Below are 47,186 nucleotides of genomic sequence, written 5' to 3' on the forward strand. Positions count from 1 at the left end.
ACGCCCAGGAGGTCTCGCGGGTGAACTCGCTGTGGGCCAACGGGCTCCTCGCGGCGGGCGCCGTCCAGCGCATCTACAACTGACGCTGAGCTCCACTCGTGAGCGGTAAGGACGGTTCTAACCGTCCTTACCACTCACGAGGCGTTTCAGCCCCGAACTCGTTCAGCCCTCTAACTCGTTTCAGCCTTGGAACTCGTAGGCGCCGGCATCGACCCGGGCGCCGGCGTACACGGGGTTGCCGTCGACGTCGCGATCGTCGTACTTCGTGGTGCCGAGGTCGATCGCCGGGCTGCCCGCCCGGAGGGTCAGGTTCGTGGCCGAGGTGAACTTCGGATCCGCGACCTTGTCCGTCGCGCCCGCCGTGAACTGCCGGAGCCCGCCGAAGTAGACGTTGTGATCGGTCGCGGTGAAGGTCGTGTCCGCGTAGCCGACCTTGTACGCCGCCTGGACGACGTTCTGCGTCATCGTCAGCGTCTTGTTCGTGCAGCCTCCGTAGCAGACGAAGCCCTCCGACTCGGCGTTCGAGAGCCGGAGCGAGTTGTTGCGGAACACTGTGCCGAGCACCGGCCCGTTGCCGTCCTCGGCGCCGCGCGTGATGATCCCGCCGCGCGTCTTGGCGCCGAAGACCGCGTTGTACTCGAAGACGTTGCCGGTCGAGACGCCGTCTGGGTCCTTCGTGTCCGTGCCGAGTTCGGTGAAGGTCTCGTTGTCCTCGGAGATGTTGTGGTGGATGACGTTGCGGGACCCGTAGAAGATCTCGACAGCGGCCCCGTCGAGGCCGCCGAAGTCGTCGGCCTTCGCGATCGAGCCGCTGATCCGGTTCCAGCCGATGTCGGAGTCGTTACCCTGGACCAGCACGGCGAACGCGCCGGAGTCGTCGTTGCCGCCCGGGGTCACCACGGTCATGTGGTTGTTGTCGACGAGGTCGTTCTGCGTGACCTCGGTGTGGTCGGCCGACGGCGCGATGTACACGCCCGCACCGGCGCCGGTGATCAGATTCGACAGCACTTTGTTGCGGTCGCCGGAAACCTTCACCCCGGCCCACGAACAGCGCCCGGCGTCGGCCGCGACGCCGATCTGCAGATCTTGCACCACGTTGTCGTTGCCGGGCAGGTGGACGCACGCTTCGGTGTGACCCTTGACGATCGGCCGGGCGCCAGTACCGTACGCGCCGATCGTGACGCCCGAGCCGTTGACGGTGAGACCACCGGACCAGGCCCCGCCGCGACGCAACAGGACGGTGTCGCCCGCGGTGAACGTGGTGGCGGAGATCTTCGCCAGGGACTTCCACGGGGCCTGCTGCGAAGTGCCGCTCGCGGTGTCACTGCCGGAGACCTGGTCGACGTAGTAGGTCTTCGAAGCGGCTTCGGCCGTTGTGAATCCGGTGCACGCGACTGCGGCGAGCACGCTCACGGAAAGCAGTTTCCAGGACATTCCGCGGACCGTAACCACCTGCCGCACAAGGCTCGTACAAAGACCGCCGCGGCCTTAGCATGATCCGATGCGCCGGCCGTCGCGGATTCTCGTCGTGGCCGCGTTGCTGCTCAGCGCCGTGGTGGCAAGCAGCGGCATCGCGTCCGCGCCGCCGCCCGTGGCCCCCGTCGGCGGGCTGAACGAGCTCTGGAACGGCTACGGCGACCAGGGCGGGCACTGGACCGGCGGGGATCGCACGGTGTCGGTCCCGCTGCCGGACGGCCGCACCGCGTGGCTGTTTTCGGACACGTTCCTGGGCAGGGTGAACCCGGACCACAGCCGTCCGCCGGACAGCCCGATCGCCCGCAACACCCTGGTCGTCCAGCGGCCCGACGGCACGTTGGGGGAGACGCTGCACGGCGGCACCGCCGACGACCCGGAGTCGTTGATCGGGCTCGCGGGTTCAGGTGAGCACTACTGGGTCGGTGACGGCGTCGTCGAAGGCGACGTCCTGCGGGTGCTCTACAACCGGTACAAGACGACGGGGCCCGGCGGGCTCGATTTCCGGAGCACCGGGACCTCGCTGGCCACGTTCCGGCTGCCCGCGCTGACGCCGTCCGAGCTGCTGGTGATCCCGGTGGGCGACAGGGTCGCGTGGGGATCGGAGCTGCTCGACGATGGCGGCTACACCTACATCTACGGCGCCGAGGAGGGCCATCTGCGGTTGGCCAGGGTGTCTGTCGGCGGCCTTCGCGGGCCGTGGCAGTTCTGGACCGGCCTCGGCTGGTCGTCCCACGAGGAGGACTCCGTCCGGATGCTGTCCGGGATCGGGACGGCCTTCTCGGTGACCCGGATCGGCGGCGAATACGTGCTGATCACCATGGACACCAGTCCCGGCTTCAGCCCGGTGATGCTCGCGTACACCGCCGGTTCGCCGACAGGCCCGTTCGGTGAACCGCGGGTCCTTTACCGAGCACCCGAAGCGAGTGACCGGCGGATCGTCTACGACGCGACCGCGCATCCTCAGCTGAGCGTGCCGGGGAAGCTCGTCGTGTCGTACAACGTGAACTCTCTCGACCATGCCGACAACATCGCGGACGTGAGGATCTACCGGCCGCGGTTCGTCGAAATCGACTGGCCGCCGGTACTACCCTTCAACGGGTGATCGAGATACTGATTAGGCATAGTTGGCGTATCAGACTGGGTGATGGGGATTTTTGCCGCATCCCGCGCGGGAAAGATCTATTCGGCGCACACCTCGACGCCACGACACGTTTGCCTTACCCCTCACTAGAACGACCCTTGCCACTCGCGACTATTGGTACTGGCCGCCGATCATTCGAGCGCACGGTCTCGCGGCGATTCGATGGTCAGGGGAGCCGACGTGTCGCCGGTGAGCTGCCGCAGCTGGGTCATGGTCCGGTCCAGTTGCTCCGCCAGCCGCGGAATGGTGCTGGACGGCAGGTAGGCCTCGGCACCGGCGTCGAGAAGGCGGCGCACCGGCCCCTCGTACTTGACCCCGAGTTCGGCGTCCTCGATCTCCGTGATCACGATCCGGGCCTTGGGGTACAGCGCCCGGAAGTTCCCGATCAACTGCGGGCTGGAAGGCGGGACCAGCAGCACGTCGACGGTCGGGGGAGCCGAACGCAGGTCCAGGACGAGGTAGCCGGGGCCGAGCCGGTCGGACAACGAGGACCGCGCCGAGGCCGAAAGCTTCATGGCGGTGGCCACGACTGTGACGTCGTCGTCGGAGGCCGCTGAAGGGACCTGTTCTTCCTGAGCAGCAACGGAAATCGTCCCGATCGTCTCGCCGTTCCGGGTGATGCGCACGTCCTCGCCGGGGCGGAGTGTGTCGATGAGAGCTACGAGTTCTTCAGGAAGCTGGGTGGCATCGACCCACCGCTCGGACTGATCACTCATGAGCCCATGATGGCCCCGTCTCGGCATCAGGTGCGAGGACGGGGTATCGAGGGGTGAGCTGGACGGTGTCGCGTCGGTCGGTACGGGATCCTGCGCGGACACGCGCTTTCGCAACGCCTTCCCGGGAAGCATGTGCCGAGGCAGGCATGCCCGGCGACTGGAGCGTGCCGGTGGCGAGGTGCGAGCAACCCACGTCCACCGGCACGGCAGCCTTACCCCTCAACGCACTTCTAGCGAGGCCGCCCAGGGACTCCCGGCCGCGTCTGCCACGGGTGCGGCCCGTCCAGCGGCCGGTACTCGACGCCCAGTGCGTCCAGCCGCGGCAGGTGGTGATCCCGCAGGCGCGGCAGGAACTCGGCGTAGTCCCGCCCTTCCGGGGCGCTCCACGCGACCTCGGCGAACGCGGACAGCCGCGGGAAGGCGACGTAGTCGACCCGCCGCACGGTGTCCAGATGCTCCGCCCAGACCTGTGCCTGCGCGCCGAGAATGGCCTTGTCGGCAGGGAAATCCGCGGGCACCGGCTCGTAGGAGTAGATGTCCTCCAGCGTCCGCAGGTAGCCGACGGGGATCGGCTCGTCGGGGTGGTCGGACTGCCGGTGGTCCAGGTACACGCGCTCCTCGGGGCACATGACGACGTCGTGCCCGGCGGCCGCCGCGCGGGCACCGGCCCCCTCGCTCTGCCACGAGCCGATGACCATCGGCGGCAGGTCGCCCGCTTCGAGCACCTCGTCCCAGCCGAGCGGACGACGTCCTCGTTCGACCAGGTGCTGCGCGATCTCGCGGACGAACCAGCCGTGTTCCTCGGTCGCGCCGGGCACTTCGTCACCACCCAGGGCGATGACCTCCGACGGGAAGATGTCCAGCACGTGGTCGAAGATGCGCTTGAAAAAGTCCACAGTGGACTTCTCCGTGTTCAGCAGGGACGTGCTGATACCCCAGCTCGTCCACACCTCCCATGGTTCGGCGGTCTCCGGGCCGAGTTCGGGGTACGCGGCGATCGCGGCCCGCGCGTGCCCGGGGATGTCGACCTCCGGGACGACAGTCACCGAACGCGCGGCGGCGTACGCGACGATCTCGCGGAGATCGTCGACAGAGTAGAATCCGCCGTGCGGCCGCCCGTCGCGTTCCGGCCCGTCGTGCCGCCCGACCATGGACGACTTCCGCCAGCCACCGACCTCGGTCAGCTTGGGGAACTCGGCGATCTCGATCCGCCAGCCCTGGTCGTCGGTCAGGTGCAGGTTGAGCACGTTGAGCTTGTGCGCGGCGAGCAGGTCGATGAACCGCAGCACCTCCGCCTTGGTCCGGAAGTTCCTCGCCACGTCGAGCAGGCAGCCACGCCAGCCGAATCGCGGGTGGTCGGTGACCACGCCGCACGGGATCGTCTGCTGTCCACTGTGGATCGACGTCACCCGGAACGCGTCCGGCCCGATGAGCTGCCGGAGCGTCTGGCGGCCGTAGAACTCGCCTGCCGCGTCGGCGGCGTGCAGGGTCACCCCGGCCGGGTCGATCTCCAGCCGATAGCCCTCGGCGGGCAGCCCGGCGTCGGTGCGTACGTCCACTTCGGACGGTGCCGCGCACTGTCCCGGCAGCGGTTCCACCGAGACGGGACGGGGGAGCAGAGTTTCGAAGCCAGGCATGTCAGCCCTTCACCGCGCCGCCCATGACGGACACGAGTCGTCGTTGCACGAGAATGAAGAACACCAGCACCGGGATGGTCATCAGGGTCGAACCCGCCATCACCGCGCCCCAGTCGGTGTCCTCCGGCTTGAAGAACACCAGGATCGCCAGCGGGAGCGTCTGGTTCTCGGTGTTGGAGATGATGAACGTCTTGGCGAACAGGAAGTCGTTCCAGGCGTGGATGAACGCCAGCACGCTGATCGCCACCAGCCCGGGCGCCACCAGCGGGAAGAGGATCTGCCAGGTGAACCGCATGCGGCTCGCCCCGTCGATCTTCGACGCCTCTTCCAGTTCCTGCGGCACCGCGGCGACGAATCCGCGCAGCATCCAGATCGCGAACGGCAGGCTGAACGCCAGGTGCACCAGGATCAGCGAGCCGAGGTGGTTGGTGCCGAACGCGGGCGCGACGTCGCCGACCGACCGCATCAGGAAGAACAGCGGAATGGTCAGCGCCTCGACCGGCACCATCTGCGCCACCAGCACCATCACCAGCAGGACGGTCTTGCCCTTGAAGTTGAACCTGGTCAGCGCGACAGCCGAAAGGAACGACAGCAGCAGAGACAACGCCACCACCACGACGGCCACGATCACGCTGTTCAGGAAGAACAGCGCGAAGCCCTCGCCGCTGAGCACGCGTTCGAAGTGCTCCAGGGTCGGTGTCAGCGTCCAGGGACGGGGGTTCTCCGACTGGATCTGCCCGGTGGGCTTGAACGCCGAAAGCACCATCCAGTACACCGGGAACGCGACCATGCCCGCGATCACCACGCAGATGATCTCGGCGATCAGCCTGCCCGGCTTCTTGACCCGGCGGGGACGCCGGGCGGGAGCCGTGATCACACCCATCCCGCGCTCCGGCGTTGCGACCGGACGTACAGCCCGGTGATGGACAGCAGCAGCAAGGTCATCACGACTCCGAGCGCCGCGCCGAGACCGTATTCCTGTCCGGCGAAGGCCTGTTGATAGGCGAAGACGTTGAGCACGAGGTTGCGCCCGGCCACGCCGCCGCCGTTGGTCATCACGTAGATCTGGGTGAAGATCTTGAAGTCCCAGATGATCGACTGGATGGTGGCGATGGTCAGCAGCGGCCGCACCATCGGCAGGGTGACCGACCACGTGGTGCGCCAGGTCGACGCGCCGTCGAGGTACGCGGCCTCGATGACCTCCTCCGGCACGCCCTTGAGCCCGGCGTACATCGTCACCATGACGAACGGGAACGAACACCAGATGACCTCGGCGGCCACCAGACCGAACGTGCTGTAGGTGTCGAACGTCCAGGAGTGGTTCGCCATCCCGGTGAACCCGAGGCCCGAGAGCACCTCGTTCACCAGGCCGAAATCCGCGTCGAACAGGAACAGCCAGACGTACGAGCCCGCCATCGCCGGCGTCGCCCACGCGGCCAGCGCCGCCAGGAACAGCGGCACCCGAGCCCAGGCGCGGACCCGCGTCGCCAGGACGGCGAGCCCCGTCCCGAGGGCGAGACTGCCGACGACGCAGACCGCGGTGAAGCCGAGGGTCTTGGCCAGCACCTCCCAGAACTGGATGTTCTCCAGCAGGTCGGTGTAGTTCTGGAAGCCGAGGAACACCAGCGGCGCGTTGCCGACGGCCTGAGGCTGGCCGTAGTCGTAGAACGAGATCAGGACGAGCTGGTAGATCGGGTACACCAGCATCGCCAGCAGCAGGATGCCACCGGGCGCCAGGTAGAGCAGGGCGGCCCGCCCGTCCCGGCGACAGCGGGGCGACCGCCGTGCCGGGACGGCCGGAGCCGTGGTGCGAGGGGCTTCTTTGGTGACCACTTAGCCGAACGCCTTGTTCATCTCGGCCGCCGCGGTGGCCAGTGCGGCCGCCGGGTCCTTGCCGCCGGTCGCGATCTGCTGGATCGCGGTCGGCAGCACGTTCTGCGCGTCGATCTTCGACCACGCCGCGGTGGCGGGGACGAACTTCGTGCCCGCGGTGAGCGTGTCGACGAACGGCTTGACCGACGGGTCGCTCGCGGCGAGCTTCTGCTGCACGCTGCCGAGCGTGGGCAGGTTGCCCATGGCGACGTACATCTTCTCCTGGTACTTGGCGCCACCGAGCAGCTGGGTGAACTCGACAGCGAGGCTCTTGCGCTTGGTCGCGTTGAACACGCCGAGCAGGTTGCCGCCCGAGAACGCCGGGGCGATCTTGCCCGCCTCGGTGCCCGGGATCGGGATGATGGCGTACTTGCCCTTGACCTGGCCCGCTTCGACGGCCTTGCGGTTGAAGTCACCGCCGATGGACATACCGGCTTTGCCACCGGCGAACGCCGTGATGCTCTGCGTCCCGGTGAGGTTGGCGCACTGTTCGGGCGGGCAGATGTCCGCCTTCAGCAGGTTCGCGTACGCCGTCACGCCGGCCTTGGCCTGCTCGGAGTCCACAGTGGACTTCCACTTGTCGCCGTCCTGCTTGGCGATCTCGCCGCCGTGAGCCCACAGGAACGGCAGCATCGCGTAGGTGTACTTGCCACCCACGGAGATGCCGTACAGCTCCGGCTTCTTGGCACGGATCGTCTTCGCGGTCTCGGTCAGTTCCGCCAGCGTCGTCGGCGGCTTGAGGCCGAGTTCGGCGAAGAGGTCCGTGCGGTAGTACAACGCGCGGATGCCGGTGAACCAGGGAAGCCCGTAGGTCTTGCCGCCGGACTTCGCGGTCTCCAGCACCGCCGGGAGGATGTCCGCCCCTTCCTTCCACGACGACAGATCGCCGGTCAGGTCGGCCAGCGCGCCGGTGGCGGCGTAGCTGGAGACGTCGGTGTTGCCGAACTCGGCGACGTCCGGCGCGCTCGCGGGGTCGTTGAAGGCGCCCGAAAACTTGTCGGCGCGGCCTTCGACCGGGATCCACTGGACGTCGACCTCGACGCCCGAGTGCGCCGCCTTGAACTCGGCGATCGCCTCCTTGACCGCGGCTTCCTTCGGTGCGCGGTTGGCTTCGTCGAACAGCCAGACCCGGACCGTGCCGGTCTTCTCGTCGCCGCCGCCCGCGGCGGGGGTGTTCTGGGCCGGCGCGCAGCCCGCGACGAGGCCGACCGCCGCGAGGCCCGCGATGAGGACGCGAGTTCTCATGGGATTTTCTCCTTATGCGAAAAAGACGGAATTGACCTGGGGGAGTGCCAGTTTTCCGGCGACGGCCCCCGGGAGACCGGTGGCGGGATCACGCGGCAGCCAGCTCAGCGTGCCGGACTTGTCGCTGGAGACGTAGAACCAGCTTTCGGTCGGATCCAGGGTGATGTGACGCGGGTAGACGCCGCCGACAGGCGCGTTGTTCAGCAGCTTCAAGGACTTCCCGTCCTCGCCGACACCGAACGACGCGATCGTGTCCGAACCACGCACGGACGCGTAGACGAACCGGCCGTCCTTCGCCGTGGTGATCTCGCCCGGGTACTGCTCGCCGGGCGTGCCCGCCGGAACGGCCTTGACGACCTGGCCTGCGGTGAGTTTCCCGGTGGCCGGGTCCCACGCCGCGATGGTCACCTCGGCCCGCAGCTCGCCGAGGATGTACGCGTACTTGCCGTTGGGGTGGAAGGCGAGGTGGCGAGGCCCGGCACCCGACGGGAGCTTCAGCTGCTGGTTCAGCTTCAGTTTCCCGGTGGCGACGTCGAGTTTGTAGACGTAGACCGAATCCGCGCCGAGGTCGACCGAAAGCACCCACTTGCCGGTGGGATCGTTGACCACCTGGTGCGCGTGCGCGTCCCGCTCGGCGCCCTTGTGCTGGGCCAGATCGACGACGTCGCCGAGCTTCCCGCCCGCGAGGATCGGGAGGACGACGACGCTGCCGCTGCTGTAGTTCGCGGCCAGCACGTACTTCTGGCTCGAGTGGACGGTCAGATGCGTCGGGTGCTTGCCCTTCGCCGACTTCTTGTTGAGCAGCTTGGGCTTCGCCGGGTCGGCCAGGCTGAGCGCGGAGATCTGGCCGTTCTCGTCCTCGTTGGTCACGTAGAGCGTCTTGCGGTCGGCGCTGATGTCGAACCAGGAAGCGTTGCTGACTCCCGGAATCGTCCGGTCGACGGCGAGCGCGTTCGTGGCCGCGTCCCGGTGAGCGACATCGAGCCCGTGCCCGGAACTGGTGTAACTGCTGACGTAGATGGCCCCGGTTCCCTTCGGTCCGCAGGTCTGTTCGGAGGCATTCGCGAGGTGGGAACCGAGAACGGTGGTGAGTCCAGCCGCTCCGACGGCGCCGAGGAAGGTGCGTCGATCGAGTCCGGTCATCGTGATCTCTCCCAGCTTTCAGGTGGTTTAAACCACTGCCATGAGCAATGCTGCCACGCCGAAACCGGAAACGGAAAGGACGGTTTCCAAAACGGTCCAGGTTTTCAGGGTCTGCGGCACGGTCATGTTGAAGTACCGCGAGATGATCCAGAAGCCGCCGTCGTTGACGTGGGAGGCGATGATCGACCCGGCCGAAATGGCGACGACCAGCAGCGCGAGCTGCATCTGCGAGTAACCCAGCGTCGCCACGGTCGGCGCGACGATACCGCTTGTGGTGACGATCGCGACGGTTGCCGAACCCTGCGCGATACGCATACCGCAACTGATCACGTAGGCCGCCAGGATGGCCGGGAGACCGGCGTTGTCGAGGGAGCCCGCGACAGCCTTGCCGATCCCCGTCGCGGCCAGCACGGCGCCGAAGAACGCGCCCGCGCCGACCACGAGCAGGATCATCGCGACGGGGCGCAGCGACTTCGCCGAAAGCTCGCTCAAGTCCTTGCCCGTCAAGCCCCGGCGCAGGCCCAGTAGCCACGACGCGAGCAGCACCGAGATCGTCAGCGCGACCGCCGGGGTGCCGATGAAGGCGGCGACACCCGCGAGCGCGGAGTTCTTGGGAAGCCAGATGCTGCCGAAGGTCCCGGCGAGGATCAGCACCAGTGGGACCGCGATGATCGCCGCCACCAGGCCTAGTGAAGGCGGGTTCTCTTCCTTTTCGCCTTCTTCCTCGACCACGAATTCCTCGGGGACCGGGATGTCGATGCGCTTGCCGATCCACGTCGAGTACGCGACACCGCCGATGAGGAACGCCGGGATACCGCAGACCAGGCCCATCAGGATGATCCAGCCGAGTTCCACGTGCAGCAGGCCCGCCGCGGCCACCGGGCCGGGGTGCGGCGGGAGGAACGCGTGCGTGATCGAAAGACCGGCGAGCAGCGGCAGTGCATAGAGCACCAGCGAACGGCCGCCCTGTTTGGCGGCGACGTAGACCAGCGGCGCCAGCACGAAGATGCCGATGTCGAAGAACACCGGGATACCGAAGACGAAGCCCGCGAGACCCATCGCCAACGGGGCCCGCTTCTCACCGATGGCCCGCAGCAGCGCGGTGGTGAGCACCTTCGCCCCGCCGGAACGCTCCAAAATGGACCCGAGGATGGTGCCGAGCCCGATGATCGCGGCGATATGGCCGAGAATCCCGCCGAAACCCTTTTCCAGCAGGGAATCCGACGCCTTCTGCGCGGAGCCGACGATCTGGCCGACCGGCAGGCCCGCGGCCAGCGCGGTCAGCAGGCCGACCACGATCAGCGCGATGAAGGGCTCCAGCTTGACCTTGATGATGAGCAGCAGCAAGACCGCGATCGAGACGGCGGCGAGGGTCAGGAGACCTCCCGTCGTGTGTTGGAGCCAGTCGATCATCGGGCACTCCCGGGGTTCCGCAGTGAATGGCCGGCGAGGGCGCCGGTCGGTTGACCATCGTCGATGGCGGCGACACCGTTGACGAAGACATAGGGGATACCGGCGGCCTGCTGCCGCGGCTCGTCGAACGTGGCGGTGTCGGCGACGGTTTCCGGGTCGAACAGCACGAGGTCGGCCGCGTGACCCGCGCGGACGAGACCCCGGTCGGTCAGCCGCAGGCGTTCCGCCGCGCGGCCGGTGAGATGGGAGACGCATTCGGCGAGGTCGAGGACGCCGAGCTCGCGGACGTAGCGCGCGAGGTAGCGCGGGAACGTGCCCCAGGCGCGGGGATGCGGCCGCGCGCCGACGAGGAGCCCGTCACTGCCACCGGTGTGCGTGCGGTGGCGCATGATCGCCTGGACGTTCTCCTCGTGCCCGACGTGCATCAGGCAGGACGTGCCGAGCTTTTCCGACAGCAGGACGTCGAAGTACAGCTCCGCGGCCGGTTTACCGGCGCGCTGCGCCGAAGCGGCGACGGAATGCCCGATGAGGTGGGCGTTCTCGTCCCGGCGGACACCGTTGATCTCGATGGCCTCCCAGTCGATCGGCACGCCGTGCGCGCCGTCGGATCCGGTTTCCTCGATCTCGGCCCGGATCCGCTCGCGAGTGTCCACATCGGACAGTCGCGCCAGTGTGGCGTCAAGCCCGCCTTCGGTGGACCAGCTCGGCAGCAGCGCGGAGAGGTACGTGGCGCCGGGGAGATAGGGATAGGTGTCCAGGGTGATGTCGCAGCCGTCGTCGAGTGCCTGGTCAAGCAGCTCAAGCAGATTCGACGCCTTGCCCTTGTTCACCGAGAAGTTCATCGTGGCGTGCGCGAGGTGCAGCGGACAGCCGGAGCGGCGGGAGACGTCGACCATCTCGCCGAACGCTTCGAGCGCGCCCTTGCCGTAGCTGCGGTGGTGCGGGCTGTAGAAGCCGCCGTTCTCGCCGACGACCCGGCACAGCTCGACGAGTTCTTCGGTGGTCGCGTACATGCCCGGTGTGTAGGTGAGCCCGGACGACATGCCCATCGCGCCCTCGGCGAGACCGGTCGCGACGAGTTCCTTCATCGCGTTCATCTCGGCCTCGGTCGCGGGCCGGTCTTCCCAGCCGACGGTGAGCATGCGGACGGTGCCCTGCGGCACCAGGTAGGCCGCGTTGACCGCGACCCCCGCGTCGAGCCTGTCGAGGTATTCCCCGACCGAACGCCAGTTCCAGTCGAAGCCCGCCGGATCGTCGTTCCACCCGGCGAGCTGCTGACGCAGCGATGCGAGGACGTCGTCGTTCACGGGCGCGTAGGAGAGCCCGTCCTGTCCGAGGACCTCTGTCGTGACGCCCTGGGAGAGCTTCGCGAGGTGATCCGGATTGGCGAGCAGCTGGAGATCGGAATGCGAGTGCATGTCGATGAACCCGGGCGCGAGCACGAGTCCTTCGGCGTCGATGGTGCGGCGGCCCGCGAGCGAGCCCGGTTCGGCGACACTGGCGATGCGGTCGCCGGAGATGCCCACGTCGTGCCTGGTGAGCGGATCCCCGGTGCCGTCGGCGACCAGTGCGGAGCGGACAACGATGTCCATGATGATTCTTCCTCTGCGGCGGTGGAGGACGGATCAGAAATGCGTGCGGACGAAATCGAGCACGGTCTCGCCGTCGGGGCCGACGACCGGGATGAGGGGCCACTTGTCGAACACGGTGCAGGGATGCGACAGACCGAGGGCGATCCAGTCGCCGACCTCGACCGGGGACGACGCGGGCAGGGTGAGGAAGGCGTGCTGGTCGTTCATCTTCTGGATGGAATGACCTTCGAGCGCGGATGTCCGCCCGTCGCCCTTGCGGATGAGGCGCGGCTCGGGCATGCCTTCGTCGAAGGAGGCGTCCCGTTTGCCGATGGTGAGCAGCGCGAGTTCGTCCGTGGGCTTCGACGTGACCTGAGCCCAGGCGCGGAGCGCGGGACGGAACGACGCGACGCCGTCGATGCGCGGGTGCTCGCCCAGCGGCGAGATCACGCGGTAGAAGCCGTCGTCGTGGGTCACGTAGGCACCGCTGCGCAGGATCGGGAGGACGTCCAGACCGGCCCAGTCCTTGGTGAGCTCGTCGGCGACGCGGTCGAAGTACGCGCTGCCGCCGCCGGTGACGATGATCTGACCGGCGTCGTCGAGCAGGCCCTTTTCGTGGAAGGCGAAGACGAGTTCCCGCAGACCGTCCACATAGGAGCTGATCAGCTGGAGCGACTTTTCGTCGGTGTGGTGGGAAAGCGCGCCTTCGTAGCCGCCGGATCCGCGCAGTCGCAGGGCCGGGCTCGTGTGGGCGGCTTCGGCGACGGCGAGCGCGGTGCCGGTGTCACGGACACCGGTGCGGCCGCCCTCGGCGCCGAGTTCGACGAGCACGTCCACCTTCCGGCGGGCGCCGCGCAGGGCTTCGGTCATCAGCTCGACACCGCGGACCGAATCGACCCAGCAGACGAACTCGAAGTCGTCGTCGGCGTCCAGCTCCGCGGCCAGCCACTTCAGGCCCGACGGGTCGAGCAGCTGGTTCGCCAGCAGGATCCGGGAGACCCCGAACGCCCGGTAGATCCGCAGGTGCCCGGCGTTCGCACAGGTGATGCCCCACGAGCCGTGGTCGAGCTGCCGCTCGAACAGCTGCGGCGCCATCGTCGTCTTGCCGTGCGGGGCCAGCGCGACACCACGCGTGGCGCACCAGTCCGCCATCGTGCGCAGGTTGTGTTCGACGGCCTCTTCGTCGAGAACGACGAACGGGCCGAGGAAGCCGTCCTCGAACAGCTTCGCGCCGCGAGCGGCGGCTTCGCCGATCGTCAGACCGGACAGCGAAGGCGCGACCGAGCGGAAGCGCCAGTCGACGCGCTCTTCCCGGACGGCCGCGACCGCGGCGGAATCGATGGTGCCGGCTTCGAACATGAGGTTCACCTCGGTTGCGTATGTTGCAACGGACGTTGCGCATATTGCGTGGGATAGGTGTAGCATCCGGTCCGCTAGAGGTCAACGGCGTGACGACTAGGAGACGCGAAGGTGACAAGCGCGCCCGACGTTATTTGCATCGGGGAGTCGATGGCCTTGTTCGTGCCGGCCGAATCCGGGCCGCCCGACGAGGTACGGAAGTGGGTGCGGACCATCGGCGGAGCCGAGTCGAACGTCGCCTGCCATCTCCCGGCGCTGGGTTTCGCCAGCGCCTGGGTGAGTGCCGTCGGAGACGATCCGTTCGGCCGCGCACTGGTGCGCGAGATCGCCGCCGCGGGGGTGGACGTCGCCGCGGTCATGGTCGACCCGACGCGTCCGACAGGGCTCTACATCAAGGAAAGCGGCGCTCAAGGCAGCCCGGTGCGGTACTACCGCAAGGGCTCCGCCGCGTCCGGAATGGACGCCGGGCTGCTGGGGAAACTCGATCTGGACGGGGTGCGCGTCATCCACCTGTCCGGGATCACGCCCGCGCTGTCGGACGGCTGCCTCGACCTGGTGCGGGCCCTGCTGGAACGGCCGCGCGGCGACACACTGGTGTCGTTCGACGTGAACTTCCGGCCCGCGCTGTGGACCGGGCGCGAGCCTTCGGTGCTGGCCGAACTGGCCGCTCGCGCCGACATCGTGCTCGCCGGTGAAGACGAGGCCGAGCGGGTGTGGGGGACCGGTGACCCGGAGCGGCTGCGCGCCGCACTGCCCGGGCCGAAGACGCTGGTCGTCAAGCACGGGGAACGCGGTGTGACGCTGATCGACGGCGACGCGGCGCCCCTGTTCTCGCCCGCGCTTCAGGTCGATGTCGTGGAGCCGGTCGGCGCCGGTGACGCGTTCGCGGCGGGCTTCCTCGCCGCCACCCTGCGCGGCGACGCCCCGGCGACCCGGTTGCGGCGCGGTCACCTGCAGGCCGCCGCCACCCTACTGACTCACGACGATGTGGGGACGCCGTTGCCCGAATCCGTGGTCGAAACGCTCCTCAGGGCGGATGAGGCAGCATGGGCGGCGGCGAAGCTGACGGACAAGGGATTGGTGAGCGTATGAGCCAGAGCTTGGACAGGGCGCTCACACTGCTGAGCGGGCTCGCCCGCGAGCCGAAGACCCTCGATCAGCTCGCCGAGGAGATCGGCGTGCACAAGTCGACCGTGCTGCGCCTGCTCCGGACTCTGGAGTCGCATCACTTCGTGCGCCGGGAAGGGCAGCGGTACTACCGGCTGGGCAGCGCGCTTTTCGACCTCGCGCAGCAGGCGCTCGAAGACCGTGACGTCCGGCGCACCGCGCAATCGGCGCTCGCCGGGCTCAACTCGCGCACCGGGCACACCATCCACCTGGCGTCCTATGAGGACGGCGAGGTCGTCTACATCGACAAGTTCGAGGGCAGGCATTCGGTGCGGATGTACTCGCGCATCGGGAAACGCGCGCCCCTGCACTGCACCGCCGTCGGCAAGGTGCTCGTCGCGGCGATGACGCCGGAAAAGCAGGCGGACGTAGTTTCGAGGATCGACTTCTTCGTCCGCACCCCGAACACGATCACCACGCCCGAGGCGTACGGGAAGGAGCTCGGGCTCGTCGCCGACCGCGGCTACGCGGTGGACAACGCCGAGCACGAGGACTTCATCCACTGCATCGCGGCGCCGGTCCGCGGCCCGGGTGGCGTGGTGCTGGCCGCGGCGTCGATCTCGGTGCCGAAGGTGCTGCTGGACTACGACGGCTTGATGGGGCTCGTGCCCGAACTCGTCGCCGCCGCCGAAGAAGCTTCCGTCCACAGTGGATGGACGGGGAACCGAAAGGGGAAGTTGGAATGAGCAAGACCGCGATCAGCACGGAGAACGCGCCGAAGCCGGTGGCCGCGTTCTCGCAGGCGGTCCGCAAGGGCAACATCCTGCAGGTGGCCGGTCAGGTCGCCTTCGACCCGGCCACCGGCGCCATCGTCGGCGAGACCGTCGGCGAGCAGACCGAGCAGACCTTCAAGAACATCGAAGCGGTGCTCGAGGCCGCCGGTTCGAGCCTGGCCGACGCGCTGATGGTGCGTGTGTACCTGACCGACGTCGACCACTTCGGTGCGTTCAACGAGGTCTACAACAAGCTGATCGGCGAGGCCCCGCACCCGGCCCGCACCACCGTGTACGTCGGCCTGCCCGCCGGCCTGCTGGTGGAGATCGACGTCCTGGCCGTGGTGGCCTGATCGCGCGCTATGAAAGGCCCGTTACTTGCAAATTTCGCAAGTAACGGGCCTTTCATAGCGTCGGTGTGGACTCAGAGCACGCTCGTGTACCCGTTCAGCGCGGGCTGCCCGCCCAGGTGCGCGAAGAGAACGTTCGAGTCCCGCGAGATCTCACCCCGGCAGACGAGGTCGATCAGGCCCGCCATGGACTTGCCTTCGTACACCGGATCGGTGAGGACACCCTCCAGCCGCGCCAGCGTCCGGATCGCGTCCAAAGTGGACTCGTCCGGGACGCCGTAGATCCCCGCGTGGTAGCGCTCGTCCAGCTCGACTTCGTCGATCTCGCCCGCGCCGATCAGCTCCGCGGTCGCCCTGGCGATGCGGGTGACCTGGTCGCGCGTCTCGGCCGGTTTCGCCGAACCGTCGATGCCGAGGATCCGCCGCGGCTTGCCCGACAGCGCGGCCCCGGCGACCATCCCGGCCTGCGTGCTGCCGGTGACCGAGCACACGACCACCGTGTCGAAGAAGATGCCGAGCTCGGCTTCCTGCGCTTCGAGTTCCACGATCCAGTTCGCGAAACCGAGCCCGCCGAGGCGATGGTCCGACCCGCCCGCCGGGATCGCGTACGGCTTCCCGCCGCCCGCTTCGATCTCCTTGACCGCGTTCTCCCAGCTCTCCTTGAACCCGACGCCGAACCCGGCCTCGACCATCCGGATGTCCGCGCCGAGGATGCGCGAGAGCTGGATGTTGCCGACCTTGTCGTACAGCGGGTCGTTCCAGTCGACCCAGCTCTCCTGCACCAGCACGGCCTTGAGCCCGGCCCGTGCGGCGGCCGCGGCGACCTGGCGGGTGTGGTTCGACTGCACGCCGCCGATCGAGATCAGCGTGTCCGCGCCCTCGGCGAGCGCGTCGGCGACCAGGTATTCGAGCTTCCGGGTCTTGTTGCCGCCGAACGCGATACCGGAATTGACGTCCTCGCGTTTCGCCCAGACCTTCGCGCCGCCGAGATGGGCGGTGAGCCGCTCGAGCGGATGGACGGGGGAGGGGCCGAACAGCAGCGGGTAGCGAGGGAAGTCGGCGAGGGTCATGGCGTCTCCAAGAGGGCTTCGAGTTCGGTCCAGATCGTGGCGGTGATCGCGCAGGCCGCGTCGACGTCGCCCGCTTCGATCGCGTCGGCCAGCTCCGCGTGACGCTGGACGGACCGGTGCGCGGGCAAGGAGCCGAAGCGGGCGTATTCGAGACGCCGGAGCAGCGGTGTGTAGCGGGCCAGCGTCGCGGCGATCGCCCGGTTGCGCGCGGCGGCGACCGGGACGTCGTGCAGCTCGTCGTCGGCGGCGATCGCGGCCGCGATGTCCCCGGCGGCGATCGCGTCGGCGAACCGGGCGTTGGCCGCGCGCATCGCCGCGACCCCGGCGGGCCCCATCCGCGGCGCACCCGCGCGGACGGCGAACTCGTGCAGCGTGCGCACGAGCTGGAGCGCGTCGCGGACGTCGTCGGGAACGAAGCCGGCCACGCGCGTGTAGCTCTGTGGCTTCGACTCGACGAGGCCGTCCTCGATGAGCCTCAGCAGCGCCTGTCGCACTGGAGCCCGGGAGAGACCGAGCTGATCGGCGAGGTCGCCGTCGCGCAGGTTCGTCCCCGGCGGCAGTGTCCCGTCGATGATCGCCCGGCGGATGTTCTCGTAAGCCTCGTCCCTGAGGAGGGACCTCGGCACCTTCGCTAACCCACTCACATCTGAAATGTTAGCTGCAAGTGCGAGTGAAGTACATGAAGGCCCCCTTCCTGTACCTAGGCGCAAGGAAGGGGGCCTTCATGTACTTCGGCTGGGCTAGTAGACGGGTCCCGTGTACTTCTCGCCCGGCCCCTGCCCGGGCGCGTCCGGAACGGCCGAGGCTTCGCGGAACGCCTTCTGCAGGGACTGCAGGCCGTCACGCAACGGGCCCGCGTGCAGGCCGAGGTACTCTGCCGAAGCGGTCACCAGCCCGGCGAGGGCGGTGATCAGACGGCGAGCCTCGTCGAGGTCGCGGTGCGGTGAGGTGGCCGGATCCTCGTCGGCGAGGCCGAGTCGCTCGGCGCCGGCGGAGAGCAGCATGACGGCCGCCCTGCTGATCACCTCGACGCTCGGGATGTCCTCCAGGTCGCGGACGTCCGGGGAATACGGGGGTTGCTGAACGGGTTCATCTGACACGTCTGGTACCCTTCCACGAGCGACCAGCCTCCGAGCGATCGGGGGCGGCAAGTGGAGCCCCGCTCCCACCCGCGTCACTGCCGTAGCATCAGGTGTCCGGGTCCGGTTTTGCCAAAGACGATTTCGGGCGTCTGAGGCGGTGTGTTCGGTTCTGGAGACTGAACGCGATCGGAATGAGTGGGCCTCGCGTACCTCACGGTACCGGGGCCTTCGGCATGTGGGCACCAGGTCGAAACGGTAGAAGAATTTACCTCGAACCAGGGAGGCCCCATCAGCTCCGAGACACGCATCAACGACCGAATCCGGGTGCCGGAAGTCCGACTCGTCGGGCCCGCCGGTGAACAGGTCGGCATCGTCCGGATCGAAGATGCGCTGCGGCTGGCACAGGAGAACGATCTCGATCTCGTCGAGGTCGCTCCTCAGGCACGCCCGCCCGTATGCAAGCTCATGGACTTCGGCAAGTTCAAGTACGAGAGCGCGCAGAAGGCCCGCGAGTCCCGCCGCAACCAGCAGCTCACCGTCATCAAAGAGCAGAAGCTGCGGCCGAAGATCGATCAGCACGACTACGAGACCAAAAAGGGTCACGTGTCGCGCTTCCTTGCGGCAGGCAACAAGGTCAAGGTCACGATCATGTTCCGCGGTCGCGAGCAGTCCCGGCCGGAACTCGGTTTCCGCCTGCTGCAGAAGCTCGCCGACGAGGTGACCGAACTCGGTTTCGTCGAGTCGTCGCCGAAGCAGGACGGTCGCAACATGATCATGGTGTTGGCCCCGCACAAGAACGTGAAGCCGCAGAAGGCCGCGAAGGCTGGCAAGGACGATCCGTCCGAGTCGCCCGCCGACGCGTAGCGCCGACCAGCACATGTCAGCGGCACACCGGAGCACCCCGGTGTGCCGCCGCACGAAAGAGGACTACGTAATGCCGAAGATGAAGACGCACAGCGGGACGTCCAAGCGTGTCCGCGTCACGGGTACCGGCAAGCTGCGCCGCCAGAAGGCCGGCCGTCGCCACCTGATGGAGAAGAAGTCCAACAGGCTCACCCGTCGCCTCGAAGGCACGACCGAGATCGCCAAGAACGACGTCGGCCGCGTCAAGCGCCTTCTCGGCCGCTGACACCCCCGCACTTGTAAACCCCGGGCGCGCTCGCCGCGCCCCCAGATCGACAGGATGGACCAGTGGCACGCGTCAAGAGGGCTGTCAACGCCCAGAAGAAGCGTCGCGCGACTCTCGAGCTCGCCAGCGGCTACCGCGGCCAGCGTTCGAGGCTGTACCGCAAGGCGAAGGAGCAGACGCTTCACTCGCTGAACTACGCCTACCGGGACCGTCGTGCCCGCAAGGGTGACTTCCGCCAGCTGTGGATCACCCGTATCAACGCGGCGGCTCGCGCCAACGGCGTGACCTACAACCGGTTCATCCAGGGCCTCAAGGCCGCGGGTGTCGAGGTCGACCGCAAGATCCTCGCGGACCTCGCCGTCAACGACGCCGCCGCCTTCACCGCGCTGGCCGAGCTGGCCAAGGCGAACGTGAACACCGAAGAGAAGAAGTCGGCCTGACCGGCTACAGCGCTCTTCCGCAACCCGGGGCGGCTCCGTTCACCGAACGGACGCCCCGGGTTGTTGCTGCGCGCAAGCTGACCCGCCGTGCCGAACGCGAGAAGGCGGGGCGGTTCCTCGCCGAGGGCGCGAACGCGGTCGAAGCCGCCCTCGAAGACGGCGGCAAGGTGTACGAGCTGTTCGTGACCGAACGCGCCGCCGCGCAGCACGAGCGCCTGCTCCTCGCCGCGCGTGAGGCGGGCGTTCTCGTCTCGCCGATCACCGACCGCGCCGCCGACGGCTTGTCCGAGACCGTGACGCCGCAAGGCATCGTCGCGGTCTGCGCGCTCGTCGACCGTCCACAAGAGACAGTCCTCAAGCCGGGCGCCAAGCTCGTCGTCGTCCTCGTCGACGTCGCGGACCCCGGCAACGCGGGCACCGTGATCCGTGTCGCGGACGCCGCCGGCGCCGACGCGGTCGTCCTCGCGGGGGACAGCGTCGACCCGCACAACGGCAAATGCGTCCGCGCGGCCGCGGGCAGCCTGTTCCACCCCGCCATCACCCGGATCCGGGACGTCGACGCGGCCTTGAAGGCCTGCTCCGCCGCCGGTCTCCGCACTCTCGGCGCGCACGGCTACGCCGACACCGAACTCGATCAGGTGTCCTTCGAGGAGCCCACCGCCTGGGTTTTCGGCAACGAAGCGCACGGTTTGCCGCAGAGCGTCCTGGAGACGGTCGACCTCGCGGTCAAGATCCCCATGTACGGCCGGGCGGAGAGCCTGAACCTCGCGACCGCCGCGGCGATCTGCGTGTACACCAACGCGATGGCGTCGCGGACGGCTCGCTAGGCTGCCGCTTCACCATTTCCGTTGATTCACTGGGGGAATCATGGGGCGTATCGCCCGTTCTTTCGCCTTGTTCGGTGCTTCTTGGCGAGTATTGCGGTCCCGTAAGGAACTCGCGCTCTTCCCGGTGCTCGCCGCCGTCGCCGGCCTGCTGGTCGCCGCGGTGTTCCTCGGCTCGGGTTACTGGATCTCCCACACCGAGATCGCCGATCACTCCCGGCTGACGCCCGGTTCGTACGTGATGATCGGGCTGTTCTACCTCGCGGCCGCGTTCGTCACGGTGTTCTTCAACGCCGCCCTCATCTCGCAGGCCGACGTCGCGCTGCGCGGTGACGACCCTCGCGTGGCGGCCGGACTGGCCGAAGCGGGACGCCGATGGCTTCCCCTGCTGGGCTGGGCGGCGGTCACGGCGACGGTTTCCCTGATCCTCCGGGAGATCGAGCAGCGGTTCGGGTTCATCGGCTACTTCGTCGGCCGGTTGGTCGGCGCCGCCTGGAACCTCGTCACCTACCTCGTCCTGCCGGTGATGATGATCGAGGACGCCGGTGTCCGGCACGGGGCGAAGCGGTCGGCGGAGCTGCTCAAGCGGACCTGGGGCGAGCAGGCCGCCGGAAGGTTCGGCATCGGGCTGGTCGGCTTCCTGCTGACGCTGGCCGGATTCGCGGTCTTCATGGGTGCCGGCTTCCTGCTCGGCGGAACCATCACGATCTTCGTCGCCGTCGGGATTTCACTCGTGTGGGGGTTCTTGGTCGCCATCCTCTGCACGACGCTGTCCGGGATCTACCAGACCGCGTTGTACCGCTACGCCGCCGACGGCATCGTCCCGGAGGAGTTCGGCAAGGTGGACTTCGAGGGCGCCTTCGCCGGGCGCTGAGCCGGGAATCGGATGGCCTCGTCGCCCGCGGCCACGTAGAGTCGCGGGCACGACGCCGTCCGCATCACGACACCAAGGGAGCTCCCATGGAACGCAGTGTTCGTTCCAGCACCTTGTTTACGGCGTAGAGCGCGTTTTTCGTCTTATTTAGTGACGGTGTGCCCAGCCCGAGGGTGATCGGGGGCCGCCGTTCGCTGTCCCATAGAATTCAGCAGCTGCTAAACCCATGCGTGCGCTCGCGTGCACCGGACCAGTCCCAGCGGACGCCGAGGAGTTATGTCCGAAGCCAACGACAAGCAGGACCCCCAGGTGGGAGCCCTCGCGCCGGAAACGTTGACGGCCGCCGTCAAGCAGGCCGAGACGGAGTTCGCGGCCGCGGCGGATCTCGACGCGCTGGCCGCGGTCAAACCCGCCCACCTCGGGGACCAGTCTCCGCTGCTGCTCGCCCGCCGCGAGATCGGCGCCCTGGCGAAGCAGGAGAAGGCCGAGGCGGGCAAGCGGGTCAACGAAGCGCGGCAAGGTATCCAAGCCGCCTTCGACGACCGCCGTGCCGTGCTCCAGGTCGAACGTGACGAAAAGGTGCTCCGCGAGGAGACCGTCGACGTCACGCTCCCCTGGGACCGGGTGCCCCGCGGTGCCCGGCATCCGATCGCGACCCTGTCGGAGCGGATCGCCGACGCGTTCGTCGCGATGGGTTACGAGGTCGCCGACGGCCCGGAACTCGAGGCCGAGTGGTTCAACTTCGACGCGCTGAACTTCGGCAAGGACCACCCCGCGCGCCAACTGCAGGACACGTTCTACCTCGGTGAGGAGGACTCCGGCCTGGTGCTGCGGACGCACACCTCGCCGGTGCAGGCCCGCACGCTGCTGCACCGCGACCTGCCCGTGTACATCGTCTGCCCCGGCCGCACCTACCGGACCGACGAGCTCGACGCCACGCACACCCCGGTGTTCTCGCAGGTCGAAGGGCTCGCGGTGGACAAGGGCCTGACGATGGCGCACCTCAAGGGCACTCTCGACGCCTTCGCCCGCAGGATGTTCGGCGAGAACTCGAAGACCCGCCTGCGCCCGCACTTCTTCCCGTTCACCGAGCCGTCGGCCGAGGTCGACGTCTGGTTCGAGGAGAAGAAGGGCGGCCCGGGCTGGGTCGAATGGGGCGGCTGCGGCATGGTCAACCCCAACGTCCTGCGTGCCTGCGGCGTCGACCCCGAGGTCTACTCGGGCTTCGCCTTCGGTATGGGTATCGAGCGCACCCTGCAGTTCCGCAACGGAATCCCGGACATGCGCGACATGGTGGAGGGCGACATCAGGTTCACCCTGCCCTTCGGAACGGAGGCCTGAGTGAAGGTCCCAGCCAGCTGGCTGATCGAACACCTCGAAGTCGACGCCGAGGTCACGGCCCAGGATCTGGCCGACGCCTTCGTGCGTATCGGCATCGAGGTCGACGACGTCCGGAAGCTCGAACCGGTGACCGGCCCGCTCGTGGTCGGCCGTGTCGCCGAGATCGAGGAGCTCACCGAGTTCAAGAAGCCGGTCCGGTTCTGCCGGGTCGACGTCGGCGAGTCCGATGATGGCACCGTCGAGGCCGAAAAGTCCGACGAGAACCTCGACGACGAAGACGACGACGAAGGTCCGTTCGAAGACGACGGCCCCGCCGGGATGAGGACCCGCGGGATCATCTGCGGCGCCACGAACTTCGCCGAGGGCGACCTGGTCGTCGTCGCGCTGCCCGGCACGGTGCTGCCCGGTGGTTTCGAGATCGGTTCGCGCAAGACCTACGGCCGGCTCAGCGACGGAATGATCTGCTCCGCGCGCGAACTCGGCATCGGCGACGACCACTCCGGCATCCTGGTGCTGCCCCCGAGCACGGCCAGCCCGGGCGAGGACGCGAACAAGCTGCTGGAGCTCGACGACACCGTCCTCGAGGTGACGCCGACCCCGGACCGCGGGTACACCCTGTCGGTCCGCGGCCTGGCCCGAGAGCTGTCCAACGCGCTCGACGTCCCGTTCGGCGACCCGGCGTCCATCGAGGTCCCCGAGGCCGAGAGCGACGCCTGGCCGGTGCGGCTCGAAGACACCGAAGGCTGCAAGCGGTTCGTCCTGCGCCGGGTGAAGAACCTCGACGCGACGGCGCCGACGCCGTGGTGGATGCGCCGCCGTCTGATGCTGGCGGGGATCCGTTCGATCTCGCTCGCGGTCGACGTGACCAACTACGTCATGCTCGAGCTCGGGCATCCGCTGCACGCTTTCGCGACCGGTTCGGTCAAGGGCGATTTGGTGGTGCGCAAGGCGAAGCCGGGCGAGAAACTGACCACTTTGGACGATGTCGAGCGCACGCTCGACATCGACGACGTGATCATCGCCGACGACAGCGGGGTCATCTCGCTGGCGGGCACGATGGGCGGCGCGTCGACCGAGATCACGCCGGAAAGCACCGACGTGCTGCTCGAAGCGGCGCACTGGGATCCCTCGTCGATCAGCCGGACGGCCCGCCGTCACAAGCTGTTCTCCGAGGCGGCCAAGCGGTTCGAGCGCTACACCGACCCGAAGCTGTGCGCGGCGGCCGTCGAACTCGCCGCGCGCCTGCTGCGCCAGTACGGCGAAGGCTCGATCCTGCCCGGCCGCACCGACGAGGGCGGCGTCGAGCCGAACAAGCCGGTGACCATGCCGATCAGCCTGCCCGACCAGGTGGCCGGGGTGCGCTACGAGCGCGGTGTCACGGTCAAGCGGCTCTCGCAGATCGGCTGCAAGGTCAACGTGGGCACGTCCGAGGACGGCACCGCGCTGGTGACCGCGGTCCCGCCGAGCTGGCGCGGCGACCTGGTGCAGCCCGCAGACCTGGTCGAGGAGGTGCTCCGGCTGGAGGGCTACGACAGCATCCCGTCGGTGCTGCCCGACGCCCCGGCCGGCCGGGGCCTCACCGACACGCAGCGCCGCCGTCGTTCGGTCGCGCGTGCGCTGGCGGAGAACGGCTACGTCGAGGTGCTGCCCTTCCCGTTCATCTCGGACTCGGTCTGGGACGCGTTCGGGCTGCCCGAAGACGACGTCCGCCGCAGCACCATCAAGATCCGCAACCCGCTGGAGGCGGACAAGGACCGGATGGCGAGCAGCCTGCTGCCGGGGCTGCTGGAGATCCTGCAGCGCAACATTTCCCGCGGCTTCAAGGATGTTTCGCTGTTCCACCTCGGACAGGTCGTGCTGCCCGGGCCGAACCCGATCCCGATGCCTTCGCTCGGGGTGGACCGGCGGCCGACCGACGAAGAACTCGCGGTCCTGGAAGCGGCCGTCCCGCCGCAGCCGCTGCACGTCGCCGTCGTGCTCGCGGGCCAGCGTTGCCGCGCGGGCTGGTGGGGCGAGGGCGAGCAGGCGAACTGGGCCGACGCGGTGCAGGCCGCGCGGCTGGTGGCGCAGGCCGCCGGTGTCGAGCTGACCACGGCCGCGGCGGACCAGCCGCCGTGGCACCCCGGCCGCTGCGCGCAGCTGCGGGTGGGGCAGTGGCCCGTCGGTTATGCCGGTGAGCTGCACCCGAAGGTCGTCGAGGCGCTCGGGCTGCCGCCGCGCACCGTCGCGATGGAGCTCGACCTGGACGCGATCCCGATCCCGGACAGCCGTCCGGCGCCGCGGATCTCGGCGTACCCGCCGGTGCTGCTCGACGTCGCTCTCGTCGTCGAGACCGGCGTGCCGTCGGCCGACCTGGCCGAGGCGTTGCGCGAGGGCGCGGGCGAGTTGCTCGAAGACATCGCGCTGTTCGACTCCTACCAGGGTGAGCAGCTGGGCGAGGGCAAGCGTTCGGTGGCGTACAAGCTGCGGTTCCGTGCCTCGGACCGCACGCTGACCGTCGACGAGGCCACCAAGGCCCGCGACGCCGCCGTCGCGATCGCCGGTGAACGCTTCGGTGCGAGCCTGCGGGCCTGACCTGTGGTCTCGTGAAGGCCCCTTTCCTCAGTCGAGGAAAGGGGCCTTCACTCGTCATGGGATGTGGCAAAGTGAGGACTTGTGTCACGTCCAGACGGTCGGTCCAGCATCCAAGACGTCGCCCGTGCCTGGTTGAGCGACGGTTTCGTCGGCAGAGTCGGGGAACGCGAGGACTTCCGGGTCAATCTGGGGTTGCCGGGGAGTGACCGCCGCCGCCGGTACCTGTTCTCGGTGCACGGTCTCGCCGGGGTCGGCAAGTCCTTCCTCCTCGACCAGCTTCGCGGTATCGCCGAGGAGACCCGCGCCGCCGTCGGGTTCGTGGACGATAGGCAGCAGGATCTGCCCGCGACACTGGTCAAACTCGCGAAGGATCTCGCTCGCGGCGGGCACGAGCTGCGGCGATTCGAGAAGCGCTACGAGTCCTATCTCAAGGCGAGGGAACGGCTCCACAGCGATCCGCAGGCCCCGGCCGCCGGTCGCGCGCTCGTGACGAAGACCGTGGTCAAGGCCAGTCTCGGCGTGGCGAAGACCCTCCCCGGCGGAAGCATCGCCGCTGACGCGATCGACGCGGACGCGACCGCGAAGCAACTGGAGCAGCTGCAGGTCTACCTCGCGGCGAAGTTCAAGCGGAAGGCCGACGTCCAGCTTCTCCTGGAACCGGCGGAGGAGCTGACCAAGCCGTTCGTGGAGGATCTCTGGCGCCTTCCGGAAAGCCGGCAGATCACGCTGTTCTTCGACACCTTCGAACGTACCTCGCCGGTGCTGGAGACCTGGCTGCTCGACATGCTCGGCGGGCTGTACGGCGACCTGCCGCAGAACCTGGTGCTCACCGTGGCTGGCCAGTACCCGCTGGACGAAGGGAAGTGGAACCGGTACGCGCCGCTGGTGCGTGAGATCGAACTCAGGCCGTTCACCGAGCCGGAGGCGCGCCACCTGCTTGCCGAGCACGGGGTCACCGGCGAAGACGTGATCGAGAGCGTGTTGCGGCTGAGCGGCGGTCTGCCCGTCCTGGTCGCCATGCTGGCACGGGGGAATCCCACCGAAGCGGACGCGGTCGGCGATCCCACCGATGACGCGGTCAAACGGTTCCTGCACTGGGTTCCCGAAAAGGCCAAGCAGGAGATCGCCGCCACGGCGTCGCTGCCCCGCGTCCTGGACGAGGACGTGATCGGTGTGCTGACCGGGAAGGAAACCGCGGGGGAGATCTTCCGCTGGTTGCGGGAACTGCCGTTCGTCGGGCGCCGTGAGCTTCCGGTGCGCTACCACCCGGTGGTCCGCGGCCCGATGGTGCGGCTGGAACGCGGCCTTTCACTCGACAAGTTCGCCGAACGCCACCGCAGGCTCAGCGAGTACTACCAAGGCCGGTGCGACGAACTCGGCCTCAGCCGTCACCGCGACGCCTGGAACGACGAACGCTGGCAGCTGAGGAAACTCGAGCAGGCTTACCACCGGTTGTGCGGTGACCCGGCCGACGCCCTGCCGGAAGTGTTGCTCGGAGCCGCGGAGATGGTCACCACGGACACGGCTTCCGCCCGTGCCTGGGCGCGCATGATGGAGCAGGCCGGTGTCGACGCGGACGCGCCCACGGTCCTGGACTGGGCTCGGCGGCTGGCCGCCGCGGTCGGCGACGGCGACGGTCCTCGGGAGATCCAGGTCCTGGACCTGCTCTCCGGTGCGAAGGAACTCGACGCGGCCCGGCTTTCGACGGTGCTTCGGAGGCGCGCGTGGGCTTACGAGGGCCAGGACGACACTGAGGCGGCGAAACGGGACTACGACAGGGCTCTCGATCTGAACCCCGCGGACCCTTACGTCTGGAGCGACCGCGGCAATCTGTTCCGCGACGAGGGCGACTGGGAACGGGCACTGGCGGATCTGGACCGGGCTGTCGAACTCGATCCCACTTACGCCTACTCGTGGCGTGGGCGCGGTTCCGCTCGCGCCGAACTCGGCGATCTCGACGGCGCGATGGCCGACCTCGACGAGGCCGTCCGTCTCCAGCCCGACCACAGGTGGGCCTACTCCGTCCGGAGTGAGGTGTACTTCAAGCGCGGCGACGTCCGGAAGGCGATCGACGAGATCGACATCGCGATCCGGCTCGACCCCGACTACGCCTGGGCCGTCTACTACCGGGCCACTCTGTTCGCCGAGCTGGGGGACAAGGACAAGGCGCTCGCCGGTCACCGGGCGGCCGTCGCGCTCCGCCCCAAGGACGTGTTCTACCTGACCGAGCTCGCGTCGTTCTACGACCAGAACGGGGACGAGGACGCCGCGTCGGCGACCTTCGACGCGATCGTCGTGATGGACCCCGGAAGCGCCAGGGCCCACGCGATCCGGGCGGCGTTCCACCGTCGCGGCGAGCGGAACCGGCTCGCGATCGACGGTTTCACCACCGCGCTCCGGCTCGACCCGGACTACGAGTGGGCGTACTACATGCGCGGCCGGGCGCACAATGACCTGGATGAGCACGCGACGGCGCTCGCCGACTTCGACAAGGCGATCGAGCTGGCTCCCGAGGACGCCGAGAACCACGTTCAACGAGGGATCGCGCTCAGCTGGCTGGAGAAGTACGACGACGCGGTGAAGCCCTTGAGCCGCGCGATCGAACTCGACCCCGGCAACGAGTGGGCGCACACCTGGCGCGCGATGGCCTACCAGCGGACCGGCGACTATCCGGCCGCCCTCGCCGACATCGACGTCGCTGTCGCGGCGAACCCGAGGATGGCCTTCTTCCACAGCACCCGAGGCGACATCCTCAGGGGCCTCGATCGCCACGAGGAAGCCCGGGCCGCACTGGACGAGGGAGTCCGGGTGGAGGAGGGCGGGGCGTACGCCTGCTATCGACGCGCTCGCCATCGCCTCCTTTTCGATGATCCGGCGGGCGCCGTGTCCGATATGGACAGCGTTCTTGCGGCAGGGCAAGAGGAGAACGGCCGCGCCCTGAGCGCGGAGATCCACCGCCGGGCGGGTGAGTACCCGGAAGCCATCCAGGACCTGCGTGCCTTGATCGTCCTGGACCCTGACGACACCGACTACCGCGAGAACCTCGGGGAGGCTTTGCTGTTCGCGGGGGAACTGGACGAGGCGATGGAGATCCTGCGTCCGCTCGCGCCGGAATCCCGGTGGGCCCGCGGCCTCCTCGCGCTGGCCTGGCTGAAGACCGGAAAAACCGAAGAAGCCCACCGGTCCCTCATCGCGGGCCTCGACGAATCCACCGCCCAGGCCACGGCCGACTCCGCGGACTGGGACGACCGGGTCCAGCCGCTCTTCTATCTCCTCGTTCTCGGCCGTGACACCGAAGCGAGACGCGATCTCACCGCTCTGCTGGAGAAAGGGCCGCCGCAGGAGACACGGTTGGAACTGCTTCGCGACCTGAAGGACCTGCGAGTGCTGCTGCCTGAACGCGGCGGGCTGATCGAGGAGCTCAGCACGCTCGTCCCTCGGCCGGTGCTCACCCTCCCAGGTGCTTGAGCGCCTCCTTCCTGGACAGATTGGACAGTGCGGGGTGCGCGGCCACGAACGCGCGCACCCAGTCCGGCTCGGTTTTCGCGTACTCGCGCAGCGCCCAGCCGATTCCCTTGCGCAGGAAGAAGTCCTTGTCGTCGAGGTTCGCCTCGACAGCTCGGGTGAGCAGGTCGGTGTCGGTCCCGCCCTTGGCGCCGACCTGGCAGATGACCGAGGTGCGGCGACGCCACTTGTCCTCGTCGTAGGCCCAGGTCAGCATCAGCGGGGTCATCGTCTCGGGTTCCGCTCGCTGGATCGGCCCGACCCGGCGGATGGCGACTTCGTCCACATAGTCCCACCACGCGCCCGTCACGATCATTTCCTCGTACAGGCCGAGCAGTTCGCTGTCCTGCCAACGGGCGTAGGCACGGTGTCCGGAAAGGGCGATCGCCGCGTAGCGCTCCTCACGGAAGCTCGCTTCACGCCACAAGGTGAGGACGGCGGTCGAGAAACTCACTCGATCGGGTAGCGAATGCTCGGCGTAGACCTGTTTCAGCAAGGCGGCCCGAGGTGGTGACGCCACACCGAGGAACGGCATCTCCGACTTCATGTACGCCCGCATCGACGGCGCCTTCTCCGGATCGGCCAGCGCGGCCAAACCGTTGCGAACCGCCGAAACCAGGCTTTTCACCTCGTTCACGCGTTCTCCTTTCCCCAGTGGACGCCGCGAGCGTACGACAGGGGACCGACAAGACTGATATGCCCGGATCGGGGGCCGGATACCGACTAAAGAGGGATGGCGGTCAACGTGTCGGTCAGCGAGATTGAAGCCGGTTCTCGGTAGCTTCGGCCCGACCGGGTCGAACGCGGACGAAAAGGAACACAGTGAAGAAATTCGTTGCCGCCCTGGCGGTCGCGGGGATCGGCGTCGGCACCATGGCGCTCGCTCCCTCCGCCACGGCCGCCTCGGCGTCGGACTTCGATCCGAAGCCCATCTCCTGGGGAGCCTGCACGCGCCCGAGCCTGGTCAAGGCCGGCGCGGAATGCGGCTTCCTCGAGGTCCCGTTGGACTACGCGAAGCCCGGCGGGGAGAAGATCTCGATCGCCGTCTCGCGGGTCAAGCACAAGTCCGCCCAGTCGCAGGGCGTCATGATCGTCAACCCGGGTGGCCCCGGTGGCTCCGGTCTCGGTCTGTCGACCCTCGGCCGGGCCGTCCCCAAGAAGGCGGGTGAGGAGTACGACTGGATCGGCTTCGACCCGCGCGGAGTGGGGGAGAGCAAGCCGTCGGTGACCTGCGACGGGAACTACGCCTCCTACAACCGCCCGCAGTACGTGCCGACCACGCGCGCCATCGAGACGGCGTGGCGTGACAAGGCGAAGGGCTACGCGAAGGCGTGCGCCAAGAACGGCGCGATCCTCGACCACATCAAGACCATCGATGTGGCGAAGGACGTCGACAGCCTGCGCAAGGCGCTGAGCGAGAAGCAGATCAACTACTACGGCTTCTCCTACGGCACCTACCTGGGCCAGGTCTACAGCTCGCTGTTCCCGCAGAACGTGCGGCGGATGGTGTTCGACGGCACGGTCGACCCCCGCGACGTCTGGTACAAGGCGAACCTGAACCAGGACATCGCCTTCGACAAGAACATCAAGACCTACTTCGGCTGGCTCGCCAAGTACGACGACGTCTACCACCTCGGCAAGACCGCGTCCGCGGTCGAGAAGCTGTGGTACGGCGAGCAGAAGAAGCTGTACGACAAGCCCGCGGGCGGCGTCATCGGCGGTTCCGAGTGGACGGACATCTTCCTGCAGGCCGGCTACTACGTGTTCGGCTGGGAAGACATGGCCAACGCGTTCTCGGGCTGGGTGCACAAGGGTGACTGGCAGACCCTGAAGGGCCTGTACGACGACTCCAACCCGCCGGGTCAGGACAACGGGTACGCGGTGTACGCGGCCGTGCAGTGCACCGACGTGGCGTGGCCGCAGAGCTGGAACCGCTGGAAGTTCGACAACTGGGTCACCCACTTCCGGGCGCCGTTCGAAACCTGGGGCAACGCCTGGTTCAACGCGCCGTGCATCGACTGGCCCGCGAAGCCGGGCAAGCCGGTGGAGATCGACGGGCGCAAGGTCCCGGGCATCCTGCTGGTCAACGAGGAGAACGACGCCGCGACGCCGTACCCCGGCAGCCTCGAGGTCCGCAAGCGCTACCCGAACTCCAGCCTGATCAGTGCTCCCGGTGGCACGACGCACTCGGGTTCGCTGTCCGGTGTGTCCTGTGTGGACGACAAGATCGCGGACTACCTGCTGACCGGGAAGCTGCCCGTGCGCAAGCCGGGCAACGGTTCGGACGTGCAGTGCACGCCGGTCCCGCAGCCGGTTCCGGCCGGTGCTTCCGCGGCTCCCAAGTCCGAGGTGCCGTCTTCCGTGACTGAGGTGAAGAAGGAGGCGCTGGCTCAGGCGCTGCCTTTCTGAGTCTGTCGCTTTCGGGACGCTTCTGTGCCCCGGTCCGGTTTCCCGGGCCGGGGCATTTCCTTTGGGGACTCCCTCGTTTAGTCCTCTGAATGCGTCACCTACCGGCCGCCCGGCGTCCGCAGCTCCCTCTGACTTGAGACCTCTGCTGGAACGCGACTGCTCACTTGTGACCCGCTGCTCTGGCGTTGCCGAAATACGGCGATGGTTCGCGCGACTGATTTGGGTGGGTCGTGAGTGGTAAAGAACGTTCTAACGCTACTTACCACTCACGACCCCACACGGAACCGTGCATACAGGCATCAATCGCCGCGCGATGTCCCTTGTGGACACTCGGGCGAGGCCGACCCCTTCGGTCAGGAAGCCCCTTCACTCCACCCGGCATGACGCCCTTTTCTTACCCCTCACGACCACCCCGACCGACACCTCTCCCCGCCACGCGCCGCGTTCAGTCCTCTGAATGCGGAGGTGACCGGCCATGACCGGCACCCTCTCGTCCCGAAAAGCGATGAAAGTACCGGTCATCCACCGTCCCGGACCGCGTTCCCGTCGCCGGGCCACGGAATTGTCGGGGCCGCCCGTTAGCGTCCCCGGCATGACCATCGTCGAAGAGCACCGGACCGAGATCCGAGTGCAGGACACCGTTTATCGCATCGAGGTCGCCGCCCGTGAGGGTGGCGGCGCGGCCGGGGAAGACCGCTGGGTGACCGTCATGGTCGGCGGAGCCGGACCGCAGGAGGAGCCTGTCGCCGAAGGCAGGCTCGATATCGACGCCGAGGCCATCCCGGCCTTGGCGACCGTCCTATCCGACACGCTGCTGGCGTTCGCCGGCCGGGGTTCCGGCCGGAACGGCCGCCGAAGATCGGCGGACCGCCCCGCGCATCAGGGCCTGCCGTGGTCCGAGGAGCTCGACGCGGAACTGGAAAGCCGTTGGCTGACCGGGGAAAGCGTCGAGGAGATCGCGCGGCGGTTCGAACGGACGCCGGGCGGGATCCGGGCCCGGCTGCCCAGGGTCGGCTGCGACCCGGAGCGCCGGGGCGCGTATCTCCCGATACCGCCGAGTCAGCGAGAGGTGGGTGAAACAGGCTGAACCCAGGCGGCCGCGAGGGTCATCCGGCCCTCGCGGCCGCCATCAGTCCACTGTGGATTTCGTGCCGCGGCCGGCTCGTGCGGCCATTTCCCGGAGGTGGCCGATCAGCTCCGGCGGTTCGTGCACGGTGAATTCGCAACCGAGCCCGAGGATCCGGAACGCGAGCCAGTCCAGGGTGTCCGTGCCCGCGTTCAGGACGCAGGTCTCGTCGTCGATCGGTTCGAGTTCGCCGACGTTGTCCCCGATCGCGGGGGCGACCCGGCTCATCGGCGCGTGCAGGGTCACGCGTGCGCTGTAGGTGGGAAGGAGGCTGTAAATCCTGTCGGTGACATAGGCCGCCACGTCCTCCGCGGGTGGCTGCCTCGGGGTGGCCCGGCCACCGGTCGCTCGCGGCTCGGAGATCCGGTCCGCACGGAAGATCCGCCAGTCGTCCCGGTCGAGGTCGTAGCCGAGCAGGTACCAGCGGCGCCCTGCCGAGACGAGCCGGTGCGGTTCGACGTGCCGCCGGGATTCGGTTCCTTCGCCGGTGCGGTAGGCGAATCGTGTCCGCTCGGTGTTGGCGATCGCGCCCGCGAAGACGGTGAGGTGTTCCGGATCCACCGGGGGGCCTGTACCAGGCAGCGGCACGGTCGCGGCGCCCAGCGCGCCGACGCGGTAACGCAGTCGCGAGGGCAGGACCTGCTCGAGTTTCGCCAGCGCCCGCACCGAAGACTCCTCGATCCCCGAGATCGCCTGCCCGGCGGCGCCCCGGAGGCCGACCGCGATCGCGACGGCCTCGTCGTCGTCGAGCAGCAGTGGTGGCATCGCCGCGCCCGCGCCCAACCGGTAGCCGCCCTCGGAGCCCCGCGACGCCTCGACGGGGTAACCGAGCTCACGGAGGCGGTCGATGTCGCGCCGGATGGTCCGGGGACTGACCTCCAGCCTGTCGGCGAGCTCGCTGCCAGGCCACTCACGAGGAGTCTGCAAGAGCGACAGCAGGCTGAGCAGCCGGGCGGGCGTGTCCGTCATACGGCAAGGATGCCCCGTATAGAGGACAGAGGATGGCCTATATCGAGGTGAGCCACGCGACAGCGTTCGAGGAAGCTTCCGTTTGATTGAACTTGCACGACTGTGCATAATCATACGTATGACGGTGAAGATCGCGGTGGCCGGAGCCAGCGGGTACGCGGGCGGCGAACTCCTGCGCCTGCTGCTGACCCATCCCGAAATCCAGATCGGCGCGCTCACCGCGGCCAGCTCCGCGGGGACGCCGCTCGTCCAGCACCAGCCGCACCTCGCGCCGCTGGCGGACCGTGTCCTGCTGGAGACGACCCCGGACACCCTGGCCGGGCACGACGTCGTCTTCCTCGCCCTGCCGCACGGCCACTCCGGGACCATCGCCGCACAGCTGGGCCCGGACGTCCTGGTGGTCGACCTCGGCGCCGACCACCGTCTCTCGGACGCGGCAGACTGGCAGCGCTGGTACGGCGGTGACCACGCCGGGCAATGGCCGTACGGGCTCCCCGAGCTCCCCGGCGCCCGAGAGCGCCTCGCCGGGGCCAAGCGCATCGCGGTCCCCGGCTGTTTCCCGACCGGCGGTTCGATCGCCCTCGCCCCGGCACTCGCCGCGGGCCTGGTCGAGCCGGAGGTCAACGTCGTCGCCGTGACAGGGACCTCGGGTGCGGGCAAGAGCCTCAAGCCGAACCTCCTCGGTTCGGAGGTGATGGGTTCGGCCAGCGCGTACGGCGTCGGCGGCGCCCACCGCCACACCCCCGAGTTCGCGCAGAACCTCTCGGCGGTCTCGGGAGAGCGGGTCAAAGTCTCGTTCACCCCCGTGCTGGCCCCGATGCCGCGCGGGATCCTCACCACCGCGAGCGCCGCCCTCAAGGCCGACCTGGACGCCGACGGCGCCCGCGAGCTCTACGAAAAGGCGTACGCCGCCGAGCCGTTCGTCCAGCTGCTGCCTGTCGGCCAGTGGCCGTCGACAGCCTCGGTGGTCGGCTCGAACAACGTCCAGCTGCAGGTCACCGTCGACGCCGACACCCGGCGCCTGATCGTGGTCGCGGCCATCGACAACCTGACCAAGGGCACCGCGGGAGGCGCCGTCCAGTCGATGAACATCGCACTCGGCCTCCCCGAAACCACCGGACTTCCGACCGTAGGAGTGGCTCCGTGACCGTCACCCAGCCGAAGGGATTCCGCGCCGCGGGCGTCGCCGCCGGGATCAAGCCCGAGGGCAAGCTCGACCTCGCGCTCGTCGTCAACGACGGGCCGCTGCAGGTCGCGGCCGGCGTGTTCACGCGCAACGTGATCAAGGCCGCGCCCGTCCTGTGGTCGCAAGAGGTGCTCAAGCAGCAGCGCCTCAAGGCCGTCGTCCTCAACTCCGGGGGCGCGAACGCCGCCACCGGCCCCGGCGGTTTCCAGGACACCCACCAGACCGCCGAGAAGGTCGCCGGGCTCTTCGAAGCAGGTGCGATCGAGGTCGCTGTCTGCTCGACAGGCCTGATCGGTGAGCGGCTGCCGATGGACACGCTGCTTTCCGGCGTGGACACCGCCTTCGCGGAACTCGGCGCCGGCTCCGAAGCCGACCTCAACGCCGCCACCGCGGTCATGACCACCGACAGCAAGCCGAAGCAAGCTGTCGCGAAGCACGACAGCGGCTGGAGCGTCGGCGGGTTCGCCAAGGGCGCGGGCATGCTCGCCCCGAACCTCGCGACGATGCTCTCCGTCCTCACCACCGACGCGGTCGCCACCCCCGAAGTCCTCGACAGGGCCCTGCGCGCCGCCACCGGTGTCACCTTCGACAGGCTCGACGTCGACGGCGGCACCTCCACCAACGACACCGTGCTCGTCCTCGCCTCCGGCGCCAGCGGCGTCGAACCGACCGAGGCCGAACTGACCGAACTACTCACCGCCGTCAGCCTCGACCTCGTGCTGCAACTGCGCGCGGACTCCGAAGGCGCGACCAAGTACGTCGACGTCACGGTCACCGGCGCGGCGAGCGAGGCGGACGCCATCGCCGTCGGCCGGACGATCGCCGAGGACAACCTCGTCAAGACCGCGCTGTTCGGTTCGGACCCGAACTGGGGCCGCATCGCCATGGCGCTGGGCCGCGTGCCCGCGGAGATCGACCCGGAGAAGGTCGCCATCACGATCAACGGCGTCACCCTGTTCGCCAAGGGCACCCCCGCGGCGGACCGCTCCGAGGCGGATCTCTCGGGCCGCGACATCCGGATCGTCGTCGACCTCGGCCTCGGCGAAGGGGAGTCGACGATCTACACGACCGACCTTTCGCACGCGTACGTCGAAGAGAACAGCGCGTACTCGTCATGAGCCCTTCCGAATCCACGGTCCCCGCGGACGAACGGCTCGCGACGGCCGCCGAGAAGGCCTCGATCCTCATCGAAGCCCTGCCGTGGCTGCAGCGGTTCCACGGCGCCACTGTCGTGGTGAAGTACGGCGGCAACGCCATGATCGACGACAGTCTCAAGCAGGCCTTCGCCGAGGACATGGTCTTCCTGCGCATGGCGGGGCTGCGTCCGGTGGTGGTACACGGCGGCGGCCCGCAGATCACCGCGATGCTCACCCGGCTCGGCGTCGAAGGCGAGTTCAAGGGCGGCCTGCGCGTGACCACGCCCGAGACCATGGACATCGTCCGCATGGTGCTGACCGGCCAGGTCAGCCGCGAACTGGTCGGGCTGATCAACGCGCACGGCCCGTACGCGGTCGGTATCTCCGGCGAGGACGCGAGGCTGTTCACCGCCGAACGCAAACAGGCCACTGTGGACGGTGTGCCGGTCGACATCGGGCTCGTCGGCGAGGTCTCCGAGGTCAACCCGGACGCGGTGCTCGACATCGTCAACGCGGGTCGGATCCCGGTGGTGTCCACCGTTGCCCCGGACGTCGACGGCGTCGTGCACAACATCAACGCCGACACCGCCGCCGGTGCGCTGGCCGCCGCGCTGGGCGCGGAGAAGCTCGTGGTGCTCACCGACGTCGAAGGCCTCTACGCCAACTGGCCCGACCGCGGTTCGCTGGTCGACAGGATCCGCGTGGACCGCCTCGAAACCCTGTTGCCCGGCCTCGCCAGCGGCATGATCCCGAAGATGGAGGCCTGTGTGCGCGCCATCCGCGGCGGCGTCCGCCGCGCGCACGTGATCGACGGCCGCATCGCCCATTCGGTGCTGTTGGAGGTCTTCACCTCCCGCGGTATCGGTACCATGGTCTTCCCCGAAACGGAGCTCCCGTGACCCCCCTGAAGTCCAATGTAGACGGCCAGGAGCACTGGAAGTCGTCCCTCATGGACAACTACGGCACCCCGGCGCTGACCTTGGTCCGAGGCGAGGGCGCGAAGGTCTGGGACGCCGAAGGCAAGCCGTACGTCGACCTGCTGGGCGGGATCGCGGTCAACGCGCTGGGCCACGCGCACCCGGCCGTGGTCGCCGCGGTCACCGAGCAGGTCGCGAAACTCGGGCACACCTCGAACCTCTACGTGAACCCTGTCGTCGTCGAGCTCGCCGAAAGCCTCTTGGACGTCGCCGGCCTCTCCGGCAACGCGAAGGTGCTCTTCGTCAACTCCGGCGCGGAGGCCAACGAAGCCGCGCTCAAGATCAGCAGGCTCACCGGGCGGACCAAGATCGTCGCCTGTGAAGGCGCCTTCCACGGCCGCACCATGGGCGCGCTGACGTTGACCGGTCAGCCGTCGAAGCGGGACCCGTTCGCACCGCTGGTTCCGGGCGTCATCCACGTTCCCTACGGTGACATCGACGCGCTTCGCGCCGCGGTGGACGGCGAAACGGCGGCGGTTTTCCTCGAGCCGATCCTCGGGGAGGCGGGTGTCGTCCCGGCGCCGGACGGCTACCTCCAGGCCGCCCGGGAGATCACGAAGGCGACCGGGACCCTGCTGGTCCTCGACGAGGTGCAGACCGGCATCGGCCGCACCGGCGCGTGGTTCGCCTTCCAGCACGCCGGCATCGTCCCGGACCTCATCACCTTGGCGAAGGGACTCGGCGGCGGACTGCCGCTCGGCGCTGTCATCGGCGTCGGCGAGGCGGGTGATCTGCTGAAACCGGGGCACCACGGGACCACCTTCGGCGGCAACCCGATCTGCTGCGCCGCCGGGCTCGCCGTGCTCAAGACCATCGCCAAGGACAACCTGAACGACCATGTTTCCGCGCTGGGCAAGGACATCGCCTCTCGCGTCGAGGAGCTCGGCCATCCGCTGGTGGCCGGGGTCCGCGGTGCCGGGCTGCTGCTCGGCATCGTGTTGCGCGAACCGGTCTCGGCGGTGGTCGCCAAGGCCGCGCAGGACGCGGGATACCTGGTCAACCCGATCGCCCCGGACACCATCCGGCTGGCACCGCCGCTGATCCTGAGCGCCGACGAGGCCGCGGGATTCCTCGAAGCCCTTCCCGGGGCGCTCGATTCCACCACCACCTAGGACTGAGACGAAACATGCTCCGCAACTTCCTCCGTGACGACGATCTCAGCCCTGCCGAACAGGCCGAGATCCTGGACCTCGCCGACCAGCTGAAGGCCGAGCCGCTGAGCTCCCGCGCGCTGGAGGGTAAATCCGTCGCGGCGATCTTCGAGAAGAACTCCACCCGGACCAGGTTCTCGTTCGAGGTGGGTATCTCCCAGCTCGGCGGTAACCCCGTGATCGTCGACGGGCGCTCGATGCAGCTCGGCCGCGAAGAGACCATCGAGGACACTTCGCGGGTGCTTTCGCGGTACCTGGACGCCATCGTCTGGCGGACCTTCGCCCAGAAGCGCATCGACGCGATGGCGTCGGCGGCGAGCATCCCGGTGATCAACGCGCTCACCGACGAGTTCCACCCGTGCCAGGCGCTCACCGACCTGATGACCATCCGTGAGCGCAAGGGGAAGCTCGTCGGGCTCACCTTGGTCTACCTCGGTGACGGTGCGAACAACATGGCGCATTCGCTGCTGCTGGCCGGGACGACGGCCGGGATGCACGTCCGGGTCGTCTCGCCGGAGGGCTTCCAGCCGGACCAGCAGGTCATGCTCGACGCCAAACACCGTTCGAGTGAAACCGGCGGCAGCACCACGGTCTTCACCGACCCGTACGCCGCCGTCGAAGGCGCGGACGTCGTCGTCACCGACACCTGGACCTCGATGGGCCAGGAGAACGACGGTCTCGACCGGGTCGGCCCGTTCCGTGAGCTGCAGGTCAACGCCGCGCTGATGCGCCGCGCCGCGGACGAGGCGATCGTGCTGCACTGCCTGCCCGCGCACCGCGGCTGGGAGATCACCGACGAGGTCATCGACGGCCCGTCGAGCGCGGTCTGGGACGAGGCAGAGAACCGGCTGCACGCTCAGAAGGCGCTGCTGGTGTGGCTGCTGAGCCAGGAACGACGATGACCGGCAGCAGAGTCACCCGGCAGGCCCGGATCAACGAGCTCGTGTCGTCGATGGCCATCCGCAGCCAGACGGAGCTCGCGAAGCTCCTGGCGGCGGAGGGTATCGACGTCACCCAGGCGACGTTGTCGCGAGACCTCGACGAACTGGGCGCGGTGAAGCTGCGGGGCGCCGATTCCGGCGCGCCGGTGTACGTCATCCCGGAGGACGGCAGCCCGGTGCGCGGGGTGCAGGGCGGTACGTCCCGGCTATCGCGGCTGCTCGCCGAGCTGCTCGTTTCGGCGGACTCGTCGGGGAACCTGACGGTGCTGCGCACTCCGCCGGGCGCGGCGCAGTTCCTCGCCAGCGCCATCGACAGGGCGGCGCTGGAGGAGGTCGTCGGTTCGATCGCCGGCGACGACACGGTCGCGGTGATCGCGAGGGAACCACTGTCCGGCAAGGACCTGGCCGAGCGTTTCATGGCGCTGGCCCGACGGTCGTCCACTGTGGACGGCGGTGAGGAGACCGAAGGTGACGCCTGACGGGTTCGCCTTCCCGGACGATCCGGAGAAGCTGGTCATCACCTTCGACGAAGGGGTGCCTGTCGCGATCGACGGGGAGACCGTGACGCTGCTGGAGGCTTTCCAGCAGCTGAACCGCCGTGTCGGCGCCTTCGGGCTCAGAGGGCGCGAGATCTACGATGGTCCCGCCGCGCTCGCGCTGGTCAGCGCGTACGAGGAACTGAGAAAAGTCACCATCGGGCAGGTGTCCGGCGAAGTCTGCCTGCTCCTGCACCGCGGGAACGCGGTCGTGAACTCCGCGCGCGACGAGCGCGCGCTGTACGACTTCACCACAGGCGCTACCTTCGACCGGTCAGTCGCCTGAAACAAACCAAGGAATTCGAGGAGTGTCGTGAGCGGGAATGAGCAGCCGGTGCAGCTGTGGGGCGGCCGGTTCGCCAGCGGGCCGGCGGAGGCGATGGCGGCGCTGAGCGCGTCGACCCATTTCGACTGGCGGCTGGCGCCGTACGACATCGCCGGGTCGCGGGCCCACGCGCGAGTGCTGCGGAAGGCGGGGCTGCTCACCGATGACGAGCTGACCGGCATGCTCGCCGCGCTGGACACCCTCGCGCAGGACGTCGCCTCGGGCACGTTCACCCCGACTGTCGCCGACGAGGACGTCCACACCGCGCTCGAACGCGGTCTGCTGGAGCGGGCAGGCACCGAACTCGGCGGCAAGCTGCGGGCGGGCCGTTCGCGCAACGACCAGGTCGCGACCCTGTTCCGGATGTGGCTGCGGGACGCCGCCCGCCGGGTGGTCGCCGGCACCCTCGGCGTCGTCGACGCGCTGGTTTCGCAGGCGAAGCGGCACCCGGACGCGATCCTCCCGGGCCGCACCCACCTGCAGCACGCCCAGCCGGTCCTGCTGGCGCACCACCTGCTCGCGCACGGCCAGTCGCTGCTGCGCGACGTCACCCGACTGCGTGACTGGGACGCTCGCACCGCCGAGTCGCCGTATGGTTCCGGCGCGCTCGCGGGCTCGTCGCTCGGACTCGACCCCGAGGCCGTCGCCGCGGAACTGGGGTTCGACACCAGTGTCGACAACTCCATCGACGGCACCGCCTCGCGGGACTTCGTCGCCGAGTTCGCCTTCGACGTCGCGATGCTCGCGGTCAACCTGTCCAGGATCGCCGAAGAGGTGATCATCTGGAACACCGCCGAGTTCGGCTACGTCACCCTCGACGACGCCTGGGCGACAGGCAGTTCGATCATGCCGCAGAAGAAGAACCCGGATGTCGCCGAGCTGACCCGTGGCAAGGCCGGGCGGCTCATCGGCAATCTGACCGGTCTGCTCGCGACGCTCAAGGCGCAGCCGCTCGCGTACAACCGTGACCTGCAGGAGGACAAGGAACCGGTCTTCGACTCCGTCGAGCAGCTTGAACTGCTGTTCCCGGCCATCGCGGGCATGCTCGAAACGCTGACCTTCCACACCGACAGGCTCGCCGAGCTGGCGCCTGCCGGTTTCACCCTCGCCACGGACATCGCCGAATGGCTGGTGCGCCAAGGGGTTCCGTTCCGCGTCGCGCATGAAGCGGCGGGGGAGAGCGTCCGTGTCGCCGAGGGCCGAGGTGTCGGCCTCGACGAACTGACCGACGAAGAGTTCGAGAAGATCAACCCGGCGCTGACGCCCGCCGTGCGCGAGGTGCTGACCGTCGAGGGTTCGGTGAACTCGCGCGACGCCCGTGGTGGTACCGCTCCGGAGCGGGTCGCCGAGCAGCGCGACCGGCTGGTCGCGCGGGTCACCGAACACCGCGCCTGGCTCGGCTGAGCGTTCTCAAGCGCGTGAAGGCCCCCTTCCCTCGGCTCAGCAGAGGGAAGGGGGCCTTCACGCGCATCAGGGAAGCCTCGTCGCCAGGCCGTTGAGGACGCAGTCGAGGCCGCGCTCGAAGTCCGCGTCGTTGGTCTCGCCGGGTTCTTGGCTTCGCTGGGCGGCGTACAACTTCATGAGCCGCGGGTGCTCCCGCACCGCTTGCTCGGCCGCGGGCCACAGCCGGTCTTTCCATTCCTGTTCGCTCTGCCCGCTGCGCTTGAGCGTCGTGAGCCATGCCGCCTCGCTGGTGGCTCGCCCGACGACGAACGCCATCACCGTGTTCCACGCCAGATCGGCGTCGTCCAGCGAGAAACCGGCGTCTTCGAACAGTGCCAGCGCCGACTCCGACAGCCTCAGGACGTTCGGTCCCAGGTACGCCACCCCCGCCTCGCCGAGCAGCGAGCCGATCCACGGATGCCGGAGGAACACCGAGCGAAGGTCGCGGGCGAACCGCACCGTCGCGGCCCGCCACGGACCCGGCTCCGGGAGCGTGACCTCGCCGTAGACCTCGTCGACGACCAGTTCGACCAGCTCGTCCTTGCTGGCCACGTGCGTGTACATCGACGCGGCGGCCACGCCGAGCCGCACTCCGAGCTTTCGCATGCTCAGCGCCTCGATGCCCTCGGCGTCGAGAAGTTCGATCGCCGCGGCGACGATCTGTTCCCGGCTCAGCGACGGCTGCTCCCGCTTTCGCTTCGGGGGACGCGCCCACACGGACATCGGCATTCCTTCCGTACAGTGTTCAATATGCCTAACAGTGTACGGACAATTTTCGACAAAGCCCACTGGCAGTCCAGGCTCGACGACCTGCGGGCGGAGCACCGCGTTCCGGGCGCGACGCTCGCGGTACTCATGAACGGCGAGATCCACGAACTCGCGAGCGGGATCCTGCACCGGGGAACCGGGGTGGAAGCGACCACCGATTCGATCTTCCAGCTCGGCTCGATCGCGAAGGTCTACACGGCCGCGTTGGTGCTGGGCCTGGCCGAGGAAGGGCGCCTGGACCTCGACGCGCCGGTCGTCGAGGTGCTGCCGGAGTTCGCGACGGTGGATCCTGAGGCGACGAAGACCATTACCGCCCGGCAGTTGCTCAGCCACACCGGCGGGCTCACCTGCGACTTCGTCGAAGACACCGGACGCGGCGACGACTGTCTCGCCAAGTACGTCGAGGCGGCCAGGGGAGTGGCGCTCGACTGCCCGCCGGGCACGGCCGCGTCCTACAGCAGCGTCGGGTACGCCGTGCTCGGCCGGATCGTGGAGGTGCTCACCGGGCTGACCTGGGACGACGCCTTACGGGAGCGGCTCATCGCGCCGCTCGGGCTGACCGAGACGATGACCCTGCCCGAGGAGGCGCTGCGGTTCCGGGTCGCGATGGGACATCTCGGTCAAGACCCGGAACCGACGGCCGCCTGGGATCTCCTGCCGCGGAACGCCGGTCCCTACGGACGGGTCCTCGCCACCGCGGGCGACGTCGTCCGATTCGCTCGGATGCTGCTGGACGGCACTCGCGGGCTCTCCGTAGAGACAGTGACCGCGATGCGGCGTCGCGAAGTCGAAGTGCCCGACAAGTGGACGCTCGGCTCCGACAGCTGGGGTCTCGGCCTGTCGATCCACGACTGGAACGGCGTTTCCGGCTTCGGGCACAACGGATCGTCGATCGGGCAGCGCTCGTACCTGCGGGTGGTCCCGGACGCCGGCCTGGCCTTCGCCCTGCTCACCAACCACGGCACGACCGACAGGCTGTACACGGAGCTGTCGCGGGAACTGCTCGGTGAGCTCGCCGGCGTCCAGGTGCCCGCAGACTTCGCGCCGCCGCCATCGCCGCCCTCGATGGACGTCGCGCCCTTCGCCGGTACTTATCGCCGCGAAGGCGTCATCATCACCGTCACGGAGACCGACGGGAAGCTGCACTTCGTCTACGAATTCGCCGACGGGCTCAAGGGAATCGCCCCGGCGATCGAGACGGAACTCGTGCCCGTGTCGGAGACCGTCTTCGCCGGGATGAACCCGATGTTCGGCGACGACTGGATGCCGGTGCTGTTCACGAAACTCCCCGACGGCACCGACTGCTGCTACACCAGCATGCGGGTGGCGCCGAGGATCGCGTAGCTACTTCTTCGCGGTCTTCCGGAGTTTCGCGCGCACCGCGCGGGTGGCGACAGGGCCGAGCCCTTCGAAGACGTCGACCAGCACCGCCAGCTGTGCCAGCGCCGTCAGGGCCTGCTCGGCGCCTTCCGGATCCACCGACTCGAACAGCGTCAGGCCGAGGAAACCGGCGGAGACCGCGTGAGCGAGCCCTTCGGTCTCCGCCAGTTCGAGCACCGGTGAACCGGCCAGCACGCGGTCGAGGGTCTTCCGGACCTCGTGGACCCATTTGTCCAGCGCCTGCCGGGTCGCCTCGGCCAGCCGCCCGCCGCCCTGCGCGCCGGCGAGGGTCTGGGCGAGGACGGCCATGTTCCCCTCGGCCCGTTCCTCCGTGTGGATGGTCCGGCCCAGCTCCAGCAGTTCGCCCAGCGTGGTCACCGCGGCGAACCGATCACGGAAATGGGTGACGCGACTTTCGGTCGCTGTCACACAGGCCTGCGCGATCAACTCTTCGACACTGCCGAAGTGGTAGAAGATCAGCGCCTGATTGGTGCCCGCCGCTGCGGCGACCGTCCTGGCCGAAACCGCGGTGATCCCGCTGGTACGGATCGTCTCCAGCGCGCCGTCGATCAACCGCTGTTTCGTACCGGTCCCGTTCATCAGTCCAGGACCTTCTCACGCAGGGGCTTCACCGCACCGCTCACCCCCGCCCGCAGATCGACGAACCGTGCTTCGAACGCACCCCGGTAGCCGAACAGTGGGCCGAACCGCCGGTTCGTCACCCGGATCTCGATGCGGAAGAGACCGCTCTCCTCGTCGAACCACTCGTCGACCTCGGCCACCCCGACGACGGATCGCGGCACCACGCACCGAAGCGGGCCTTCGGAGAGCCGGAACTCCTCCGACCGGATGCGGAAGCCGCCGTCCGGCCGCACCGTCAGATCCAGATCGACGGCGATGTGCTGATGCGTCCCCAGGTAGTCGACGATCTTCCCGCGCTCGGCGCTGTAGATCATCTGCGCGTCGAACCGCCGCCTCCGTTCCGGCAGTTCGAAGGTGCGGACGAACGACACCGTCTCTCTGCCGAGCGAGTCGATGTACGGATAGTTCTCGATGGTGAAGGGGACATTGCGGCCGCGCTCCGGGAACAGGATGTGCCTCGACGCGCCGAGCCGCAGGAACGGCGTGGCGAACGCGGCGCCGCGCCAGATCTCGTCCATCACGCCGACGCCGATCATCCCGACGCCGTTCTCCGTGCTCAGCGACAGTCGCTCGCGCATCCGCGGGTGCAGCGACGCGAACTCGGCGCCCAACGCTTCTTGGAAGATCATGCCTGCTCCAGAGTGTCGAGAACGCGGGGTGCGACGCCGTCCTTGCCCGGCCGCGGACTCCGGCGGCAGCGGCTCGCCGAGGGCGAGAGCAGGGGGAGTTCCTCCGGCGGGCCGCCGGTTTCGAGCCAGAGGCGGAGCCTGTCGAACGACCAGGCCGTCATCCAGCCGAACAGTGGCCGGAACAGCAGATCCGCGAACCTGCCGAAGACGCCCCAGCGAGTCGTGTAGTCGAAGCCGGTGACGAACCGGACGCCGTCGCCGTCCTGGGTGTAGCGCCAGTACCCCGAACCGGACTTGATGAGCGACAGCGGATCCGCGGACGCGAACCGCAGCGCGGACGTCCGGCCACCGTCGGGCCGCGTGCTCTCCCCGGCGTGCGTTCCGGTCCCGCTGACGACCAGGCCCAGGAACTTCGTCGCGTACCGGAACCGTCCCGGCGAACCCGCGACCGGTTCGATTCGCGCGAAGCGGAGATCCCAGCGCTCGTGCAGGCGCGGGTCCTGCGTGTACCGCCACAGCGTGTCGAGGTCGGTGCGGATCACCGTTTCGACGTAAAGCGCTCTTCGGCTCATTGAGCCCCCTCCGGTTTGAGCGATCGCTCAAACCACTGTAGAACATGATTGAGCGATCGCTCAATACCCGGCCCGTCCAGGCGGCCGGTTAAGGTTCGGTGCGGGAAATCGGCGGGAACGGGGTGTGCGGAACGTGGTGACCGGCAGACAGTTCACCCGGCGGGAGCTGGCGCTGGATCCGGTGGAGCTGGCCACGCTCCTGCTCGGCGCGGTGATCGAGTCGACAGGTCCCGACGGCACGGTCGCGGTCCGCCTGGTCGAGGTCGAGGCCTATCGCGGGCTCGACGACCCCGCGTCGCACTGCTATCGCGGCAAGACCCCGCGCAACGCGGTCATGTGGGGGCCCGCGGGGTATCTGTACGTGTACTTCGTCTACGGCATGCACTTCTGCGCCAACATCGTCGGCACCGAAGACGGGCAGCCGGGCGCCGTGCTGCTGCGTGCCGGGGAGGTGGTGTCCGGGGCGGACGTCGCCCGCACGCGCAGGCCGTCGGCGCGAGGCAACGGCGAGCTCGCCAAGGGCCCGGCCATCCTCACCTCGGTGCTCGGCATCGACAGGGCCGAGAACGGCGTCGACCTCACCGACCCCGCGTCACCCGTCCGGTTGTTCACCGGCGAACGGGTTCCCGAAGCGGACATCCGCACCGGGCCGCGCGTCGGCGTCGCCATGGCGATGGACACGCCGTGGCGGTTCTGGGTCGACGGATCGCCCGCGGTCTCCACCTACCGCCGGGGCGGCAAGCGACGGGCGGCCGCCCCCGGCCGATAGTCGGTTGACCTGGTGCGGGAGGATCTACAGGCGTGAGCGAGCACATCCTTGACGAGCTGACCTGGCGCGGCCTGATCGCGCAATCCACCGACACCGACGCACTGCGGCGAGACCTCGACCAAGGCCCCCTCACGCTCTATTGCGGATTCGACCCGACGGCGCCCAGCCTGCACGCCGGCAACTTGGTGCCGCTGCTGATGCTCTCGCGCTTCCAGCGCGCCGGACACCGGCCGATCGTGCTGGCCGGCGTCGCCACCGGGATGATCGGCGACCCGCGCGACACCGGCGAGCGCACCCTCAACACGCTGGACACCGTCTCCGAATGGGCCGACCGGATCCGCGGTCAGCTGGAGCGCTTCGTCGATTTCGACGACTCGCCCACCGGCGCGGTCATCGAGAACAACCTGAACTGGACCGGTAAGCAGACCGTGGTCGAGTTCCTGCGCGACGTCGGCAAGCACTTCCCGGTCAACACCATGCTGAACCGGGAGACGGTGAAGCGCCGCCTCGAAGCCGACGGCATGTCCTACACCGAGTTCAGCTACCTGCTGCTGCAGTCGCAGGACTACCTGCACCTGTACCGCGAGTACGGCTGCAAGCTGCAGATCGGCGGCTCGGACCAGTGGGGCAACCTCGTCGGCGGCGTCGACCTGATCCGCCGGACCGACGGCGGGCACACGCACGCGCTGACCGCGCCGCTGGTCACCGACACCGAGGGACGCAAGTTCGGGAAGTCCACCGGCGGCGGCAGTGTCTGGCTCGACCCGGAGATGACCTCGCCGTACGCGTGGTTCCAGTACTTCGTGAACGTCGCCGACGCCGACGTCATCCGCTACCTGCGGATGTTCTCCTTCCTTGGGCAGGAGGAGATCGCGGCGCTGGCCGAGGACACCGAACAGCGTCCCCACCTGCGGTCCGCGCAGCGGAAGCTGGCGGAGGACTTCACCACCCTGGTGCACGGCGAGGAGGCGACCCGCCAGGTCATCGCCGCCAGCCAGGCGCTGTTCGGCAGGGGAGAGCTGCGTGAGCTCGACTCGCCGACCCTCGACGCCGCGATGGCCGAGGTGCCGAACGGCAAGGTCGACCCGAACGGCGAGTCGACGATCGTCGACCTGCTGATCGCCGGCGGACTCGTCGACAGCAAGGGCGCCGCGCGCCGCACCGTCAAGGAAGGCGGTGCGTACGTCAACAACACGAAGATCGTCGACGAGGCGTGGACGCCGTCCTCGGACGACGCTCTGCACGGCCGTTGGCTCGTGGTCCGCAAGGGCAAGCGCAACGTCGCCGGCGTGCGCGTCGGGGGCTGATCGCGGTTCCGGCCCGAAACAGGGGCCTTGACCTGCGGAAACGCAGTTAAGGTACCCCCCTGTTTCGGGCCCTTCCGGGCCATGTAAAGTTCTCCAAGTCGCCAGGGAAACCGGGTGGCCGCGGGACACGAACCAAGCTCTCACCTCAAGGTGATTGAGTGGGTGTCTCACCAAAAACTGCTAGAAATAACTGCTTCAGATAAGGCCGCGTGACTGCGGTGCGATCTGGGGTGTGTTGCTTGAGAACTCAACAGTGTGCTAGTGAACTAAGCCAGTAGA

45 protein-coding genes (1 of these 45 running past the window's edge) are annotated in these 47,186 nt (G+C 68.4%); 26 read left to right on the top strand and 19 right to left on the bottom strand.

Annotated elements, in window-relative coordinates:
* Positions 1–83, top strand: partial view of a snapalysin family zinc-dependent metalloprotease gene (locus tag ACZ6YV_RS33825; protein WP_465513484.1) — the 3' end only. It extends 463 nt beyond the left edge of the window; the window shows 83 of its 546 coding nt (coding positions 464–546); its start codon lies beyond the left edge, outside the window; it ends in the stop codon at positions 81–83.
* A gap of 97 nt (positions 84–180) precedes the next feature.
* On the opposite strand, the gene ACZ6YV_RS33830 is transcribed toward ACZ6YV_RS33825, so the two are convergent.
* Entirely contained in the window at positions 181–1,434 is a 1,254-nt protein-coding gene (locus ACZ6YV_RS33830) for a choice-of-anchor Q domain-containing protein (RefSeq protein ID WP_465513485.1), read from the bottom strand.
* Positions 1,435–1,501: 67 nt separating this feature from the next.
* Here ACZ6YV_RS33830 and ACZ6YV_RS33835 point away from each other — a divergent pair, with 67 nt between their 5' ends.
* Positions 1,502–2,578: a DUF5005 domain-containing protein gene (locus tag ACZ6YV_RS33835; RefSeq protein WP_465513486.1), complete on the top strand. Its 1,077-nt coding sequence runs from the start codon at positions 1,502–1,504 to the stop codon at positions 2,576–2,578.
* A 170-nt stretch (positions 2,579–2,748) separates the two neighbouring features.
* Here ACZ6YV_RS33835 and ACZ6YV_RS33840 read toward each other — a convergent pair whose 3' ends face one another.
* From ACZ6YV_RS33840 to ACZ6YV_RS33880, 9 genes are all read right to left on the bottom strand, one after another.
* Complete coding sequence (locus ACZ6YV_RS33840; protein ID WP_465513487.1) at positions 2,749–3,333, bottom strand: hypothetical protein; 585 nt, start codon at positions 3,331–3,333, stop codon at positions 2,749–2,751.
* A 230-nt stretch (positions 3,334–3,563) separates the two neighbouring features.
* Positions 3,564–4,970, bottom strand: coding sequence for a beta-N-acetylhexosaminidase (locus ACZ6YV_RS33845; protein ID WP_465513488.1), 1,407 nt, complete (start codon positions 4,968–4,970; stop codon positions 3,564–3,566).
* 1 nt (position 4,971) lies between these two features.
* Positions 4,972–5,853 (bottom strand): carbohydrate ABC transporter permease, encoded by an 882-nt coding sequence (locus ACZ6YV_RS33850; RefSeq protein ID WP_378247371.1) that lies wholly within the window; start codon positions 5,851–5,853, stop codon positions 4,972–4,974.
* Positions 5,844–6,803, bottom strand: coding sequence for a carbohydrate ABC transporter permease (locus ACZ6YV_RS33855; protein ID WP_465513489.1), 960 nt, complete (start codon positions 6,801–6,803; stop codon positions 5,844–5,846). The genes ACZ6YV_RS33850 and ACZ6YV_RS33855 overlap by 10 nt, the downstream gene beginning before the upstream one ends.
* A complete protein-coding gene (locus tag ACZ6YV_RS33860; RefSeq protein ID WP_465513490.1) occupies positions 6,804–8,087 on the bottom strand; it encodes an extracellular solute-binding protein in 1,284 nt (427 codons plus the stop codon). It abuts the gene before it with no gap.
* Positions 8,088–8,099: 12 nt separating this feature from the next.
* Entirely contained in the window at positions 8,100–9,230 is a 1,131-nt protein-coding gene (locus ACZ6YV_RS33865; protein ID WP_465513491.1) for a lactonase family protein, read from the bottom strand.
* 27 nt (positions 9,231–9,257) lie between these two features.
* Complete coding sequence (locus tag ACZ6YV_RS33870) at positions 9,258–10,643, bottom strand: GntP family permease (RefSeq protein ID WP_465513492.1); 1,386 nt, start codon at positions 10,641–10,643, stop codon at positions 9,258–9,260.
* Positions 10,640–12,235 carry an N-acyl-D-amino-acid deacylase family protein gene (locus tag ACZ6YV_RS33875; RefSeq protein WP_465513493.1) on the bottom strand — a complete coding sequence of 532 codons (1,596 nt, stop codon included), beginning with the start codon at positions 12,233–12,235 and terminating at the stop codon, positions 10,640–10,642. The genes ACZ6YV_RS33870 and ACZ6YV_RS33875 overlap by 4 nt, the downstream gene beginning before the upstream one ends.
* A 33-nt stretch (positions 12,236–12,268) precedes the next feature.
* Positions 12,269–13,573 (bottom strand): amino acid deaminase, encoded by a 1,305-nt coding sequence (locus ACZ6YV_RS33880; RefSeq protein ID WP_465513494.1) that lies wholly within the window; start codon positions 13,571–13,573, stop codon positions 12,269–12,271.
* Between the two features lie 150 nt (positions 13,574–13,723).
* On the opposite strand from ACZ6YV_RS33880, the gene ACZ6YV_RS33885 reads away from it, so the two are divergent.
* The 3 genes from ACZ6YV_RS33885 to ACZ6YV_RS33895 are packed head-to-tail and all read left to right on the top strand — an operon-like array spanning position 13,724 to position 15,806.
* The gene (locus ACZ6YV_RS33885) at positions 13,724–14,665 is read left to right on the top strand and encodes a sugar kinase (protein ID WP_465513495.1); all 942 of its coding nucleotides are present in this window, start codon (positions 13,724–13,726) and stop codon (positions 14,663–14,665) included.
* A complete protein-coding gene (locus ACZ6YV_RS33890) occupies positions 14,662–15,426 on the top strand; it encodes an IclR family transcriptional regulator (RefSeq protein ID WP_378247385.1) in 765 nt (254 codons plus the stop codon). The genes ACZ6YV_RS33885 and ACZ6YV_RS33890 overlap by 4 nt, the downstream gene beginning before the upstream one ends.
* The gene (locus tag ACZ6YV_RS33895) at positions 15,423–15,806 is read left to right on the top strand and encodes a RidA family protein (protein WP_465513496.1); all 384 of its coding nucleotides are present in this window, start codon (positions 15,423–15,425) and stop codon (positions 15,804–15,806) included. Before ACZ6YV_RS33890 ends, ACZ6YV_RS33895 begins: the two co-directional genes overlap by 4 nt.
* Positions 15,807–15,877: 71 nt before the next feature.
* On the opposite strand, the gene ACZ6YV_RS33900 is transcribed toward ACZ6YV_RS33895, so the two are convergent.
* The 3 genes from ACZ6YV_RS33900 to ACZ6YV_RS33910 all read right to left on the bottom strand — a co-directional run bounded on the left by ACZ6YV_RS33900 (position 15,878) and on the right by ACZ6YV_RS33910 (position 17,973).
* The gene (locus ACZ6YV_RS33900; protein WP_465513497.1) at positions 15,878–16,873 is read right to left on the bottom strand and encodes a 1-aminocyclopropane-1-carboxylate deaminase; all 996 of its coding nucleotides are present in this window, start codon (positions 16,871–16,873) and stop codon (positions 15,878–15,880) included.
* Complete coding sequence (locus ACZ6YV_RS33905) at positions 16,870–17,517, bottom strand: GntR family transcriptional regulator (protein WP_465513498.1); 648 nt, start codon at positions 17,515–17,517, stop codon at positions 16,870–16,872. Before ACZ6YV_RS33905 ends, ACZ6YV_RS33900 begins: the two co-directional genes overlap by 4 nt.
* A 96-nt stretch (positions 17,518–17,613) precedes the next feature.
* A complete protein-coding gene (locus tag ACZ6YV_RS33910; RefSeq protein WP_020629651.1) occupies positions 17,614–17,973 on the bottom strand; it encodes a DUF1844 domain-containing protein in 360 nt (119 codons plus the stop codon).
* A 270-nt stretch (positions 17,974–18,243) separates the two neighbouring features.
* Here ACZ6YV_RS33910 and infC point away from each other — a divergent pair, with 270 nt between their 5' ends.
* From infC to ACZ6YV_RS33950, 8 genes are all read left to right on the top strand, one after another.
* Complete coding sequence (infC, locus tag ACZ6YV_RS33915; protein WP_378247440.1) at positions 18,244–18,819, top strand: translation initiation factor IF-3; 576 nt, start codon at positions 18,244–18,246, stop codon at positions 18,817–18,819.
* Positions 18,820–18,889: 70 nt separating this feature from the next.
* Complete coding sequence (rpmI, locus tag ACZ6YV_RS33920; protein WP_005163285.1) at positions 18,890–19,084, top strand: 50S ribosomal protein L35; 195 nt, start codon at positions 18,890–18,892, stop codon at positions 19,082–19,084.
* A 62-nt stretch (positions 19,085–19,146) separates the two neighbouring features.
* The gene (rplT, locus tag ACZ6YV_RS33925; protein ID WP_005163284.1) at positions 19,147–19,524 is read left to right on the top strand and encodes a 50S ribosomal protein L20; all 378 of its coding nucleotides are present in this window, start codon (positions 19,147–19,149) and stop codon (positions 19,522–19,524) included.
* The gene (locus ACZ6YV_RS33930; protein WP_465513522.1) at positions 19,521–20,351 is read left to right on the top strand and encodes a TrmH family RNA methyltransferase; all 831 of its coding nucleotides are present in this window, start codon (positions 19,521–19,523) and stop codon (positions 20,349–20,351) included. The genes rplT and ACZ6YV_RS33930 overlap by 4 nt, the downstream gene beginning before the upstream one ends.
* A 40-nt stretch (positions 20,352–20,391) precedes the next feature.
* Positions 20,392–21,222, top strand: a complete 831-nt coding sequence (locus ACZ6YV_RS33935) for a DUF6159 family protein (RefSeq protein ID WP_465513499.1) — start codon at positions 20,392–20,394, stop codon at positions 21,220–21,222.
* Positions 21,223–21,498: 276 nt separating this feature from the next.
* Positions 21,499–22,563 carry a phenylalanine--tRNA ligase subunit alpha gene (gene pheS / locus ACZ6YV_RS33940; protein ID WP_465513500.1) on the top strand — a complete coding sequence of 355 codons (1,065 nt, stop codon included), beginning with the start codon at positions 21,499–21,501 and terminating at the stop codon, positions 22,561–22,563.
* Positions 22,564–25,137 carry a phenylalanine--tRNA ligase subunit beta gene (gene pheT / locus ACZ6YV_RS33945; protein ID WP_465513501.1) on the top strand — a complete coding sequence of 858 codons (2,574 nt, stop codon included), beginning with the start codon at positions 22,564–22,566 and terminating at the stop codon, positions 25,135–25,137.
* A 132-nt stretch (positions 25,138–25,269) separates the two neighbouring features.
* A complete protein-coding gene (locus ACZ6YV_RS33950) occupies positions 25,270–28,605 on the top strand; it encodes a tetratricopeptide repeat protein (protein WP_465513502.1) in 3,336 nt (1,111 codons plus the stop codon).
* On the opposite strand, the gene ACZ6YV_RS33955 is transcribed toward ACZ6YV_RS33950, so the two are convergent.
* Positions 28,586–29,278 carry a DNA alkylation repair protein gene (locus tag ACZ6YV_RS33955; RefSeq protein WP_465513503.1) on the bottom strand — a complete coding sequence of 231 codons (693 nt, stop codon included), beginning with the start codon at positions 29,276–29,278 and terminating at the stop codon, positions 28,586–28,588. The two genes, ACZ6YV_RS33950 and ACZ6YV_RS33955, sit on opposite strands and share 20 nt — an antisense overlap.
* 185 nt (positions 29,279–29,463) lie before the next feature.
* Here ACZ6YV_RS33955 and ACZ6YV_RS33960 point away from each other — a divergent pair, with 185 nt between their 5' ends.
* Both ACZ6YV_RS33960 and ACZ6YV_RS33965 read left to right on the top strand, forming a co-directional pair.
* On the top strand, positions 29,464–31,050 hold the full coding sequence (locus ACZ6YV_RS33960) for an alpha/beta hydrolase (RefSeq protein ID WP_465513504.1): 1,587 nt from the start codon (positions 29,464–29,466) through the stop codon (positions 31,048–31,050).
* Between the two features lie 592 nt (positions 31,051–31,642).
* The gene (locus tag ACZ6YV_RS33965) at positions 31,643–32,137 is read left to right on the top strand and encodes a helix-turn-helix domain containing protein (protein WP_378247404.1); all 495 of its coding nucleotides are present in this window, start codon (positions 31,643–31,645) and stop codon (positions 32,135–32,137) included.
* Between the two features lie 42 nt (positions 32,138–32,179).
* On the opposite strand, the gene ACZ6YV_RS33970 is transcribed toward ACZ6YV_RS33965, so the two are convergent.
* Positions 32,180–33,145, bottom strand: a complete 966-nt coding sequence (locus tag ACZ6YV_RS33970) for a helix-turn-helix transcriptional regulator (RefSeq protein ID WP_465513505.1) — start codon at positions 33,143–33,145, stop codon at positions 32,180–32,182.
* 118 nt (positions 33,146–33,263) lie between these two features.
* Between ACZ6YV_RS33970 and argC the strand changes: the two genes are divergently transcribed.
* From argC to argH, 8 genes are read left to right on the top strand one after another with little or no spacing between them, the layout of a single operon-like run.
* A complete protein-coding gene (gene argC / locus ACZ6YV_RS33975; protein WP_465513506.1) occupies positions 33,264–34,292 on the top strand; it encodes an N-acetyl-gamma-glutamyl-phosphate reductase in 1,029 nt (342 codons plus the stop codon).
* Positions 34,289–35,449, top strand: a complete 1,161-nt coding sequence (gene argJ, locus ACZ6YV_RS33980) for a bifunctional glutamate N-acetyltransferase/amino-acid acetyltransferase ArgJ (RefSeq protein ID WP_465513507.1) — start codon at positions 34,289–34,291, stop codon at positions 35,447–35,449. The genes argC and argJ overlap by 4 nt, the downstream gene beginning before the upstream one ends.
* A complete protein-coding gene (gene argB, locus ACZ6YV_RS33985) occupies positions 35,446–36,366 on the top strand; it encodes an acetylglutamate kinase (protein ID WP_465513508.1) in 921 nt (306 codons plus the stop codon). The genes argJ and argB overlap by 4 nt, the downstream gene beginning before the upstream one ends.
* Positions 36,363–37,556 (top strand): acetylornithine transaminase, encoded by a 1,194-nt coding sequence (locus ACZ6YV_RS33990; protein WP_465513509.1) that lies wholly within the window; start codon positions 36,363–36,365, stop codon positions 37,554–37,556. Before argB ends, ACZ6YV_RS33990 begins: the two co-directional genes overlap by 4 nt.
* A 14-nt stretch (positions 37,557–37,570) precedes the next feature.
* On the top strand, positions 37,571–38,497 hold the full coding sequence (gene argF / locus ACZ6YV_RS33995) for an ornithine carbamoyltransferase (protein ID WP_465513510.1): 927 nt from the start codon (positions 37,571–37,573) through the stop codon (positions 38,495–38,497).
* Positions 38,494–39,015 (top strand): arginine repressor, encoded by a 522-nt coding sequence (locus tag ACZ6YV_RS34000; protein WP_020629635.1) that lies wholly within the window; start codon positions 38,494–38,496, stop codon positions 39,013–39,015. The genes argF and ACZ6YV_RS34000 overlap by 4 nt, the downstream gene beginning before the upstream one ends.
* Positions 39,005–39,358 (top strand): argininosuccinate synthase, encoded by a 354-nt coding sequence (locus ACZ6YV_RS34005; RefSeq protein ID WP_465513511.1) that lies wholly within the window; start codon positions 39,005–39,007, stop codon positions 39,356–39,358. The genes ACZ6YV_RS34000 and ACZ6YV_RS34005 overlap by 11 nt, the downstream gene beginning before the upstream one ends.
* 27 nt (positions 39,359–39,385) lie before the next feature.
* Positions 39,386–40,801 (top strand): argininosuccinate lyase, encoded by a 1,416-nt coding sequence (argH, locus tag ACZ6YV_RS34010; protein ID WP_465513512.1) that lies wholly within the window; start codon positions 39,386–39,388, stop codon positions 40,799–40,801.
* A gap of 66 nt (positions 40,802–40,867) precedes the next feature.
* On the opposite strand, the gene ACZ6YV_RS34015 is transcribed toward argH, so the two are convergent.
* Positions 40,868–41,563, bottom strand: a complete 696-nt coding sequence (locus ACZ6YV_RS34015; protein WP_465513513.1) for a TetR/AcrR family transcriptional regulator — start codon at positions 41,561–41,563, stop codon at positions 40,868–40,870.
* A 27-nt stretch (positions 41,564–41,590) separates the two neighbouring features.
* On the opposite strand from ACZ6YV_RS34015, the gene ACZ6YV_RS34020 reads away from it, so the two are divergent.
* Positions 41,591–42,952 (top strand): serine hydrolase domain-containing protein, encoded by a 1,362-nt coding sequence (locus ACZ6YV_RS34020; protein WP_465513514.1) that lies wholly within the window; start codon positions 41,591–41,593, stop codon positions 42,950–42,952.
* Here the strand turns inward: ACZ6YV_RS34020 and ACZ6YV_RS34025 are convergent, their stop codons facing one another.
* From ACZ6YV_RS34025 to ACZ6YV_RS34035, 3 genes are read right to left on the bottom strand one after another with little or no spacing between them, the layout of a single operon-like run.
* Entirely contained in the window at positions 42,953–43,588 is a 636-nt protein-coding gene (locus ACZ6YV_RS34025) for a TetR/AcrR family transcriptional regulator (RefSeq protein ID WP_465513515.1), read from the bottom strand.
* A complete protein-coding gene (locus ACZ6YV_RS34030) occupies positions 43,588–44,259 on the bottom strand; it encodes a DUF4166 domain-containing protein (RefSeq protein WP_465513516.1) in 672 nt (223 codons plus the stop codon). Before ACZ6YV_RS34030 ends, ACZ6YV_RS34025 begins: the two co-directional genes overlap by 1 nt.
* Positions 44,256–44,831: an SRPBCC family protein gene (locus ACZ6YV_RS34035; RefSeq protein ID WP_465513517.1), complete on the bottom strand. Its 576-nt coding sequence runs from the start codon at positions 44,829–44,831 to the stop codon at positions 44,256–44,258. Before ACZ6YV_RS34035 ends, ACZ6YV_RS34030 begins: the two co-directional genes overlap by 4 nt.
* Before the next feature lie 133 nt (positions 44,832–44,964).
* Here ACZ6YV_RS34035 and ACZ6YV_RS34040 point away from each other — a divergent pair, with 133 nt between their 5' ends.
* Positions 44,965–45,600, top strand: a complete 636-nt coding sequence (locus ACZ6YV_RS34040; protein WP_465513523.1) for a DNA-3-methyladenine glycosylase — start codon at positions 44,965–44,967, stop codon at positions 45,598–45,600.
* A 32-nt stretch (positions 45,601–45,632) separates the two neighbouring features.
* Positions 45,633–46,907 carry a tyrosine--tRNA ligase gene (tyrS, locus tag ACZ6YV_RS34045; RefSeq protein ID WP_465513518.1) on the top strand — a complete coding sequence of 425 codons (1,275 nt, stop codon included), beginning with the start codon at positions 45,633–45,635 and terminating at the stop codon, positions 46,905–46,907.
* Positions 46,908–47,186 lie beyond the last annotated feature (279 nt).

This window comes from Amycolatopsis sp. NPDC102522, assembly GCF_055584485.1.

Coding starts and splice junctions, on each gene's coding strand:
- ACZ6YV_RS33830 (WP_465513485.1), bottom strand. CDS start 1,434: ATGTCCTGGAAACTGCTTTCCGTGAGCGTGCTCGCCGCAGTCGCGTGC.
- ACZ6YV_RS33835 (WP_465513486.1), top strand. CDS start 1,502: ATGCGCCGGCCGTCGCGGATTCTCGTCGTGGCCGCGTTGCTGCTCAGC.
- ACZ6YV_RS33840 (WP_465513487.1), bottom strand. CDS start 3,333: ATGAGTGATCAGTCCGAGCGGTGGGTCGATGCCACCCAGCTTCCTGAA.
- ACZ6YV_RS33845 (WP_465513488.1), bottom strand. CDS start 4,970: ATGCCTGGCTTCGAAACTCTGCTCCCCCGTCCCGTCTCGGTGGAACCG.
- ACZ6YV_RS33850 (WP_378247371.1), bottom strand. CDS start 5,853: ATGGGTGTGATCACGGCTCCCGCCCGGCGTCCCCGCCGGGTCAAGAAG.
- ACZ6YV_RS33860 (WP_465513490.1), bottom strand. CDS start 8,087: ATGAGAACTCGCGTCCTCATCGCGGGCCTCGCGGCGGTCGGCCTCGTC.
- ACZ6YV_RS33865 (WP_465513491.1), bottom strand. CDS start 9,230: ATGACCGGACTCGATCGACGCACCTTCCTCGGCGCCGTCGGAGCGGCT.
- ACZ6YV_RS33870 (WP_465513492.1), bottom strand. CDS start 10,643: ATGATCGACTGGCTCCAACACACGACGGGAGGTCTCCTGACCCTCGCC.
- ACZ6YV_RS33875 (WP_465513493.1), bottom strand. CDS start 12,235: ATGGACATCGTTGTCCGCTCCGCACTGGTCGCCGACGGCACCGGGGAT.
- ACZ6YV_RS33880 (WP_465513494.1), bottom strand. CDS start 13,573: ATGTTCGAAGCCGGCACCATCGATTCCGCCGCGGTCGCGGCCGTCCGG.
- ACZ6YV_RS33885 (WP_465513495.1), top strand. CDS start 13,724: ATGGCCTTGTTCGTGCCGGCCGAATCCGGGCCGCCCGACGAGGTACGG.
- ACZ6YV_RS33890 (WP_378247385.1), top strand. CDS start 14,662: ATGAGCCAGAGCTTGGACAGGGCGCTCACACTGCTGAGCGGGCTCGCC.
- ACZ6YV_RS33895 (WP_465513496.1), top strand. CDS start 15,423: ATGAGCAAGACCGCGATCAGCACGGAGAACGCGCCGAAGCCGGTGGCC.
- ACZ6YV_RS33900 (WP_465513497.1), bottom strand. CDS start 16,873: ATGACCCTCGCCGACTTCCCTCGCTACCCGCTGCTGTTCGGCCCCTCC.
- rpmI (WP_005163285.1), top strand. CDS start 18,890: ATGCCGAAGATGAAGACGCACAGCGGGACGTCCAAGCGTGTCCGCGTC.
- ACZ6YV_RS33935 (WP_465513499.1), top strand. CDS start 20,392: ATGGGGCGTATCGCCCGTTCTTTCGCCTTGTTCGGTGCTTCTTGGCGA.
- pheS (WP_465513500.1), top strand. CDS start 21,499: ATGTCCGAAGCCAACGACAAGCAGGACCCCCAGGTGGGAGCCCTCGCG.
- ACZ6YV_RS33965 (WP_378247404.1), top strand. CDS start 31,643: ATGACCATCGTCGAAGAGCACCGGACCGAGATCCGAGTGCAGGACACC.
- ACZ6YV_RS33970 (WP_465513505.1), bottom strand. CDS start 33,145: ATGACGGACACGCCCGCCCGGCTGCTCAGCCTGCTGTCGCTCTTGCAG.
- argC (WP_465513506.1), top strand. CDS start 33,264: ATGACGGTGAAGATCGCGGTGGCCGGAGCCAGCGGGTACGCGGGCGGC.
- argB (WP_465513508.1), top strand. CDS start 35,446: ATGAGCCCTTCCGAATCCACGGTCCCCGCGGACGAACGGCTCGCGACG.
- argF (WP_465513510.1), top strand. CDS start 37,571: ATGCTCCGCAACTTCCTCCGTGACGACGATCTCAGCCCTGCCGAACAG.
- ACZ6YV_RS34000 (WP_020629635.1), top strand. CDS start 38,494: ATGACCGGCAGCAGAGTCACCCGGCAGGCCCGGATCAACGAGCTCGTG.
- ACZ6YV_RS34015 (WP_465513513.1), bottom strand. CDS start 41,563: ATGTCCGTGTGGGCGCGTCCCCCGAAGCGAAAGCGGGAGCAGCCGTCG.
- ACZ6YV_RS34020 (WP_465513514.1), top strand. CDS start 41,591: ATGCCTAACAGTGTACGGACAATTTTCGACAAAGCCCACTGGCAGTCC.
- ACZ6YV_RS34025 (WP_465513515.1), bottom strand. CDS start 43,588: ATGAACGGGACCGGTACGAAACAGCGGTTGATCGACGGCGCGCTGGAG.
- ACZ6YV_RS34030 (WP_465513516.1), bottom strand. CDS start 44,259: ATGATCTTCCAAGAAGCGTTGGGCGCCGAGTTCGCGTCGCTGCACCCG.
- ACZ6YV_RS34035 (WP_465513517.1), bottom strand. CDS start 44,831: ATGAGCCGAAGAGCGCTTTACGTCGAAACGGTGATCCGCACCGACCTC.